Below are 56,029 nucleotides of genomic sequence, written 5' to 3' on the forward strand. Positions count from 1 at the left end.
CTCTGTCCGGCCTCTCCGCCGCCGCTCTTGCCGGTATCACCACCGACAACATCACGGCCCTGAACAGCAAGCAGATCGCCGCCCTCAGCAGCGACCAGCTCGCAGCCCTCTCGTCGGACCAGGTTGCTGCCCTCAGCACCAGCCAGATCACCGCCCTGACGGTCAAGCAGCTCTCGGGTCTCTCCACCGACGCGGTCGCCGCACTCAGCACCGACCAGGTCGCTGCCCTCACCAGCAAGCAGATCATCGCCTTCGACTCTGGACAGGTAGAGGCTCTCTCCTCCGAACAGATCGAAGCCCTGAACAGCTCGCAGATCTCAGCCCTCGGCTCGGCCGCTCTTGCCACGATCAGCTCCGACGAACTGGCAACCTTCACCACGGATGAGCTCGCCGCCATCAACGTGAAGGCCCTGTCCGGTCTCTCCTCCGCCGCTCTTGCCGGTATCACCACCGACAACATCACGGCGCTGGACAGCAAGCAGATCGCGGTTCTCTCCACCAGCCAGATCTCGGGTCTCTCCTCCGATCAGGTTGCGGCTCTGAGCACCAGCCAGATCTCGGCTCTGACGGCAAAGCAGCTCTCGGGCCTCGCTACCGACACGGTCGCCGCTCTCAGCACCGATCAGGTTGCCGTTCTGAGCAGCAAGCAGATCGTCGCCTTCTCCAGCGCCCAGGTAGAGGCTTTCTCTTCCGAACAGATCGAAGCTCTCACCAGCTCGCAGATCGCAGCGCTCGGCTCGGCAGCACTTACCACGATCAGCTCCGACGAACTGGCTACCTTCACCACGGATGAGCTGGCCGCCATCAGCGTCAAGGCGCTGACCGGTCTCTCCTCGGGTGCTCTTGCCGGCATCACCACCGACAACATCACCGCTCTGAACAGCAAGCAGATCGCCGCTCTGAGCAGCACCCAGATCTCCGGTCTCTCGACCGACCAGGTCGCAGCGCTGAGCACGAGCCAGATCAACGCCCTGACCGCAAAGCAGCTCTCCGGCCTGTCCACCGACACGGTCGCAGCGCTGAGCACCGACCAGGTCGCGGCTCTCAACAGCAAGCAGATCGTTGCCTTCACCAGCCAGCAGATCAGCGCCCTGAACAGCGAGCAGGTCGAAGCCCTGACGCCCGGCCAGATCGCAGCCCTGGGTTCCGCCGCGATCGCAGCGATGGACCCGGACGAGATCGCCACCTTCTCGACGGCCGATATCGCCGCCATCGGCGTCAAGGCTCTCTCGGGTCTGTCCACCGACGACATCGCAGGCCTCACCACCGACCAGGCCCGCGCCTTCACCAGCCAGCAGATCGGCGCCCTGAACAGCGCGCAGGTCGAAGCGGTCATCGCGGCTTACAACGCGGTCTGATCCGACTATCCTGGCCTGACACAGAGCGGCGCGGTTCACACCGCGCCGCTTTTTTTACGTCCATTTTCCGCTTGGCGGACCACCGGAAACGACCAGCCCGACGCAAGTCTGTTCCTGTAGCAAGGCGAACGAGCTCTTTTGCGAACCGTTCAACAGCCGTTGCCGCAGGATGTCCATGACCGTCAGCACCCCCATTCACGCCGATCCCAACGCGCCCCTCCTCCATCTGATGGGTCGGGCCCGCAACCAGCAGCTTTCGCTTTCGGAACTCTTCCAGAACGCGGAGAGCCTCGGCGCGGGCGGGCACAGGGCGCATGCGGTTGAGCTCTACAAGACCTGGATCGCCTTCAACGATACCAACCCGCTGCTGCATCTGGCCTATTTCAACTATGCGGTTTCCCTTTCGGGCGCGGGCGATGCCGCGGGAACCATTCACGCGCTTCGCGCCGCCATCCGCATCAACCCGCAATTCGGCCAGGCCTATATCAATCTCGGCCGGACGCTGGAGGATTGCGGGCTGGTCGGGCAGGCCGTGCAGCAATGGCGCAGCTTCGTCGACACGACGGCGGACGTGACACCGGACCGGATCAACAACCGACTGCTCAGCCTCCAGCATATCGGCCGCGTGCTCGAAGGCACCGGCCATCTGGAAGAGGCCGAGGCCGCCCTGTGGCAGGCCATGGAACTGTTGCCGACGCGCACGGAAGCCGCGCAGCACTGGATTTCGCTCAGGATGCGCCAGTGCAAGTGGCCGATCGTCTCGTCGTCGCTGCACATCACGCCGCGGCAGTTCATGGATGCCATGTCGTCCATGACGATCGCCTGCTACACGGACGATCCGCTCTTCCACATGGCGAAGGCGTATCGCTACTCCCAGACGGCCGTCGGCCGGCCCGCCGATCTCAAGACTTTCGTGCGCGAGCCGGTGCGCCAGAAATCGGGCACCGGAGAGCGTCTGCGCATCGGCTACGTCTCCTCGGATCTGCGCCAACACGCCGTCGGCTTTGCGCTCAGCGAAGTGCTCGAACTGCACGACAAGTCGTCGGTCGAGATCTTCGCCTATTATTGCGGCGACCCGGCGCCGATCGACAAGACGCAGGCGCGAATCAAGCAGGCAGTCGACCATTGGCGCGATATCAGCCCGCTCAGCGACGTGGATGCCGCACGCCTGATCGCGACCGACCAGATCGACGTGCTCGTCGACGTCAACGGCTACACCAAACATGCGCGCACGAAGATTTTCGCCTACCGGCCGGCACCCGTCATCGTCAATTTCTGCGGCTATCCGGGCACGGTAGCAAGCCCCTACCACCAGTACATGATCGCCGACGAGCACATCGTACCGCCGGAAAACGAGCTCTATTACACCGAGAAGGTTCTGCGCATCCCTTGCAACCAGCCGGTGGACCGCAAGCGCCTGGTCTCGTCGCGCCCGATGCGCTCGGCCGTCGGCCTGCCGGAAAACGCCTTCGTCTTTGCGAGCTTCAACGGCATGCAGAAGATCACCGCCCCCTGCTTCCAGCGCTGGATGAGCATCCTCACCGCCACCCCGGGCAGCGTGCTGTGGCTGCTTGCCGGTGACGACAGCGTCAACGAGCGCCTCAAGCAGCTCGCCACGCAGAGCGGCATCGCGCCGGAGCGAATCATCTTCGCCGGGAAGGCGCAGAACCCGGACCATCTGGCCCGCATCGGCCTTGCCGATCTCTTCCTCGACACCTTCCCCTACGGCGCGCATTCCACGGCCGCCGACGCCATCACCCAAGGCCTGCCGGTGCTGACCGTTTCCGGCAAGAGCTTTGCATCGCGCTTCTGCGGCAGCATCGTCACGGCGGCCGGCATTCCCGACCTGGTCTGCGCCGACCCGGACGCCTATGTGCAGAAGGCCATTGCCTTCGCCCGCAATCCGGCGAGCCTTGCGGCGGTCAAGCAGTCGCTCCAGGCCCAGCGCGAGACCTGCGCGCTGCGCGACATGGACGGCCTCGCACGCCGTCTTGAAGAACTGTACTGGCAGATGCAGGGCGACGCGGAACGCGGCGAACTGCCCGTGCCGGACCTGCGCAACCTCGACGTCTATTACGAGGTCGGGGCCGAGCTTGCGGCGGCGGGCATCGATTTCGAGACCGACGAGGCCTACCGGCAGCGCTACCGGGCCGAGCTCGCCGCGCTCAACGAGCATGCTCCCCTCTATCCGGATGCGCGCCTCTGGCAGACGGCCGGTTAACCGCCGGCCGCGAGCGCGCCGAACGTGAGAACGCAGGACGGGATGCCATGCGCGTAAAAGAAAAAATCCTCATCGTCGGCGCCGGACTGTCCGGCGCCGTCATCGGCCGTGAACTCGCCGATGCGGGCTATCGGGTCGAGATCATCGATCAGCGCGACCATATCGGCGGCAACTGCCACACGGTGCGCGACGAAGCGACCGGCGTGATGGTGCATATCTACGGGCCGCATATCTTCCACACCGACGATACCGAGGTGTGGGACTATGTGAACGGCTTCCAGACCTTCATGCCCTACAAGAACCGGGTGAAGACGACGAGCGGCGGCCAGGTCTATTCGCTGCCGATCAACCTGCACACGATCAACCAGTTCTTCGGCAAGACCTTCCGGCCCGACGAGGCGCGCGCCTTCCTGGAAGACCAGGGGGACAAGACGATCACCGATCCGCAGAGCTTCGAGGAACAGGCGCTGCGGTTCGTCGGCCGCGACCTCTACGAGGCGTTCTTCAAGGGTTATACGCAAAAGCAGTGGGGCTGTTCGCCGACCGAACTGCCGGCGTCGATCCTGAAGCGGCTGCCGGTGCGCTTCAACTACGAGGACAACTACTTCTTCCACAAATACCAGGGCATGCCGGAGACCGGCTATACCGAGATGATCGAGCGTATCCTCGACCATCCGGATATCGGGGTGACGCTGGAAACCAGCTTCCGGCGCGACCAGACGGAGGGTTTCGCCCACGTCTTCTATTCCGGCCCGCTCGACGGCTATTTCGACTACGAGCTTGGCCGGCTCGGCTACCGCACGCTGGATTTCGAGCGCTTCACCTATGACGGCGACTACCAGGGCTGCGCGGTGATGAACTACGGCGACGTGTCGGTGCCCTATACGCGCATCACCGAACACAAACATTTCTCGCCCTGGGAGGAGCATGCGGGCTCGGTCTGCTACCGCGAATTCTCGCGGGCCTGCGAGGCCGGCGACATCCCCTACTATCCCATCCGCCTCGTTGAGGAGAAGGCACAGCTCGCCGACTATGTCGCGCGTGCCGAACAGGAAGCGGGCGTCACCTTCGTCGGGCGGCTCGGCACCTACCGCTACCTCGACATGGACGTGACGATCCGCGAGGCGCTCGATACGGCCCGGCTCTATCTCGCCCGCAGGGCCGAGGAGACCGCGATGTCGAGCTTTCTGCGGTCGCCGCTTTAGGACAGAGAAAAAGAAAAGGCCCCGGGAATACCGGGGCCTTCTGATGGTCTTGAAGGATTGGCCCTCGCCTTCCGATTAACGGAAGAGCGTGAGGATGCCTTCGGCCGAAGAGTTGGCGATCGACAGCGACTGGATGGCGAGCTGCTGCTGGGTCTGCAGGGCCTTCAGGCGGGTCGATTCTTCGTTCATGTCGGCGTCGACGAGGCGGCCTACACCGCTGTCGATCGAGTCGGTCAGCTTGGAGACGAAGTCTTCCTGCAGGCCGATACGCATCGAGATCGAGCCGAGTTCGGCAGCCGCGCTGGTCATTGCCGAGAGCGACGTTTCGACGTCGGAGAGGAACTCGCCGATATCGGCCGGGGTCATCGTGTCGTCGAGTACGATGTCGATGACGGCGGTGCCGGAAACGGCGCCGGCCGTACCGAGGATACCAGCGGTGAAATCGATGTCGGTGCCGTCGTGGCCGAAGAGGACGTTGCCGTCGGCGGCGGAGTTGAAGGTGTAGGTGGTCGTCTTGACCGAAACGGTGTCGTCAGCGGCGCGGACGAAGCCCGAAACAACGGACTTTTCAGCGGCATCCTCGCCGGCAACCCAGTTTTCGCCCGAGAAGGAGGCGGATTCTGCGATGCTCTTGAGCTGGTCCTGGAGCTGGGTGAGTTCTTCCTGGATCTTCGCCTTGTCGATGCCTTCTTCCGTGGCAGCAACCAGCTTGGACTTGATTTCCTTGACGACTTCGATCGCCGAGTCCATCGCCGCATAAGCGGTGTCTACCTTGGCGGCGCCGAGGCCGAGGGCGTCCTGAACGGCGGAAAGTGCGAGGTTGTCCGAACGCATCGTGGTGGCGATCGACCAATAGGCGGCGTTGTCGGCTGCACCGGCGACGCGCAGGCCAGACGAAACGCGGGCCTGGGTTTCTTCCATGTTGCTGCCGATGGAACGCAGGGTCTGGAGTGCGGTCATTGCCGCGATGTTCGTCAGAATGCTCGTCATGTTTAAGGTGCCCCTTGAGTGGCTGAAACTGTGAAAAGGGACATTCCGGGGTCGCCGGGTAACGGTGGTCAGCCTCATGCCTGCTAACCGGTTAAGTTTCTTGGTTAACCCACCGTTTCGATGAGCACAGAAAACCGCAATAAAGTTAAGGAAGTCTTTCGCGCGAAATAAAAAGCAAAAAACCGCACCCGTTGCCGGGTGCGGTTTTTTGTAGGGATGGGGTGCGGTCAGCCTCCGCGCCTTGCCCCGATCGTCGATTAACGGAAGAGCGACAGGATGTTCTGCGATTCGCCGTTGGAGATCGAAAGCGCCTGGATGGCCAGCTGCTGCTGGGTCTGGAGCGCCTTGAGGCGGGTCGATTCTTCGTTCATGTCGGCGTCCACGAGGCGGCCGACACCCTTGTCGATCGAGTCGGAAAGCTTCGACAGGAAGTTGTCCTGAAGGTCGATGCGCATGGAGATCGAGCCGAGCGTGCCGGCGGCGTCCGTCATGGCGCTCAGGGCCGATTCGACGTCCGAGAGGGCATCGGCGAGATCAGCGGGGTCGGTCATGGCGCTGATGTCCAGCGTGTAGACCGCGTTGCCGTTGGCGCCGTCCGTGCCGAGGATACCGGCGGACGTGTCGACGTCGGTGCCGTCGTGACCGAACAGCACGTTGCCGGTTGCGCCGGTGTCGAGCGTGTAGGTCGTCGACTTGACGGAGACGCCATCGTCGGCAGCGCGGACGAAGCCGGAAACGACCGTCTTGTCGCCAGCAGCGCCGGCAATCCAGTTTTCGCCGTTGAACGAAGCCGACTCAGCGATGTTGAGCAGCTGTTCCTGAAGCTGGGTGATTTCCTTCTGGACCTTCGTCTTGTCAACGCCTTCTTCGGTGGCGGCGACGATCTTGGCCTTGATCGTCTTCACGACGTCGATGGCGGCGTTCATACCGGCATAGGCGGTATCGACCTTTGCCGCACCCATGCCGAGCGCGTCGGAGACGGCCGAAAGAGCGAGGTTGTCGGAACGCATGGTGGTCGCGATCGACCAGTAAGCAGCGTTGTCCGAAGCGCTGCCAACGCGCATGCCGGACGAAATGCGGCCCTGCGTCGTTTCCATGTCATTGCCGATGGAGCGCAGCGTCTGGAGAGCTGCCATTGCAGACGAATTGGTGAGAATGCTCGACATTCTAGTTGTCCCTTTTTTACAAAATACTGGTGGGGACATACCGGACTGAAAAACTTACCGGTTACGGCGGTTCGGCATCATGCCAACTCGGTTTCTTCAGGGATCTGAAGGGATACCAAACCCGTCGTGTGAGCTCAAACCTCGCAGCCAATCCTTGCCAACTTCTTAAATCGGGCAAGGGGGCGCAACCCACTGAGAAACAGGGTAAATGGCGCGTAAAACGATATGGTTAAGGGGGGCTAACTGAAGGAACGGACCAGGCTGCCGACAAGCAGATTCCAGCCGTCGATCAGCACGAAGAACAGGATCTTGAAGGGCAGCGAAATCGAGGTCGGCGGCAGCATCATCATGCCCATGGCCATGGTGATGGTGGCGACGATCATGTCGATGACGAGGAAGGGCAGCACGACCAGGAAGCCGATTTCGAAACCGCGGCGGATTTCCGAAATCATGAAGGCCGGGATGACGACGCGCAGGTCCGCGATGTTGTTCTGGACGACCGTCTGGCCACGCTCCTCGGCAAGCGAGATGAAGAGCTCGAGGTCCTTGTCGCGGGTATTGGCGACCATGAATTCGCGGAAGGGTTCGGCGATGCGGCGCATCGCTTCGGTCTCGTCGATCTGGTTGGCGATCATCGGCTCGACGCCGTTCTGCCAGGCACGGTCGAAGGTCGGCGCCATGACGTAGAAGGTCATGAACAGCGCAAGCGACACGAGGATCATGTTGGACGGCGTGGTGGCAAGCCCCATGCCGGAGCGCAGGATCGAAAACGCGATGACGAAGCGCGGAAAGCTCGTCACCATGATGAGAATGCCGGGGGCGACCGAAAGGACGGTCAAAAGCCCGAAGGTGCGGATGATCCAGGAGGCGACCGAGCCATCGATGGGCGCATTGAGGAGATCGCCCGGCAGCTGCAACTGCTGCTGGGCGTAGGCCGCACCGGTCATCGCCATCATGGCGACAAAGGTCAGAAGGGCTCGAATCATTCGATCACAAAACTTCGGAACATGACGTTGGTTACGCGCCCTTCGGAGCGAAGGTCAACCCGCTCCTGAAGGTCTTCCCGGAGATATTGAAAACCGCGCGGTCCCTGGACCTGCTGGAGGGAGACCGTGCGCATATAGGCCATGATATCCTGGTGGATTTCTTCGGCGAGAACCACGTCCGGAACGCCCTTGAACATCAGCGCCACTTCGAGGCGCACGCGGTTGTCGGAGGGATAGGCAAGGTTGCTGGTGATCGGGTCGAGCAGGACGACGCCGTTCGCCGGGGTGGAGATATGCGGCACGGCCTCTGCCGCGTCACCCTCCGCGCCGCCCTTGGCCTCGCCTCCCGCCTTGGCCACCTCTTCCGCCGGCTTTTCGGCGGGCGGCGGGGCCAGCATGGTACCGACGAGCCAGCCGCCGCCGAGTGCCAGTACCGTCAGCACCGCGATTGCCGCGATGGTGATGACCAGCGAGGGCTTCTTCTTCTCCTCGACGACTTCCGCTTCGTCCGCCATGCTTTTCTTTCCGGTTCTCTAGGGTCTTGCCAGCGTCAGATCGGCGAGAGCAGGTCGACGGCCTGCTGGCCCCATGGCGGCTGCTGCACTTCGGTCAGGCGGCCGCGGCCGCCATAGGAGATGCGGGCTTCGGCAATGCGCTCGTAAGCGATCTGGTTGTCGGAATCGACGTCCTGCGGGCGCACGATGCCGGCGACGTTCAGGATGCGCAGTTCGTGGTTGACGCGCACTTCCTGCGAACCGCTGATCAAGAGGTTGCCGTTCTCGATCACCCCCGTCACGACGGCGGCGACGAGCAGGTTCAGCTTTTCCGAACGCTCCGTGGTGCCGTCGCCCTTGGTGCTGGTCGACGAGCCGTAGTTCAGGTCTGCTTTCGTATCGGCCTTGAAATTGTTGCCCGAGCCGCCGAAACCGAAATTCATGCCGCTCTTGTTGGTGCGCGAGCGGTCGGTCTTGTTGTCGAAGGAGGCGCGGTCGTTGACGCGGATGTTGACGGTCAGGATGTCGCCGATCTTGAAGGCGCGCGAATCCTTGAAGAGCGCCGACTGCTGATCGCTCCAGATCGAATAACCGGACACCGCCGTGCGCGGCTGCTTCGGATACATGGCGAGCTGCGGGGTTTCCGCGTAGTTCAGCCCGCTGCCGATCGGGCTCATCGCCGGCGCCTTCCCGATCTCGTTGAGGGCCTGGCTGGAGCAGCTCGACAAAGCCAGCGCGACGGCGAGTGCTGAGGCGGTCTTCTTCATGACGGGTCCTTTGACGTGTTCGGGTCGCCCGCAATCGCGATGAGGCGGGTGAGAAGTGCTGCCTTGTCGGCCGGCATTTCGGCCAGGATGGTGCTCGACTGGCGCGGCGGCAGCTTCATGATGATCGCCGAGGCGATTTCCGGGTTGATCTCGGCGAGCTGCCCGGCAGCCGCATCCGGCTTCATCTTGCGGTAGATCTCGACAAGGCCGCCCTCGGCCATCTTGAGGAAGTCGTTGCGGCGTTTCAGCCAGTCCTCATATTCCGCCCGCCGGGCTTCCAGCGTCTTGATACGCTCGTCGACGTCCTTCTGAAGGTTTTCCAGTTCCTGCTTCTGGAGGAGGTAGCGCTGGTCGCGCGCCGCATCCGCGATGTTGGTGCAGAATTCGCGGATCTCGTCGGCGGTCGCCTTGGTCGTCATGATGACCGGGCGTTCCTCGGCAAAGGCGCCGGGAATGGCCATCAGCACGAAGCCCGCCATCGGCAGTGCCAGTTTGCGCGCCAGCGTCTTCACGGCGGTGAGGGTCGATACGGTGGTCATTGCAACACCAGTTCTGCCTGGAGGGCGCCTGCGGTCTTGATGCTCTGGAGGATCGAGATGATGCCGTCCGGCTTGACGCCGATGCTGTTCAGCCCGGAGACAAGCGAGCGCAGGCTCGAGCCGTCGAGCAGCGCGACCGTGCCGCCGTCCTGCTGGACGAGGATATCCGTGTTCGGCTCGACCGCCGTCTCGCCCCTGGAGAAGGGTTCCGGCTGCACGACCTTGGGCATCTCGTTGATCTGCACTGTCAGCGTGCCGTAGCTGACGGCAACGGGCGAGATGCGCACGTCCTGGCCGATGACGATCGTTCCCGTGCGTTCGTTGACGACGACGCGGGCCGGCGCGTCCGTCTCGACGACGAGGTTCTCGATATCGGCCATCAGGCGCGCGAGGTCGGCCATCTTCGGCTTGGCGATGTAGACCGACTGCGAATCGCGCGATTCGGCGATCGGTGCGCCATATTGCGCGGCCGCATAACGGTTGATGGCGTCAGCCATGCCGACGGCGGTGGAAAAGTCGGGGTTGCGCAATTGAAGTACGAGATCGGACGAATCCTTGAAGCGCGAGGGCAGCTCGCGTTCGATGATCGCGCCGTTCGGCACGCGGCCGGCGGTGGTGACACCCTGCTGAACGGTCGCGGCTTCGCCGCCGGCGCTGATGCCGGTAACGACGATCGAGCCTTGCGCGACTGCGTAGATCTGGCCATCAGCGCCCGAGAGCGAGGTCATGACCAGCGTGCCGCCGCGCAGCGACGAGGCATCGCCGAGCGAGCCGACGGTCACGTCGATGCGGCTGCCGGGGCTGGCGAAGGGCGGTAGCGTCGCAGTGACGAGCACGGCTGCGATGTTTTTCGCCCGCGTCTGCGTGCCGACCATCGAGATGCCGAGGTTCTGCAGCATGGCCCGCATGGACTGTTCGGTAAACGGCGACGAACGCATGCTGTCGCCGGTGCCCTGGAGACCGACGACGAGGCCGTAGCCGATAAGCTGGTTGTCGCGGCCGGCCTGGAGCGACGCGATGTCCTTGATGCGGGCCGCCGACAGCGCCGGGCCTGCCGCGAGCAGCAGGCAGGCGATCATGGCAAGGGCATGGGAGAAGAGGTTACGCATCATTTCGCCACCACATGCACGGTTCCGTCCGCCATCACCGTGCCGGAGACGGTCACGCCCGAATCCTTGTTGCGGATGCGGATCAGTTCGCCGGCAGCGCCATCCTGCAAGGGTGTGCCGGAGGCCCGGATGACCAGCGATCCGTTGTCGAAGACCATCTGCACGGTCGTGCCGCGCGACACCAGGAAGGGTTCGCGCAGCGCCGAGACGAGGATGACGCGACCCGGCAGCAACGTGCGCTTGGTCACCAGCCCACTGACCTCGTCGACATTCTGGGCAAAGCCCTTGACGATGTTCGGGTTGGTGACCTCGACCACCTCGAGCTGTCCCGCCTGGATCTCCTCGCCGGGATAGATGATGCGCTTGGGCACGACCGCGGTGCGCGTGTCGGCAAGGGCCGCGTCCGTCACGAGAAGACCGAGGAGCGCTGCGGGCGCGACGAGGGCCGCGCGCCACCGGACCGACCGGGTCTTTTCTTTCCGAAGAGCTGCTATCAGGCGAAACATCATGTTCCCCGCATGTCCGGTTGTTATCTCAGGTTCTTGCTGACCACGGCCGCCATTTCGTCCGCCGCCTGGATGATCTTGGAATTCATCTCATAGGCGCGCTGGGCGGAGATCAGGTCGGTGATTTCCTTGACCGGATCGACGTTCGAGGCTTCGAGGTAGTTCTGCTGGATATAGGCGAAGCCCGCTTCGTCCGGGGCGCCGACATTGGCCGGGCCGGAGGCGGCGGTTTCGCGGAAGAGGTTTTCGCCGAGCGGTTCGAGGCCGGCCTCGTTGACGAAATTCGCCAGCGTGATCTGGCCGAGGTCCTGCTGGTCACCCGCGACGGTCGCATAGACCTGGCCGGACTTGCTGACAGTGACTTCCGTCGCGTCCGCCGGAACGGTGATGCCCGGCACGACCGTGTAGCCGTCCAGCGTGACGAGCTGACCGTCGGCATTGGTGTTGAAGGCGCCGGCGCGGGTATAGAGCGTGGAGCCGTCCGCCGCCTCGATCTGGAACCAGCCGCGGCCGATCAGGGCAAGGTCGAAGGAGTTGCCGGTGCTGGTGAGGCCGCCCTGGAGGTGCAAGTTGCGCACAGCGGCGGTCTTGACCCCGAGGCCGATGATGGCGCCTTCCGGCACCACGGACTGGTTGGCGCGGTTCGGCACGCCGGCGGCGCGCTCCGTCTGGTAGAGAAGATCGGAGAACTCGGCGCGGGCGCGCTTGAAGCCCGTCGTGTTGATGTTCGCGATGTTGTTCGCGATGACTTCGAGATTGGTCTGCTGCGCGTTCATGCCGGTGGCGGCGATGGCAAGGGCTTTCATGTCCGGTCCTCAGATCTGCATTCTAGCGACTTCGAGATAGGCGGTGACGACCTTGTCGCGGATGGCGATGGCGGTCTGCAGCGACTGCTCGGCGTTCATGACGGCATCGACCACTTCGCGGGTCGAGGCCTTGCCCTGGATGGCTTCGAAGGACTTGGTTTCGCTGAGCTTCAGCGAGTTGGCCGCGTCGCTCGCCATGTCGCCCATCACCTGGGCGAAGCTCATTCCGGTTGCGGTTCCCTGCGCTGCGGCAGCGGAAACGGGGTTCGACGTTTCCGTCACGCCCGAAAGGGGATTGGCGGAGAAGAGCGAATTGACGCCCTTGATGCTCTCGATCATTGCGATGCCCTCAGGAGGTCGATGGTCGCGCTGATCAGGTCGCGCGATTGTTTGATGCTCTGCAGGTTGGCTTCATAGGAGCGGTTGGCTTCCCGCATGTCGGCCATTTCGACCAGCATGTTGACGTTCGGCATCTTGACGATGCCCTGTTCATTGGCCGCCGGGTTGCCGGGGTCGTATTCGGTCGAGAACTCACCTTCATCGAAGCCTAGGCGTTCGACCTCGACGAGGGCCGCGCCGGTTGCCCGGTCGAGCTCGGCCGCGAAGGTCACGGTCTTGCGGCGGAAGGGGTCGGCACCCGGGGTATCGCCCGTGGAGCGGGCGTTGGCGAGGTTTTCCGAAACGATACGAATGCGGGTGGATTGCGCCTCAAGTCCCGAGGCCGCGACTTTCAGCGAAGCTATGAGCGGATCCATTTTTTACCTTCTGACTGTCATCAGCATCATGCGATGAAAGGCCTTGACGAGGCCGGCATTCAACTCGAAATCACGCTTGACCTGGCCCTCCTTCATGAGTTCCTCGGCAAGGCCGACCGTGTTGCCGGACTCCTGCACGCCGATCTCTTCGGTGGGCTTGGTGTCGATGACGCGGCTTGCCATTTCGGTTTCGGTGAAATGGCCCGGCTGCGTTGCCGCCATGCGGATGCCCGTGGTTTCGAGCACCGACTGGAAGGGGGTCACGTCCTTCGCCTTGAAGGCGGGCGTGTTCGCGTTGGCGATGTTGCCTGCAACCACGCTCTGGCGGACAGAAAGCCATTCGGCTTGTTTCGATGCCAGTTCAAACAGTTGTATCGGTTGCATGACAAGCTCCATCCTTGTTCGAGGCGAACCTACGGAGCCAATCTTGCGTGGGACTTGCACCGGGTGAACTTCACCGCCAAGTCCCTGAATTCCTGGGAAAATAAAGTGCTCAAGCTGCTCTTGCCACAGCGAGCGGGCGGCCGGCATCCATCGACGGACGGGCCGAATCGAAGGCGGGCGAAGGCCCGCCGTCGCGTCAGTTGCGTTTGACGATGTCGCCGTTCGAGGTGACGATGACCCAGGCGCCGTCGCGCTGTTCCAGCGTCGCCAGGCGGCTGTTGTCCGGCAGGATCGAGCCGACGCGCACGATGTACATGCCGCTCGCATCCTCGATCAGCGCCCGGCCGTTCGCCACATGCATCAGCCGGAAGCCGGACGAGACCGGCAGCGGCTGGTCAAGGCCGGTTTCCACCGGCATGCCAAGTGTCGTCTTGTCCTTTTCACCGCCGCCAGCGGTGGTCGCGGTCGAGACGGGATCGAGGCTTTCCAGGTTCGGATCGTCGTCGTTATCGACCATCGCGGCAGGCGAGACACTCATCACTTCCTTGGGCTTCGTTTTTGGAAGGTCGCGGGTATTGCCTTCCCAAAGGGCGGGAACCGAAAACTGATCCGGGTTGAGGAAAACGTACCACGGAAAGAAAGCGGCCATGGCGGCCAGCAGCACGCCGGTGCCCACCAGCATCTTGTCGCCGGTGCTATAACGCCCCTTCGTCACGCGCTTGATCGGCGGCACGCTCTGGTCCGCATCGAAATCGGTCACTGTCATCCCCTTCTCGTTGCCGGCGCGCCGCCTTGTCCGGCCGCATTCTTCAGCGCGACCGCAAGGTCAGAGAACGCGTCACCGGCGGGCTTTTCGCCCGGCGTCTGTTTCAAAACCTCGTAGATGATCGGCACCTGCTTGATCGCCATGTCGAGATCCGCATCGGCACCCGGGCGATAACCGCCGATGAGGCGCAGGTCCCGCGTCTCCTCGAACCGGTGGATCAGTGCCTTCAGTCGCGACACCAGCTTCTCCTGGTCCGGCGTCCAGGCCTTGCGGGCGAGACGCGAGATGGAGGCGAGCGGGTTGATCGGCGGGTAGCGGCCCTCTTCGGCGAGGCTGCGCTCAAGCACGATATGGCCGTCGAGAATACCGCGCGTCGAGTCAGCGATCGGGTCGTTGTGATTGTCGCCGTCGACGAGGATCGAGATGATCGCGGTGATCGTGCCCGCACCCTCGGCGCCCGGCCCGGCGCGCTCCAGCAGGCGCGGCAGCTCGGTGAAGACGGAGGCAGGGTAGCCGCGGGCGATCGGCGGCTCGCCGGAGGCGGTCGCCACTTCGCGGATCGCATGCGCGAAGCGTGTGACGCTGTCGATGATCAGCAGCACGTTGTCGCCCTGGTCGCGGTAATGTTCGGCGATGGTTACGGCGGTCAGCGGCGCCATCTTGCGCAGCATCGGGCTTTCATCGCTGGTCGCGACGACCGCGACCGATTTCGCGAGATTGTCGCCAAGCGTATCTTCAATGAATTCACGCACTTCACGGCCACGTTCGCCGACCAGCGCGATGACGACCTTGTCAAAAGCGTCCGCGCGGGCGAGCATCGATAGAAGCGTCGACTTACCGACGCCGGAGCCCGCGAAGATGCCGAGGCGCTGGCCGAGGCAGAGCGGCGCGAAGATATCGATCGCGCGCACGCCGGTATGAAACCCTTTTTCGACGCGCTTGCGGGTCATCGAGGGCGGGGCGGAATTGGAGATCGAGCGGCGCACGTCGCCTTGCACCAGCGGGCCGAGCCCGTCGATCGGCTCGCCAAGCGCATTGATCGTGCGACCGCACCACGAGGAGGCCGGTGCGACGCGGAAGGCGCCCTTGCGGATGACCGTGTCGTGGATGCCGATCGGCTCGCCCGGCTCGATCGGGCAGACGACGACCGTTTCCGGCTCGACGCGCACGACTTCGCCGAGATGAATGCCGGTCGGGCTGCGATGCGCGACGAATTCTCCAAGGCGCACATGGCGCGACAGGCCGCTCACCGTATAGTTGCCGGACGCGATCGTCTGGACATGGCCGCCATGCACGACGGAAAATTCCGGCGAAGAATAGCGCCGCACCAGGCCCGCCATCGCGCTCAGCATGCGGCCGCCGTCGGGGATACGGGTGTCGCTGGTCGTCCTCTTCTCTGCCGCCATGATCGTTTACCGGTTTCCGCCGAAGGTGCGGATGGCTTCCTTCAGCGATTCCTCGCTGTCGCGCATCAGCGACGCGATGCTTTCGAAGGCGCGTGTGACCTGGATCAGCTGCGTCATCTCGCCGATGGCGTTGACGTTGGATTCCTCGACATAACCCTGCACCACGCCGGCATCCATGCGGTCGACGACCGGCTGGGGCGAAATGGTGGTGATGATGCCGCTGTTGCCGGCGCGCACGAAGCCGCCGGAGAGGTTAGCATCGAACAGGCCGAGGGCTGCGACGGGCTGGCCGTTCTGGTTGAGCTGGCCGTCGGCGCTGAGCAGGATCGGCCCGTTGGCGAGATCGAGCTGGATCGGCCCGCCGCCGGCATCGAGCACCGCGTAACCGTTGAGCGTCACCAGTTCGCCGGCATCGGTCACCGTGAAGCGGCCGTCGCGGGTGAGCGTCGGGCCGGAGGGCGTCTCGACCTGGAACCAGGCGTCGCCCTTGATGGCGAAATCGAGCGTGCCACCGGTCTCGGTCATGCCGCCGCTACGGGTGGACAGGAATTCGTTGCCCTGCGACACGAAGGCGACATCGGCGACCTTCTGGTCGCTGACGACCTGGTTGAATTTCACTTCCGTCGCGCGAAAGCCAACCGTCGTCGAATTCGCGACGTTGTCGGCCAGCGTCGTCAGGCGGCGATCAAGTGCAATCTGGGACGAAAGAGATACATAAAGTCCGCTCTGCATGATCAGCGACCTCCGAGTTTCAAATTGTTGATGGAAATGAGCAGGTCCGTCGAAATGCCGGTGAGGCTCGACGACTGGAAGACGGTCAAGGGATCGTAGCTGCCGGACGGATTTTCCAGCTCCCACATGGCGGTAAAGCGTTCGAGGAACTTGCCGACCTTGCTGGTGTCCTTGAAGTCTTCGAGGTTGAGGACGTCTTCATAGTAGGCGGCCTGCCGGTCGATATCGGTCGCGACGAATTCCGCCGGCAGCTGGAGCGCGGTGCGCACCACTTGCGCCAGCGCATCGTCGGCGATGATGGAATAGCCGGACGTGATGGAGGAGGCCATGCGTTCGAAATAGAGCGCCAGACGCACGCCCGCATTGTCCTCGCCGGCGCTGACTTCCAGCGTCTGGCGGGCATATTTGTCGACGACGCCCTTCTGGGCGCGCTCGAAGCCGGTGGCGAACTCGCCGTGTTTGGCGAAGTTCAGCGATTCGGACAGTTCCTTGTAGCGGGTGTCGCTGAGCTGGTTGGCGAAGGCGGCCTCGTCCTCGGTGCCTTCCGTCAGCACCTTGCGCATGAAGGCCTTGGCGTAGGCCATGTCCTCCAGGCCGTGGGCCTTCATCGCGTAGTTATAAAGCCTGCTGTCGGCGAAGAACTCGTCGATCGACTTTATGCTGCCGATCTTGGAGAGGTAATATTCCGTCTCGCGCTTGACGTCCGGCTGCTCCGACACGCGCGTCAGCGACGTCTGGAGGTCCGCGGTAATCAACTTGTAGCTCGTATAGGTGGTCGTCACGATTGGCCGCCGATCAAGGTGCAAGAAGGCACGATTGCCCGTTATGAGCCATGATCCTGCGGGTTTTTGCTTGCGCGAACCTGATCCGTAAACCTGCCGTTAGGTACAGCCTCACGCAAGGCTGGAACCGTATCTCCAGACGGGTCAGAATTGTGTCGGGACACCTGCGCTCATGAACATCATCATCGGTCTAATCGTTACCTTCGGCTGCGTCCTTGGCGGCTACATGGCCATGGGCGGGCACCTGGAGGTGCTCAACCAGCCCTTCGAGCTCCTGATCATCGGCGGTGCCGGGATCGGCGGCTTCATCGTCGCGAACACGATGAAGGTGATCAAGGAAACGGGTAAGGCACTCGGCGAGGCCTTCAAACACAAGGTCCCCAAGGAGCGCCACTATCTCGATACGCTCGGCGTGCTCTACAGCCTGATGCGGGACCTGCGCACGAAATCGCGCAACGAGATCGAAGCCCATATCGACAACCCGGCTGAATCGACGATCTTCCAGTCGGCGCCCACGGTTCTTGCCAACAAGGAACTGACCGCCTTCATCTGCGACTATGTGCGCCTCATCATCATCGGCAATGCCCGCTCCCACGAGATCGAAGCGCTGATGGACGAGGAGATCCAGACGATCACCCGCGACAAGATGAAGCCCTACAACGCGCTCAACACGATGGGCGACGCCTTCCCCGCCATCGGCATCGTCGCCGCCGTTCTCGGCGTCATCAAGGCCATGGGCGCCATCAACGAGAGCCCGGAAATCCTCGGCGGCAAGATCGCCGCCGCCCTCGTCGGCACGCTGCTCGGCGTGTTCCTGTCCTATTCCATCGTCACGCCCATCACCACCAACATCAAGGTCGTGCGCGAAAAGCAGAACCGCCTCTACATCATCGTGAAGCAGACGCTGCTCGCCTACATGAACGGCTCCGTGCCGCAGGTGGCGCTGGAATACGGCCGCAAGACCATCTCCTCCTACGAGCGCCCGTCGATCGACGCGGTGGAGCAGGAAATGATGAACCCCGGCGGCGGTTCGAAGGCGGCCTAAGAGATGAGAGAAGCGAGCGTGAGCGAAACCCCGACCCTAGACCCGATCGTGCTGGCCCGCCTCACCGGCCGGCTCGGCGACCAGGCAACGATCTCCAAGCTCTGCGCCAGTCTCGGCGACGTCTTCGCCGAGTTCCTGCCGGACATGCTGGAGAGCGAGCTCGGTTTCGAGGTTGCGGTCTCCTATGCGGGTTTCGAGACGGGCAGATACGGTCCGCTGGTCGAAGGCCTCGGCGGCGCCATGGCGTTCTGCGACGCGTCGCTGCGCGACTGGTGCGATCGCTTCACGCTGATCTGCGACAGCCCGATGATCATAACGCTCGTCGAGAACATGCTGGGCGCCGTCAGCGATTCGATCGAGGATCCCGAGCCGCGCCCGCTCTCCAAGATCGAGCTCGACCTAGCCGCCATGATGTTCGACCGGATCTCCGGCGTGGTGAAGACCGCCGTCAACGGCGCGAACGGCTTCGAGCCCTTTCTCGGCCCGGCGCACAATGCGGAAACCCGCAAGGCGGCCGACGACGGCTCGGACGACACGTTCGTCGCCATGGTCAACATGGCCGTCGGCATCGGGCCGGTGCTCTCGACCTTCCATATCGTCGTGCCGCAGAGCGTTTTGCTGAAATCCACCATCACCGCGCCGAAACCGGCGAATGTGGCGAAGACCCGCGTCGAATGGAGCGACCAGCTCGGCGAGCAGGTCCGCCGCTCCAAGGTGACGCTGGAGGCGCGCATCCGACTGGAAGCCCAGACGCTCGACACGATCAGCCGGTTGCAGGCGGGCGACATCATCCCGTTCAACGAGACGGGCGACGTTCGCGTCGAAGTGGCCGCCAACGGTCGCAACCTCTATGTCTGCGAGTTCGGCCGCTCCGGCGCCCGCTACACGGTTCGCGTCAAGGATACCTACGGCTCGGAGGAAGACCTTCTCCAGCACATCATCGGATAGTTTAGGCATGAAGCCTGACGAGTGGCACGCCTCAGGCAAGTTTCGAATGGAATAGTGGTCTTATGGCACCGAAGAAAACACCCATCGCTGACGACATGACGTCTTCCCTCAACGCGGGCGACCAGGAACTGGAGCAGGCGATCGACGACCTGCGCGGCGTTCTTCAGAAGGATTCGGCCGGCGCGTTCGGCGCCGACCTGCCGGCGACAATCGACAATGACCCGCTTGCCGCCTTCGGCGGCGATTTCGGCAGCTCGGACTTCGGCGGCGGCGCGGCCACGTCGGATTTCGGTGGCGGCGCCAGCTTCGGCGGCACCGATTTCGGGGGCGGCACCGATTTTGGCGCCGATCTCGGCGAAGCGGCCCGGCCGGGCAGCGCGCTCACGTCCAATATGGACCTCATCATGGACATCCCGATCGATCTTCAGATCGTTCTGGGCTCGTCGCAGATGCAGGTCTCGAGCCTCATGAACCTCTCGGAGGGCGCCACGATCGCGCTCGACCGCCGCATCGGCGAGCCCGTCGAGGTCATGGTCAACGGCCGTGTCATCGGCCGCGGCGAAATTACCGTTCTTGAAAATGACGACACCCGCTTCGGGGTCAAGCTCATCGAAGTGAAGAGTACACGCAAGGTCTGATACCGGTTCAGGTCTCAGGGGGATGATCCATGATGGATTTCGAAAATTTCGGCACCTCCACAGCGGTCGGCGCACCGCTATCGCAGGTCGAGAAGGCGGCAGCCGTGCTTCTGGCCATGGGCAAGGGTGTTGCCGGCAAGCTCTTGAAGTATTTTACCCAGAGCGAGCTCCAGGCGATCATCGCCTCCGCGCAGAACCTGCGCGCCATCCCGCCGCATGAATTGCTGGATCTCGTCAACGAGTTCGAGGACCTCTTCACCGAGGGCGCCGGCCTCATGGACAATGCCAAGATGATGGAAGGCATTCTCGAAGAAGGCCTGACGCCGGACGAAGTGGACGGACTGCTCGGCCGCCGCGCCACCTTCCAGGGCTACGAGACGACGATCTGGGACCGTCTGCAGGACGCCGATCCGGTCTTCGTCGCAAAGTTCCTGCTCAACGAGCACCCGCAGACCATCGCCTATATCCTGTCCATGATGCCGTCGGCCTTCGGCGCCAAGGTGCTGCTGGAGATCCCGGAGGATCACCGCGCCGACATCATCAACCGTACCGTCAACCTGAAGGATGCGAGCCCGAAGGCGACCGCCATCGTCGAGGCGCGCGTCATCGAGATGATCAATGCGCTCGACGCGGACCGCAACTCGGTGGGTTCGAACAAGGTCGCCGACCTCATGAACGAACTCGAAAAGTCGCAGGTCGACGAAATGCTCGCCTCGCTCGAAACGGTCTCCACCGAATCGGTCAAAAAGGTCCGCCCGAAGATCTTCCTCTTCGAAGACGTGCTCTACATGCCGCAGAGAAGCCGCGTGTCGCTGTTCAACGACGTCTCCGGCGACATCATCACGGCGGCGCTCCGCGGCTCGACGATGGAACTGCGCGAATCGATCCTCTCCTCGATCGGCGCACGCCAGCGCCGCATGATCGAATCCGATCTCGCTGCCGGCGACCAGGGCGTCAACCCGCGCGAGGTGGCGATCGCACGCCGCTCGATCACGCAGGAAGCCATCCGCCTGGCCGCTGCCGGACAAATCCAGTTGAAGGAGAAGGAACAGGCGCGCGAAGCGGCCTGATCCCGCTTGACACGGTAACGCCACAGGCGGAGCGTAACCCCGGCCCGAATCTCCTGAAATGGCGGTTCGGGCCGTTTCTTTTAGGGAGCGCGACGTGTCGGACGACGACAAAGACAGCAAAACAGAACTCCCGACCGAGAAGAAGATTCGCGATGCGATGGAGAAGGGCAACACGCCCTTCTCACGCGAAATCACCATCTTCGCCTCGACGCTCGCGATCTATCTCTTCCTCGTCTTCTTCATGCCGGGCGGCATCGCGCGGATGAACGAGACGTTGCGCGACTTCTTCGAGCAGCCGGAGGCCTGGAACCTCAAGACCGGCACCGACGTCATCGCTATCTTCCGCCATCTCGGCTGGGAGGCCGCAGCGCTGCTGACCCCCATTCTCGTCATGATGATGGTCTTCGGCATCGCCTCCTCCGTCTTGCAGAACCTGCCGAGCCCGGTGCTCGAGCGCGTGCGCCCGCAGATTTCCCGCCTCAGCCCGGTGAAAGGCCTCGGGCGCCTGTTCGGCAAGCAGGGCCTCGTCGAGTTCGCCAAGTCGCTGATCAAGATCCTGCTGGTCTCGCTCGTCGTTGCGCTTGCCATGCGCGGCAACTATTTCGCCTCGCTCGACACGATGTTCTCCGAGCCGGCGGCGCTGATCATGATGATCACCGCCGACATCAACAAGGTGCTGCTGATCATCCTCTTCGCCACCGCGCTGATCGCCGGCATCGACTTCGCCTGGACGCGCCATCACTGGTTTTCCGAACTGATGATGACGAAGCAGGAGGTGAAGGAGGAAATGAAGCAGTCGCAGGGCGACCCGATCATCAGGGCCCGCATGCGCTCGATCCAGCGCGACCGCGCCCGCCGGCGCATGATGACGGCCGTTCCGCGCGCCACGCTCGTCATCGCAAATCCGACCCACTTCGCCGTAGCCCTGCGTTACGTGCGCGAAGAAGGCGACGCGCCTGTCATCGTCGCCAAGGGCCAGGACCTCGTGGCGCTGAAGATTCGCGAGATCGCCGAGGAGAATGGAATACCGGTTTTTGAAGACCCGCCGCTCGCACGCTCAATGTTTGCGCAAGTCTCGGTGGATAGTGTCATTCCGCCGGTGTTTTACAAAGCCGTGGCAGAGCTGATTCACCGGGTTTACGCAGCTTCGCCCCAGACCAGACGGGTAAACTAGATCCGATGAGAAAATGCACCTATTCCGCAGAGCGCGAGAAGATTGTTGCTGAAGCAATCTGCCCGGTCGCCACAGAGCTCCGACTGCTCGACGCCGCCGATCTCGTCTCGTTGTTGCGTTTCGAGTGCTACGGTAACCTGGCCGATCTGGTCTCCTCGGCGGCGGAGCTGTATTTCCTGCCCGGCACGGTGAATTTCGGCGCCGGCGGCGACTACAGCCTGGATTGGGGCACCGAGCCGGAAGTGACGCTCGACATGGAGCTGCGCCCGCAGGGTGTCACGGTCTATGCGAAGCTTCTGTTGCAGAAGGACACGGCAGGCGTTGAGGTGACCCATGTCGCCTTCAACAATCCGTCCGCCGATCCGGACGACAACACGGCCTTCCTGCGCAAGAGCCTCCAGGAGGCGCGCTACGTGACATCCGGCGGCACGGCGCCACCGGCTCTGCACGCCCATTAAGGCAAAAGGCTTGTCAGGTAATGTAGCCGAGGCGGATCGCCTTGGCGATCGCCTGGATGCGGTTGACGGCGTCCAGCTTCGTCGTCGCCGTGCCGAGATAGGCGTTCACCGTGTGCACGGAAAGGCCCATCTTTTCGGCGATCGCTTCCGAGATGCAGCCGTCGCCGGCCATCTGGAGGCAGGCGATCTCGCGTTCGCTGAGCGCTTCGGAGGGCGCGAGTTTCTTTTCCTCGCAGGCCAGCATGTCGATCAGCACCTGGCAGCTCTTCATGTGCATGTCGACGATAAGGTCGCTGGACGGCGCGATGAAGGGGCCGGTGAAGACGACATAGCCATTGCCGTGCGCGCCGAGGCGAACGGGGAAGGCCATGCCCGACCAGGCGAGCAGCCGCGGCGGAAGACGCGTCGTGAAGGGTTCGGCGCCCGATTCGGCGAACTGGTTGTCGCCCACCCCTTCCCAGATCAGCGGCAGCATGGACGCTTCGAGATGGGCGAGCATGGCGGGGCCGTAGGCTTCGATCAGCGAACGGGCATTGCCATCGACATCCTGCGCCCAGTTGTGCAGCGAGAGCGTCAGCTTGCGCGCCGACGGCAGGCCGTGGCCACTGAGGCGGAGCACGGCGAAGTGCTCGGCGCCGATGATCGTCTGCATCACCTGGAGACGGGAAACGAAATCGGAGACCCGCACCGCTTTCGGCGGTCGCGCAAACCGGATTTCCGTCTCGATGGCTGCGGGGGCGGAAAGCTGGATGTCCATGATTGCCTCCTCAGACCAGGCTGTTGCGAACGGCCCAGGCAATTGCCTCGGATCGCGTCTTGGTCGCGGTCTTGCGCATCACGCTGGTGATGTAGTTGTTGATCGTGTTGCGCGAAATGCCGAGGATGACGGCGATCTCGTCGCTCGTCTTGCCTTCGGCGATCCAGTAGAGGCACTCGATTTCGCGCTCCGTCAGCTCCATTTCGCGATCCTGCCGGAGGATAGCGCCCTTGCAGCAGACGCTGGCGAAATAGCCGGTCATGACGCCGACATCGCGCAGCTTGCTCTGGGAGAGGATGAAATGCTCCGGGAAGAGCAGCAGCAGCGACATGCGGGCCCGGCCGACATGGAAGGCGATGATGCAATATTCGCGGCTGATGCCCTTCGGCACCGGCATGCCCTCGGCAAGGTGGCTGAAGCAGGGCTTCAGCAGGCCGAGGCACTTGTCGAGCTCGCTCATGCGGGACTGGCTGGCAAGCACGGCGCCGGCAATGCTGCGCACCATGTCGAACGGCCAGTCCGAAGCCACGACGGTCTCGAGCCCCGCTTCGGGCGAGACGTCGTGACGCAAGAGAAGATAGTGGGAGGCGCTGACATAATCGGTCAGGGCCTTGAGACCGGTGGACAGGCCCGCGCGGTCGGCGCAGCGTCCGAGGTGTTTAATCAGAAGCTCACGCGCACTCTTACGCTCACCTGACTCGGCAGAGAATCCATAGGATTCCCAGGCCGTAACATCCGACCGGATCGTTTCCATGATAGCCCCCTGTTCCGAATCCGCACGGTCGTTCCCGCCTCCTTCCTGCCAGAAGTTCGGAACCGTCCGAACTTCTCCCAGTCAGGCCGCATCGACGAGAATCACCAAGCGAATCAGTGACTAAAGTGTACATCGGCTATCGCTAAAAACCACCGCCATCTTCTCGGGATTTACTTTTGCCGGCTTCCGTGAGTCGATTCGAAACGGGTGATTTGCCGGCTTGCGAAGTGACTAATCTCGCCGGCACCCACAGGTAAGATATTGTTAACCATACAATATTCAGCTACCGCAACCGGAGCGCCGCCCGAAAGTGAACGCTAATTCGATTCACGATTGTGAATAAATAATACAAATCACAACCATAGAGGTCATAAACTTTTTGCGAGCATCGGCGGCGTGTGGAGTCGGTCAGCCGGGAAGTGACTCCGCCGGCGAAAAAATTGCGCGGTTCGACCAGGCGAGCGTTGCCGAAATGCGACACGAATTGGCAAATCAGCGTCGCCGTTTTGTCATCCGCAAAAGCAAGGGCGCGGTCGTTGCCGACCGCGCCCGATGTTTTTCGAGATTTTGGACCCGTCAGGCCGCCGCTTCCTTCTCGACCGCCCACTTGCGCAGGATCTTGGCAGCGCGCTCTTCGCTGATCTCGACCATGCGGCCGAGGCGGCGTTCGGGGCCTTCCTTGACGCGGCGGTTGAAGGTACCGTCGCCATCGTCGCCGGCATTGAGCAGGTCGTCCGTGCTGTCGAAGCCAAAGTCTGCGCCAAAGCCGTCCATGAGGGTGGCACCGGGGCCGCCAACGCCGGCCGCCGGCGAGAAGTCGGGCAGTTCGAGGCCGGCCGCATCGCTTTCCAGCGCGTTGGCCGTGGCACCGCCGCCGGTGACCGAGCGGACCGCCGGGCGAAGGCCGAACCACACCACCACGATGGCGACGCCGAGGAACGCGAGTGCGTTGATGATGCCGCCGAGATTGCGCGTCAGCACCTCCATGATGCCCGGACCCGCCACTGCCTGGTCGAGCAGCTGGTGGTCGAGGAACTCCATGGCGTTGATCGTCACGACATCGCCGCGGTCGGTGCTGAGGCCTGCGGCCGAAGAGACGATCTTCTGCATATCGGTTATATAAGCGTCGATTTTCGCCTGGTCCGCGGGTTCGCCAACCATTGCAGCTATGCGGGCGCGGTTGACGACGACTGCGACAGACAGTTTCTCGACCGCAAAGCCGCTGCGCACGGTGGCGACGGTCTTGCTGTTGATCTCGTAGTTGGTCTGCTCTTCCTTCTTGTCGGCTTCGTCGCTCGACTTCTGGCCGTTGGCGTCGCCTTGGGGACCGCCTTGGGGAATGTTCTGCTCGACGGTCGCGGCCTTGTTGTCGGCCTGCTGTTGCGACTTCTGCGTTTCGCGCGTCACCCGCACCGAGCGTTCGACACGCGATTCCGGATCGTAGACGGTCTCCTGAATCTGCTGAGAGTCCGTGTTGAGCGAGGCGGTGACACTTGCGCGGAAATTTTCCATGCCGAGGAAAGGTGCAAGTGCCTTTTCGATGTTGCGCTCGACTTCGCTCTGCACGGTCTGCACGGCCGTCAGCGAGCGATTGACCGCGCCGTTTTCCGCATCGTCGCCGGAGGCGAGAAGCTGGCCGGCCGAATCGAGGATGGTGACGCCGTCGACTTCGAGGCCGGGCACGGAAGCGGCAACCAGATGGCGGATCGCGCCGGCCGATTCACGGCCGACCTGGGCGCTGGCGCGGATCATCACGGAAGCGGTCGGCACCTGCTCTGCTTTACGGAAGTTGCCGCGCTCCGGCATGACGATGTGCACGCGGGCGGCGGCGATGCCGCTGATCTGCTGGATGGTGCGGGCGATTTCGCCTTCGAGGGCACGAACGCGCGTCACCTCCTGCATGAAGGAGGTGAGGCCGAGCGAGCCGACCTTGTCGAAGAGTTCGTAGCCGGAATTGGCGCTGTTGGGCAGGCCGCGTTCGGCGAGATAGAGCCGCGCCTTGCCCGTCTGGCCGACCGGCACCTCGATACTGGCGCCGTCCGTTCCGGTGTTGAAGTCGATATTGGCTTCGGCGAGCGCCAGGCTGATCTGGTTCACGTCGGTCTTTTCCAGACCGACATAGAGCGTCTCGTAGGAGGGTTTGTTCACGATGATCCCGGCGGCAAGCACAAGGCCGACCGAGACGACGGCCGCTCCCGCCAGCATCGCGAGCTTCGCCTGACCTAGCGAAGCCAGGTTCCTGTAGACTTTCGTCAACTGTTCCAACAGATTCATTCTGTTCCCGCACGGACTAGTCGCCTGGATACCGGACAACATGCCGGCGCGATCAGACGCATTTTCAATCTCGTGGGACGAAACCGGCGCATTTCCGCACGCGCCGCCTGCCCCATGGAATACCTGGATCTAACTGACCCGACATGGAGACTAGCCGGCGAAACTTGCGCGAGCATTTCGTTGCGGGGCACTGGTGAGGGCCGCACGACGCAGGACGGCGCCACAGGGGCGCCGCCAAACTCACTGATCATAATGTGGGATCGACTAGAAGGCCTCGAAGTCGCCGACTGCCTTGCCGATCGGCTGGGAATGGCCGTGGCGCATTCCGTTGCTCAGCGCCTTCTGCATGTCGGCAAGCTTCACCAGATTGAGCGCCGTCGTGACGTCGACGATCCAGTTCTCCGGAATGCTCGCGGTGATCGTGTCGATGAACTCGGCGAGGCCCCGCGTCTTCTGGACGGCAAGGTCTATGCCCTGCAGCACCATCAGGCGTTCGGCATGGTCGAGCACCGCCTCGCCGTGGACGCCGGAAAGCTGCGGCTCGATACGTTCGATCAGATAGGCGACATCGTGCAGTTCGGACACGATCCGCATCAGGACATCCGGAAGGGCTTCCTCCATGGCAGTCGCTGCACTCAGATACTCGGCTTGCATGGGTGACCCTTTTTATACCCTGTTCACTTCCTTGGAGCGCGATTGCCCGGTCAGAAGAATTCGATCGAGCTTTCGGCGGGCCTGGCGACGGGAACGGGCCGCTGCTCCAGCGCCACCGTCTTCTGCGTCTCGACGCCCGTCAGCGCATATTGCCGGGCCCGGCCGCTCGACGGCCAGTATTCCAGCTTGCGCCCATGCTCGCCGCCGGTGCTTTCGCCGACGACCTTGATGCCTTCGTCCATCAGGAACTGCCGGGCGAACAGCGCGTTCTGCTCTCCGACATTGGAGAAGCGCGCGATCGTCCTCGCGCCCCCGAAGATCTTCGCCTCCAGCCGGTCGCGCCGCGCGCCCTGCTTCAAAAGGCCGTTGATCAGGAGTTCCATCAGGTGCACGCCGTAGCGCGTGGCGTCGCCGCCCGAGGCCATGGCCTCGACCGAGCCCGGCAGCAGGAAATGATTCATGCCGCCGACGCCAATCACCGGGTCGCGCATGCAGGCGGCCACGCACGAGCCGAGAATGGTGGTGAGCACCACATTCGGATCGTTGAGGACCTTGTATTCGCCCTGAATGACATGGACGCGGCGCGTCCCGGCGTCTGTTATCATTTCAACGCCCCGAACACGGCTTCGATCGCTGCCTTCATCTTTTCGATGGTGAAGGGTTTGGCGAGAACGTTGTTGGCACCGAGTGCGGCCGCCTTCTGCACCAGGGCACGGTCGCCCTGCGCGGTCAGGATGATGAAGGCCGCCTTCTTGGTGGTGGGGTTGGACCGCACCGCCTGAAGGAACTCGATGCCGTCCATCTTCGGCATGTTGAAGTCGGAGATGACCAGGTGGTGCGGCTGCTGGGCCATGATGGCCATGCCCTGCGCACCGTCACCGGCCGCCGTGATCTGTTTGAAGCCGAGCTGTTGCAAGGCATCGCCCAGCAGCAGGCGACTGGTGACCTGATCGTCGACGATGAGGACTTTGATTTTTTCAGCGATAGACATTATTCGCTCCCTTCTCTACGGGCCGCAGTGATTTTCAAGACTTCCTCCCCGATGGAGGAGAGCGGAAACTGGTGTTCTACGGCGCCAAGCTCGAAAGCCACTCGCGGCATTCCATATACGACGCAGGTTTTTTCATTCTGACCGATGGTCCGCGCCCCTGCATGGCGCATTTTCAACAGGCCGCTTGCCCCGTCCCGGCCCATGCCGGTGAGGATGACGCCGACCGCATTGCGGCCGGCAAGTTCGGCCACCGAATCAAACAGCACATCCACCGATGGGCGATGACCGTTGACCGGATCCCGTTCCACCAGCCGGCAGCAGGGTGCATGCGGGTTGGAGACCTGGAGATGACGGTCGCCGCCGGGCGCCAGGTAGATCTTGCCGATCTCCAGGCGGGCACCGTCCGTCGCTTCCTGCACCACGGGCGCGCAGAGCCGGTGCAGCCGGTCGGCGAAGCTCTTGGTGAAGGATGGCGGCATGTGCTGGGTGATGACGGTCGGCGGGCAATTGACCGGGAACTTCTGCAAGACCGCGATCAGCGCTTCCACGCCGCCCGTCGAGGCGCCGATGGCGACGACCCGGCGGCCGGGCTTGTAGCTGACGGCCGGGTTGACGTTGGCGGCGGTCGGCGCCAGCGGCGGCACGTCCGTGCGGACCTGGCGGCGCTGCGAGCGGGCGGCGGCCTTCACCTTCTCGGCGAGGTCGCCGAAAGGGCGGGCGTCGCCCGGCTGCGGTTTTCCCACGCAGTCGAAGGCACCGATTTCGAGCGCCATCAGCGAGGCTTCCGCACCGCGATGCGTCAGCGTCGAGACCATGATGACCGGCATCGGCCGGAGCTTCATGATCTTGTCGAGGAATTCGAGCCCGTTCATGTTCGGCATCTCGATATCCAGCGTCACGACGTCCGGATTGAGCTGCTTGATCGCGTTGCGGGCTTCCATGGCGTCGCCGGCCTGGCCGACGACGTCGACGTCCGGATCGGCATTGAGCACGGCCGTGATCAGGCCGCGCATGGTCGGCGAGTCGTCGACGACGAGTACGCGCGCGGGTGCCATCATGCGCTCCTCCTGTGCTTGCCCGTGTAGCGGTAGGTTGTGATGCCGATATTGTCGAACTGGTTCTTCGCCTCGCCGGCAACACGCTCCGAGTGGCCGATATAGAGGTGGCCCGCGTCGCCCAGCATGCCGGCAAACCGCGACCAGATCTTCATCTGCGTCGGCTCGTCGAAATAGATGACGACGTTGCGGCAGAAGATCACGTCGAACGGCCCCTTGAACGGCCATTGCGCCATCAGGTTCAGTTCGTTGAAGGTGACGAGGCGCTTCACCCGGTCGTCGACCTGCCACTTCTGCCGCCCGGCGATCTCCGTCTCGCGGAAGAACTGCTTGCGCATGGCCGGGTTGACGGTCTCGAGGGCCGTCGCGTCATAGGCGCCGGCCCGGGCGATCGCCAGGATCTTCGGGTCGATATCCGTCGCCAGGATGCGGAAGTCGTAATCGGCGGCGTTCGGCATCAGCGACAGCACGGTCAGCGCGATCGAATAGGGCTCCTGCCCGTCCGAACAGGCGGCCGACCAGATGCGCACGCGGCCGCCGTTGCGGGCCCGCGCCAGGAGGTCCGGCAGCACGTCGCTCTTCAGGTGGTCGAAATGGTGGTTTTCGCGGAAGAAGCGGGTGAAGTTCGTCGTCAGGTGCGACAGCATCTCCTTGCGCGGGCCGGCACCGGCCGGCGAGGAGACGAGCGCGCAATATTCCCGGAACCCCTTGAGGCCGAGCTGGCGGATATGCTTCGACAGGCGCGAATAGACGAGCGAGGCCTTGGTCTCGTTGAGATAGATACCGGCATCCGCATAGATCATGGCCGCAATCTCGGAGAGGTCCTTGCGCGTCAGCGGGTATTCGCCGCTGGCAAGGCACTCGTCCGGAGACTGTCTCGCATCGATGGCCGGGGAATGGGTCATGCAGCTTCGCTTTCCGTATGCGGGAAGAGGGCATCGAGTTCGAGGAGGCAGATCATGCGGCCCTCGATGGCGAGGATGCCGCGGGCATAAGCCTTCGCCGCCTCACTGGCGATGTCCGGCGTCGGCTGCATGTTCTCGTCGGTCACGGTCAGGATGTCGGAGACCGCATCGACGAGCAGGCCCACCACCCTCGCCCCGACCTGGGCGACGATGATGACGTGGCGCACGGTCGGCTCCGCCGGCTTCATGCCGAGGCGCAGCGACAGGTCGACGATCGGCAGTACGGCACCGCGCAGGTTGATCACGCCCAGCACATAGGAGGGCGCGTGCGGCATCGACGTCGCCGGGGTCCATCCACGGATCTCCCGGACCGACATCACGTTCACGCAGAACTCCTGGTCGCCGATCCTGAAGGCGATCAGCTCCCGTCCGTGCGTGAGATTGTTTACCGCGTACGTCATTGTCTCTTAACCGGTTGCAGCGAGCGAGATGTCTTGTCTGAGCGACTGGCCACGCGAGGCGGCAACCACCGCATCGACGTCCAGGATGAGGGCCACGCGGCCGTCGCCGAGGATGGTCGCGGCGGCAATGCCGGGCACGTGGGTGTAGTTCGCCTCCAGGCTCTTGATGACGACCTGGCGCTGACCCTGGATGGCATCGACCATCAGGGCACGCTGGCCGCCGCCTTCCGATTCGACGAGCAGGGCGACGCCGTCCATCGGATTGGCCTGCGTGTTGCGGAAGTTGAGGATCCGGCCGACATCCACCAGCGGGCAGAAGGAGTTGCGGATCGAGATGAGGCGCTGCGAGGCGCCGAAGGAGTGGATGGCGGAAGCTTCCGGCTGGAGCGTCTCGACGATGGCCGTCAGCGGCACGACCAGCGTCTGGCCGGCGACGGTCACCACCATGCCGTCGAGGACGGCGAGCGTCAGCGGCAGGCTCATGGTGAAGACGGAGCCCTGGCCGGGCTTGGACGAGATCGAGATGCGGCCCCCGAGCGCCTGGATCGAGCGCTTGACCACGTCCATGCCGACGCCGCGGCCGGAAAGGTCCGAAACCTTGTCTGCGGTGGAGAAGCCGGCGTGGAAGATCAGGTTGTCGATTTCCTCGTCCGACAGGTTGGCATCGGCCGCGATCAGGTCGTTGTCGATCGCCTTCTGGCGCACCTTCTCGCGGTTGATGCCGGCGCCGTCGTCGGCAAGCTCGATGACGATGCGGCCGGACCGGTGTTTTGCCGTCAGGCGAACGGTGCCTTCCGGGTTCTTGCCGAGCGCTTCGCGCTTTTCCGGCATTTCCAGGCCGTGGTCGACGGCGTTGCGGATCATATGCGTCAGCGGCTCGGCGAGCTTGTCGATGACGGTCTTGTCGACTTCGGTGTTCTCGCCTTCCGTGATGAGGCGGACCGACTTGCCGGTAATGTCGGCGATTTCGCGAACGGTACGGGCCATGCGCTGGAACACCGGCTTTACCGGCTGCGCGCGGATGGCCATCACCGAATCCTGGATCTCGCGGGTGAGCTGCTGCAGCTCTTCGAGGCCCATATTGATGGAGGACGTGCCGTTGGTGTCGTTCTCGACGACGCTCTGCGAGAGCATCGCCTGGTTGATGACGAGCTCGCCGACGAGGTTGATCAGGCGGTCGACGCGGTCGAGGTCGACGCGGATCGTCTGGCCTGCGGCGGCGGCCTGGTTGGCCTGTGCGGCACTGGCGGCGGAAGCCGCGGCCTTGGCGTTTTCGGCGGCGCGGCTTGCCACCTGCGCCACCTTGCTGACGGTTTCGGCGGCGGCGACGGCGGCAGCCGCGTCGCTTTCAAGGACGGCCGGCTCGTCGTCCGCGGCGGTCGAACCGCCCTCGTCGAGGATCGACAGGTCGAAGGGTACGGGCTGCATCGGCAGCTCTTCGTCGCTCGCCGCCTCGCTGGCGATATCTTCCTCGATGGTGCGGATGTCGAGATCGCAATCCCACTCGGCGAATTCGAAGACGGAACGCACGCCGTCCTCGCCCTTGTCCGTCGTCACCGAGATCTTCCAGGAGAAATAGGCTTCCTCCGGGTTCATCTTGTCGAGCGGCGGCAGGCTGTCCATGTCGCAATAGATGCTCATCTCGCCGAGACGGGAGAGATCGCGCAGAAGCAGGGCCGCTTCGTTGCCCTTGGCGTAGAGATCCTTCTTCGGCTTGAAGAGGACCTGGCAGGTCGGCACGTAGCGATCGGCCGGTTCCTCGTCGAAATCGCCAAAGGAGAACGGGATCGGCTGGAAGCCTTCGTCGTTGACCACCGGCTTTTCGACGACCGGCGCCGGCGCGGCGGCCTTCTGAGCAGCGGCTGCGGGTTTCGGCGCGGGGGCCTCGGCAGCGGCCGGCACTTCGCCGTTCGCCAGCGCTTCCAGTTCGCGGATGAGGGTGCGGCTGCGCGCCTCGTCGACGCTTCCGCCGTCGCGCGCCGCATTGGTCAGGTCCGCCAAGACGTCGGCGGATTTCAGCATGACCTTCAGGACGTCCTGGGTCGGCTCCAGCTTGTTGGATCGAACGCAATCCAGTGTCGTCTCGAACACATGGGCGAAGGAAACGAGGTCATCGAGGCCGAATGCACCGGCACCGCCCTTGATCGAATGCACGGCGCGGAACACGGCGTTGACCGTCTCCGGGTCGCGATCCCCGTCGTTCAACTTCAAGAGACCCGATTCCAGTTCCGCGAGTTGCTCCTCGCACTCCTGGAAGAAAATCTCTTTGATTTCGTTCATATCCATCGGGAGAAATCCTGGATTAGGCGGTTACGCGCTCGATTGCGTCGATCAGCTTCGTCGGATCGAAGGGCTTTACGATCCAGCCCGTGGCGCCGGCCTGGCGTGCACGGTTCTTCTTTTCGGCGTCGCTTTCGGTCGTCAGAACGAGGATCGGGATCGCCCGGTACTTCTCGTTGCGGCGCACGCCCTCGATGAAGCCGAAGCCATCGAGACGCGGCATGTTGATGTCGGTGACGATGACATCCGGGTTCGCGTTTTCCAGAACTTCCAGACCCTCGATGCCGTCTTCGGCCTGGATGGTCTCGAAGCCCGCATTGTTGAGGGTCACGAGAAGCATGTTTCGAATTGTCCGGGAATCATCCACGGTGAGTACTTTTTTCTTCATTGCCTAGCCTCCTGTGCCAGCAAGTGATCAATATTCACGCCAATAAGTTGCATTGTCTTCATGAAAGGTTCGGATACCTTGGTGTAGGTGAAGGGTTGCTTGTCCTCCTCCCAGCTCTTGGCGCCAGCCATCAATACCTGGGCACAGAGCGCACCGACCCGCTCGACTGCCGAAGCGTCGATGACGAGCGGACCGCCCTTCAGCCCCATGAGCTGTGCATGCAGCGCCGTCGCCTCGTTGAGGTCGAGGACGGGGGCAAGGCTTAGACTTTTCTGAGCGGCTTTCTTGCTCGCCATTACCGGTTTCCTTGTCTGCGTCTGTGCAAAATCATCGTTGTCTCGTTCCGGCCGGCGGGCGGATGGCTTCCTTCGGAAAGCCGGCTGCGCGCCGTCGAGAACCAGTGTCGGGGCCGTCTCTCCGTCATCTCACCCTCCGAAACCGACGGCGCGCGCCGTGAGGACATCGAGGGGTGAAGCCTGCATGTCGTTGCGTTCGGCGGCGACACGCGTTTCCGCCGGCGCGGAACGCGGGTTGCGACGAAGGTCGCGGCCCGACGAAACGTGGAATTCCCGAATCGTGCGGCCGAGTTCGAGAATGACCCTGTGCAGGTCGCCGCCGGCCTCGCCGATGCGGCCCGCATCCGAAGCGTCGGCTTCGAGCGCACGGCCGGCCCGGCCGATATCCGTGGTGACGCCGTTCAGCCCTTCGGCATCGACGGCGCTTTCGCGCACGATGCCGGTGATGGCGGCGTTGATGTCGGCAACCTGGCGCACGATGTTGCCGATCGCGTCCTGGGTGCGGTGAACGTGCTCGACGCCGGCTTCCACCTGCGCCTTGGTGCCCGTCACCAGCTGCTTGATCTCACGGGCCGCATCCGCCGAGCGCTGGGCGAGTGCCCGCACTTCCTGCGCGACGACCGCAAAGCCGCGACCGCTGTCGCCGGCCCGCGCAGCCTCGATGCCGGCATTGAGCGCCAGCAGATTGGTCTGGAAGGCGATCTCGTCGATCACGCCGATGATCTGGCCGATCTTTTCCGCCGACGCCTCGATATCCGCCATCGCGGACATGGCTTCGCCGACGATGTTGCCGCTCTCCGTGACGGACTGCTGCGTGGCGGCGGCGGCCGACTGCGCCTTGCGGGTTTCGCCGAGCGTCTGGCGCACGCGCTCGACGATGGTGCCGAGGGCGTTGGCCGTCTCGATCAGGCTTGCCGACTGCTCGGCGGAGCGGGCCGACAGCGCACCGGCACCCGAGGCGAGCGTGCCGACGAGGCGATCGGATTCCGTCGCGCGATCGGCGGCGGTTGTGAGATGCGACTGGATTTCGTCGAGCGCGCCGTTCAGCGTCTCGGCAAGCTCGCGCCAGGCATCCGGCATTTCGCCGGAAACACGGGCGGAAAAATCGAGGGCGGAGAGGCTGCGGATCGTGTCGCCGAAGACGCGATCAAGTTCGGCGCGGTCCTCGCGGCGCTGTTCGCCAAGCGCCCGTTGATGCGCATGGCGCAATTCGTTGAAGCGCAGCGAGACGCCGATTTCCGCATCGACAAACGCCGTGCGGAGGAAGGCGGAGATGAGACCGGTCAATTCCTGGCGGCGCGCCTTGGCGCCGGAGAAGAGGGATTTCGGCCAGTATTCCTCGATCAGGCCGGTGACGACCGTTTCGACAACGACCGAATGACCGGAAATGCGCCAGCGCGGGTCGAGGCCCATCTGGCTTTCGCTGTCGGACAGGACCTTGACCCGTTCGGCATAGAGCGCATCGAACCGCGCGTCGGTCAGCACGCTCCAGTGGGAGCTCTGGAGGTCGTGCAGGCGGTCGATCTGGCGCTCGCTCTGGAAATGGCGGGCGGCATCGGGAAAGGTCTGGAAACGCTGGAAGAGATCGCGAAGTGCGATCTCGACATGCCGTTCGAGCGTCTGGCGGTGGCGGCGGAGCGTATCGCCTTGCGTGCCTTCGATGCCGGCAAAGCGCAAACGGTCGCGCAGGCTGGCTGCCTGTCCCGTTCGTGCCTGTTCTGCCGGCATTTCCTGCACCAAACTGCTCCCAAACCAACAATGCCCCGGCCACCCGCAACGGATGGACGACTGAATTCTCGCATGGAGAGATTGGCTGACCGAGCCGTGCTCACGCGGCGGCATGGAGATGCCACCCATCGATCCATGATCAAATTCGGTGAAACTCGAATACCGGTTCGGATCCGGTACGGCGGTTCGGCATCATGCCTGGGTGAGAAATGGCGAATTTCCCATTCCGACGTGTAGAGCAATGTTTATGGTTAATTCCTTGCCTGAAGGTTAATAGTTCATGGCTTGCTTCTGGCATCGCTAAAATTAACCCGAACCGCCGTAACGTCAGCCACACGCAAGCTCGCGCGCGTAGGGTCAAGGCGTAAACTGACAATGATGTCAGGAGGAACGAACAATGATTGTTCTGGGATTGGGCGCAGCGCTGATCGCTTCTGCAACGCTTGCCGCCATCTACATGCTTCTCGACATCGATGCGGGTCGCGCCCCGGCCAAGGCCCGGGTGTTCTGATATAGGCCTCAGCTCTCCGTAACGAGCGCGCGCCAGCGCGCGGCATAGTCGGCTGCGCCCCGTGGCAGGCCGTCGTCAATCGTCACCAGTGCAGGCTCCGGCGCGCTCCCCGCCGCGAGGCAGGCAGCGCCGATGCTCGTGCCTGTCGCATTGCCGCCGGCCAGCACCGCACGCCCCGTTGCCACTCTCAACATCATCAGGAACGCCCGATTGGCCGCAAACGGCCCCTCGACGATAACCGACCCCTCGGCGCCGATGAGGTCGAGGCAGGTCGCCGTCATCAAAGCGAGATGGAAGGCGATCACGGCCTGCGCCGCGTCTCCGCTGAGTTGGTCGCGCGCAACCGTCCACGTCGCCTTGCGGCCGGGAAACGGCCCGGAATCCTCCGGCAGCGACGGGAGCAGCATGGCGCCACGCGCCAGCACCTCGGCTATGGCTTCCGGCGGCAGGTCGCCGGACTTGCCGCCGAGCACCGAAAAAGCCCGCCCGCCCATGAAACGGGCGGACGGCACCGGGTCGCCGAGCGCATTGACGTTGACGAGCGTGTCGCGCGCCTCGTCCAGCGCGACCGGCCGGGCGCCGATCGCCATCACCACGACCCAGGTGCCCGTCGAGACCACCGCATAGGGCGCCTGCCGCGTCAGGACATAGGGCAGCAGCGAGGCATTGGAATCGTGAATGCCGCAATGGACCGGGATGCCCGGCCTGAGCCCCGCCGCTTGCGCGATTTCGGGCAGGATCGGCCCGAGCACATCGCCCGCCTTGCGGACGGGCGGCATGAGGCCGCGCCATCCCCGCGCTTCCACGAGGCTGGAAAAGCGCCCTTCGCGCGGCTCCCAGAGATCGGCATGGCAACCGAGCGACGTCACCTCGCTCGCCGCGATGCCCGTCAGGCGGAAGGACCAATATTGCGCGTACATCAGGATCCAGCGCACCTCGGCGAATTTTTCGGGAAAGCGTTTCGCTTGCCAGTAGATCTGCAAGCCGGCATTGAGGCCGACAGGCAGCACGGGCGTGCCGCTCTCCTCGAAACGCGGGCGGACCATCCGGTATTCTTCGCCGAACTCCTGCGGCCCCTCGTGCTCGTAGTCGAGGACGGGAAGGACAAGCATACCATCGTCGCCGACGAGGGCTGCCGTCGCACCGTGCGTGGTGACCGAGATCGCATCGATCGGATGCTCCCGGTTGAGCGCGCCAAGGCTTTCCACGATGAAAGCCCAGAGTTTTTCGGTATCGAAATGTGGATAGGGCGCGGCCTGAACCACGCCGTTCGGCATGGTGCGCGCGGCGATTTCCCGAAAGCTTTCGCCATCAACGACTACGACCTTGGCATTTGTCTTGCCGATATCGATGACGGCTATGGTTTTCGACGCATCCATCGACTCAAGCCCTACGGCTGCGGAAACGCCGGTAGAGGATCGGCAGCGCGATGACGGAGATCAAGAGCAGGCCGATGAAGATCGACATGACGATGCCCGGCACGTTGAGCAGGCCGAAGCCGAAGGTCACCATGCCCATGATCAACGCCGCCAGCACGACGCCCGGAATGGTGCCCGAGCCGCCGAGAATGCTGATACCGCCGAGCACCACCATCGTCACCACTTCCAGCTCCCAGCCGAGCGCGATGGAGGGCCGCGTCGAGCCAAGACGCGCGGTCAGGCAGATCGAGGCGATCGCCGCCATCAGGCCGGTCAGCAGGAAGAGTATGAACTTGACCCGGCCGACACGCACACCGGAGAAGAGGGCAGCCGTGGGATTGTTGCCGATCGCGTAGACGGTGCGGCCGAAGCTCGTCTTGTGCAGCACGACGCCATAGACGACCGCCAAGGCCACGAAGAGGCAGAACTCGAAGGAGAAGACCCACCAGACGTAGCCTTGGCCGAACCAGGAGAAACTCGCCGGATAGCCGGTAAACGCCTTGTCGCCGAGGATGACGAAGGAGAGGCCGCGAAACAGGCTCATCGTGCCGATGGTGACGACGATCGACGGCAGGCCGAGGCCGGTGACGAGCAGGCCGTTGAAGGCGCCGCAGAGGAGGCCGGTGGCAAGGCCGACCATGACGAGTGCCGGCGTATCGAAGCCGAGCTGCACCGCGTAGCCCATCGCCGTGGAGGTGAGCGCGATGACCGAGGCGACGGAGAGGTCGATCTCGCCGGAGATGATGACCAGCGCCATGGCAAAGGCGATCATCGCCTTTTCGGTGAAGTTGAAGGTCGCGTCCGACAGGTTCCACGGATCGAGGAAATAGGGCGAGGCCAAGGAATTGACGAGGAAGATCGCCAGCGCCACGGCGATCAGCAGCGTCTCCCAGCTTTTCACCAGTCGCGCGCCGCGGCCTTCCAGCCGGTCGGGAATGTGGCGCGCCACCATCTGGGTCTCAGCCATGGGCGGCCTCCGCTTTCCTGAGGATAACCCGACCCTTGCGCTTTTCGGCGCGCGCATTCACGGCGACGGCGATGATGATGACCATGCCGGAGATCGCCATCTGGGCGAAGGGCGAGATGTTGATGACGGGCAGCGCGTTCTTGATGACCCCAAGGAAGATCGCGCCGAGCAGCGCGCCGCCGACCGAGCCGATGCCGCCGGCAATCGAGATACCGCCGATGACGCAGGCCGCGATGATATCGAGTTCGAAGCCGGCCGCGATATCGACATAGGCAACGGCGTAGCGCGAGACCCAGAGATAGCCGGAAAGGCCGGCCAGCGTGCCCGACAGGCAATAGGCGAAGAAACGCGTGCGGCCGACATCGATGCCGGTATAGACCGCTGCATGCGGATTGCCGCCGACGGCGAAGAAGGCGCGGCCGAGCGGCGTGCGGCGCATCACCACGAACATGATGCCGATGATGACCAGCGACAGCCAGGAAAGCAGCGGGAAGCCGAGCACGGCTGCCCGTGGCAGCGCCTTGAAGGCATCGCTCATCTGGTGCGCATTGATCCAGGCGCCGCCGGACAAGAGGAAGATCAGGCCGCGATAGATGGTGAGCGTGCCGAGTGTCACGACGATCGGCGGAATGTCGAGTTTCCAGACGAGCAGGCCGTTGATCGAGCCGAGCACGGCGCCGAGCGCCATGGCGATGAGGATGACGAGCGGAATCGGCAGACCCGGCATCGCCGCGTTGATCATCGCCGCCACCATGCCGGACAGCGCGAGGTTGGCGGCCATGGAGAGATCGATGCAGCGCGTCAGGATGACGGCCATCTGGCCGAGCGCCAGGATGATGAGGATCGACGTGTCGTTATAGACATTGGCAAGATTGCCGGGCGTCACGAAGGGCGGGAAGCGGATAGCGATCAGCACCACCAGGGCGACGATCGCCACGACCAGCAGCATTTCGCGGTTTTTCAGCAAGAGTTTCATGCGGCCTCCTGAATGCCGGCGGCGGCGCGCACGAGTTTCTCGGCGGTGAGGTCGGAGCGCTCGAAGCGGCCGGCGATGCGGCCCTCGCGCATGACGATGACGCGGTCGGCCATGCCCATGATTTCCGGGATTTCGGAGGAGACCATGATGACGCTGAGGCCGGAGGCAGCGAGCTCGCTCATGAAGGCGTGCACGGCGGCCTTCGAACCGATATCGATGCCCTTGGTCGGCTCGTCGAGGATGATGACCTTCGGCCGTGTTGCCAGCCACTTGGCGATCACCACCTTCTGCTGGTTGCCGCCCGACAGCGTGCCGACATCCTGATCGAGCGAGGCGGCGCGCAGATCGAGGCGGGCGGTGTATTCCCGCGCCAGCGCAAACTCCTCCGCCATGCGCAAAAAGCCCGCACGCGAAGTGCGCGACAGCGAGGGCAGCGTGACGTTCTGGAAGATCGGCAGGCCGATGATCGCGCCCTGCCGGCCGCGCTCCTCCGGCACATAGACGATGCCGGCCTCGATGGCCTCGGCCGGCGAGCGGATGACCTTGATCTCGCCATCCAGCCGGACGGCACCGGCGGAAGGTTTGGTGATACCGATGAGCGATTGCATGAACTCCGACCGGCCGGCGCCGACGAGGCCGTAGAAACCGAGGATTTCGCCGCGGCGCAGTTCGAAATTGATGTCCTCGAATTCCGTCGGGTGGCGGTAGCCGGAGACGGTGAGCACCGGTTCGCCGATCGCAACCTCTTGCTTCGGAAACACCTGGCCGACATCGCGGCCGACCATCAGGCGCACGAGATCGTCCTGCGTCGTCTCGCCGATCAGCCCCTCGCCCACCATGCGGCCATCGCGGAAGACGGTGTAGCGGTCGGCGATACGGAATATTTCATCGAACTTGTGGCTGATGAAGAGGATCGCCTTGCCGTCCGCCTTCAGCCGGTCGACCAACTCGTAAAGCTCGTGGATTTCCTTGTGCGACAGCGCCGCCGTCGGCTCGTCCATGATGACGACGCGGGCATCGATGGAGAGCGCGCGGGCGATGGCGACGAGGTGCTTGTTGGCGATGCCGAGATCGCGCAGACGGATCGACGGGTCGAGATCGGCGCCGACGCGCGACAGCAGCGCGCGGGCATCGGCGTTCATCTTTTTCCAGTCGATCAGGCCGAGGGCGGTGCGCGGGGCGTGGCCCAAAAAAATGTTTTCGGCGACCGACAGTTCGTCGAACAGCACGGTCTCCTGATGGATGGCGGTGACGCCGGCTTTCGCCGCGGAATTGGCGGTCGGGAAGCGGGTCTCCACGCCGTCGACGTGGATCATGCCCTCGTCGGGCTGGTAGATGCCGGTGAGGATTTTCACCAGCGTCGACTTGCCGGCCCCGTTCTCGCCGACGAGTGCCGTCACCGAGCCCGGATAGAGCGCGAGCGAGACCTCTGCGAGCGCGCGCACGCCGGGAAAGGATTTCGAAATCCCTTCAAGGGCGACGGCGGGCTTCATCCGCGATGTGGTCGTGTCCTGCAGCAAGTGTTGGTCCACCGGTTGGGTTTATGCTTGATTGCGGGCAGTGCGACACCCCCCTCTGGCCTACCGGCCATCTCCCCCTCAAGGGGGGAGATCGACAAGAGGCGAGAACCCTGCTCCATCAGCAGCGTCGAAGATGGGCGAGGCGATGCCCCATCCGATCTCCCCCCTTTGAGGGGGAGATGCCCGGCAGGGCAGAGGGGGGTACCCCATCCGCTATCGCCGGATCAGAAGATCTTGGCGAACTCTTCGACGTTCTTGGCGTCGTAGATGAACGGATCGGCCATGGCGCCTTCGTTCTTGTCGTCGAGCTTGACGGTGCCCATGCGGCCCATCTTCAGTTCCGCGCCGGGCTTGGCTTCCGCGCCGCCGATCAGGTCATAGGCGATCATGGTGGCGGAGTAGCCGAGATCGATCGGGTTCCAGATCGCGAAGGATTTCGACGCGCCCGACTTCACATGGCCGGCCATTTCGGACGGCAGGCCGAGGCCGGTGACGTTGATCTGGCCGATCTTGCCGGCGTCGGTGACGGCTTGTGCTGCGGCAACGATGCCGACGGAGGTCGGCGCGATGATCGCCTTCAGGTTTGGATGCGACTGGATGAGGCCCTGCGTCTCGCGATAGGACTTGTCGGCAAGGTCGTCGCCATAAACGGTGGCGACCACGTTGATGCCCTTGTAGTTGGGCAGCACCTTGGTCATTTCCTCGATCCAGACGTTCTGGTTGGTCGAGGTGGCCGTTGCCGAGAGCACCGCGACGTCGCCGCCCTCCGGCAGGTTGTCGGCGGCGAGCTTGATGATCATGTTGCCGATCAGCGGGTTCGACGACGGGTTGAGGTGCATCGAGCGGCCTTCAGGGGCGACGCCCGAATCCCAGGAGATCACCTTGATGCCGCGGTCCATGGCCTTCTTCAAGGCCGGCACCAGGGCGTTGGTATCGTTGGCCGAAACGGCGATAGCATCGACCTTCTGGGCGATCAGCGAGTTGATCACCTCGATCTGGCCTTCCGCGGTCGTCGTCGTCGGGCCGGTATAGATGACCTCGACGTCGCCGAGTTCCTTGGCGGCTTCCTGCGCGCCTTTGTTGGCGGCCTCGAAGAAGCCGATGCCGAGCGCCTTGACGACGAGGGCGATCTTCTTGGTCTCCGCATGTGCGGTGGCCATCATCGCGACCGAGACGGCCGCGGTCACAAGCAATGTCTTCAAAATCTTCATGTCTGTCTCCTCCCAGTGAAATCAAAAACCCTCCGGCTTTATGCCGACGAGGGTGCAGTCTGCGTTCTGGCGTCGGTCTGAACGTTTGCGACGATCAGGTTGACGCCGGCCTCCTCCAGCATCGCGGCATCCCTGTCCTCGATGCCCGAATCCGTGATGACGGTTGCGATGCGCTTCAGCCCGCAGAGAATGAGGCTGGAGCGCTTCCTGAATTTTGTGGAATCGACGAGCACGACGAGTTCGTCCGCCTGGTCGATCAGCTTCTGTTCCGCCTGGATGAGCAGCGGATCGGCCTCCATCAGGCCGAGCGGGCCGAGGCCCTGCGCGCCCATGAACATGCGGCGCGCATAGAAATTGCGCGTCACGTCATTGTCGAAGGGGCTGAGCACGATGTTCTGCTCGCGATAGATCGTGCCGCCGGACAGCATGATCGTGTTCTTCGAATGCTTCAGCAGGTGTTCGGCGATATTGAACGAATTGGTGAACACCTGCATGCGGCGGTTAGTCAAAAAGTGCACCATCTGGAACGTCGTGGTGCCGCCGTTGATGATGATCGGATCGCCATCCTCGCAGAGACCGACCGCCTCCTTGGCGATCGCCTGCTTCTGGCGGGTGTTCAGCGTCTCGTTCACCGTGAAGGGCCGGCCGGCGAGGCCGACGAATTGCGGCGGATGCAGCGCCTCGGCGCCGCCGCGCACCCGGCGCAGCTTCTTCTGCACGTGAAGTGCTGCGATATCGCGCCGGATCGTCGCCTCGGAACTGTCGGTCAGGTCCACCAGTTCGGGCACGGTGACGACCGGCTTTTCCTGAACGGCGGACAGGATGATCCGATGTCTTTCCTTCTCGTGCATGGCTCCTCCAATGCTTGCAATGCTTCCATCAGGAACGCGCAATGTCAATCACAATCAATCATATTTTTTCATTGTGCAGTGCAATATGACTGTTTTTGATCGTTTATGATTGACATGAGCGAAGTTTCCGTGAGATTTGAAAGCATGCCTTCAAGCGCGGCGATAGCCTTGCGCTTCATAAATACCGGGAGGAATACCGATGCTGGAGAAGAACCAGGGCGCACGCCTTGCAACCCTGTGGGATGACGCAAAGGCGTCGACGATGAGCGAGCCCGAGCGGCTGCTCTATCGCTCCAACCTGCTCGGTTCCGACAAGCGCATCACCAATTACGGCGGCGGGAACACCTCGGCGAAGGTCATCGAGAAGGACCCGCTCGGCGCGGGCGAAGTCGAGGTTCTCTGGGTCAAGGGCTCCGGCGGTGACGTCGGCACGATCAAGATGGACGGCTTTTCGACGCTCTACATGGACAAGCTCAATGCGCTGAAAGGCCTCTATCGCGGCCTGGAGCATGAGGACGAGATGGTGGGTTACCTTCCCCACTGCACCTTCAACCTCAACCCGCGTGCCGCCTCGATCGACACGCCGTTGCATGCCTATGTGCCGAAAAAACATGTCGACCACATGCACCCCGACGCGATCATCGCGATCGCCGCTGCGCAGAACAGCCGTGAACTGACCCAGAAAATCTTCGGCGACGATATCGGCTGGCTGCCGTGGAAGCGGCCGGGTTTTGAACTGGGCCTGTGGCTCGAAAAATTCTGCCTGGAAAACCCGACGGCGCGCGGCCTGGTGCTGGAAAGCCATGGGCTCTTCACCTGGGGCGATACGGCGAAGGAATGCTACGAGACGACGATCGAGATCATCAACAAGGCGATCGGCTGGTTCGAAGAAAACAACACGGCACCGGCCTTCGGTGGCGCCGTGAAGCCGGTGCTGGCCGCCGCCGAGCGCCGGGCGGTCGCCGAAAAGCTCATGCCGGTCATTCGCGGCATGATCAGCCTTGATGAAAAGAAGGTCGGCCATTTCGACGATGGCGAGGCTGTACTGGACTTCGTGACGGCGAAGAACCTCGCGCCGCTCGCGGCGCTGGGCACGAGTTGCCCTGACCACTTTTTGCGCACGAAAATTCGCCCGCTCGTCGTGGATTTCGACCCGGCCAACCCGGATATCGACAAGACGCTCGCCGGGCTCGCCGATGCCGTTACCGCCTACCGGGCGGACTATGCGGCCTATTACGAGCGCTGCAAGCGGGACAACAGCCCGGGGATGCGCGACCCGAATGCCGTGGTCTACCTGGTGCCGGGCGTCGGCATGATCACCTTTGCCAAGGACAAGGCGACGGCGCGGATTTCCGGCGAGTTCTACGTCAACGCCATCAATGTCATGCGCGGCGCTTCGGGCGTGTCGGAGTATGTCGGCCTGCCGGAGCAGGAAGCTTTCGACATCGAATACTGGCTGCTGGAAGAAGCGAAACTCCAGCGCATGCCGAAGCCGAAGAGCCTCGCCGGCCGCATCGCGCTCGTCACCGGGGGTGCCGGCGGTATCGGCAAGGCGACGGCCAACCGGCTGATGGCGGAAGGCGCCTGCGTGGTGCTGGCGGACATCGACGAGACGGCGCTTGCTGCCGCTCAGAGCGAACTGGCGGACCGCCACGGCAAGGATTTCGTGCGCTCGGTCGCGATGAACGTGACGGACGAAGCGCTGGTGGCAAAAAGCTTTGCCGATACGCTGGTCGAATTCGGCGGCCTCGACATCCTCGTCTCCAATGCCGGTCTCGCCTCCTCGGCACCGATCGAGGAGACGACGCTGGAGCTTTGGAACAAGAATATCGGCATTCTCGCCACCGGCTACTTCCTCGTGGCACGCGAGGCGTTCCGCATCTTCCGCCGGCAGAAGGCGGGCGGCAACGTGGTCTTCGTCGCGTCCAAGAACGGACTTGCCGCCTCCCCCGGAGCTTCCGCCTATTGCACCGCAAAGGCCGCCGAAATCCACCTTGCCCGCTGCCTGGCGCTCGAAGGCGCCTCCGAGCAGATCCGCGTCAACGTGGTGAACCCGGACGCGGTCTTGCGCGGCTCGAAAATCTGGACCGGCGAGTGGAAGGAACAGCGTGCGGCGACCTACAAGACGGACGATCTGGAGGCGCATTATCGCGAGCGCTCGATGCTGAAAATGTCGGTCTATCCGGAGGATATCGCGGAAGCCATCTACTTCCTCGCGTCCGACATGTCGGCGAAATCGACCGGCAATATCGTCAATGTCGACGCGGGCAATGCCCAGTCCTTCACGCGCTGAGGAGATCAAGCGATGACGATGATTTCCAAGGACGTGGTTTCGCGCGAGAACGACAGCCGTCTTGCCGATCTCAAGAGCGACTATGAGCATCTCGGCGCGCAGCTTGCCCGCCGCGGCGTCGATATCGATGCGGTGAAGCGCAAGGTCGCGGCCTATGCGGTGGCGGTGCCCTCCTGGGGCGTCGGCACCGGCGGCACGCGGTTTGCGCGTTTTCCCGGCGAGGGCGAGCCGCGCAACATTTTTGACAAGCTGGAGGATTGCGCGGTCATCCAGGAACTGACCCGCGCGACGCCCACGGTCTCCCTGCACATTCCGTGGGACAAGGTGACGGACCTCAAGGAGTTGAAGGAACGGGGCAATGCGCTCGGCCTCGGCTTCGACGCGATGAACTCCAACACCTTTTCCGATGCGCCGCAGCAGGAGCATTCCTACAAGTTCGGCTCGCTGTCGCACGCCAATGCCGCGACGCGCCAGCAGGCCGTCGAGCACAATCTGGAATGCATCGCCATCGGCAATGTGCTGGGCTCCAAGGCGCTGACGGTGTGGATCGGCGACGGCACGAACTTTCCCGGGCAGGCCAACTTTACCAAAAGCTTCGAGCGTTATCTCGATGCGATGAAGGCCATTTACAAGGAACTGCCGGAGGACTGGCGGCTCTTCACCGAGCACAAGATGTACGAGCCAGCCTTCTATTCGACCGTCGTGCAGGACTGGGGCAGCAATTACCTGATCGCCCAGGAACTCGGCCCCAAGGCCTATTGCCTCGTCGATCTCGGCCACCATGCGCCGAACGTCAATATCGAGATGATCGTCGCGCGGCTCATCCAGTTCAAGAAACTCGGCGGCTTCCATTTCAACGATTCGAAATATGGCGACGACGATCTCGATACCGGCTCGATCGATCCCTACCGGCTCTTCCTCGTGTTCAACGAACTGGTGGATGCGGAAGTGCGAAAGGCCGAAGGCTTTGCGCCGGCGCATATGCTCGACCAGAGCCACAACGTGACCGACCCGATCGAAAGCCTGATGCGCAGCGCCATGGAGGTCTGCCGTGCCTATGCGCAGGGGCTGATCGTCGATCGAGCGGCACTTCTCGGCTACCAGGACGGCAACGACGCGCTGATGGCCTCCGAAACGCTGAAGGCCGGCTTCCGCACCGATGTCGAGCCGATCCTTGCCATGGCGCGGCTGGAATCGGGCGGCGCGATCGATCCGGTCGCGACCTATCGGACGGCGGGCTACCGGGCGAAGGTCACCGGCGAGCGGCCGGCGGTGGCGAGCGGGGGCGGCGGCATCGTCTGAGGCGTCAAAGAGAAGTTTTCGAGACCCCTTGCTTTCCGGAAAACGGCTGCCAGATTGGGCAGTGGCAGAATGATGCTGTCAAAGGGAGCACTCCATGGGCATTGAAAGCATTCTTATTTTCCTCCTCATCGGCGCCATTGCGGGCTGGCTCGCGGGCCTGATCGTCTCGGGCTTCGGCTATGGCCTCATCGGCAATATCGTCGTCGGCATCGTCGGCGCCTTCATCGCCGGTTTCCTGTTTCCAAGACTCGGCTTCTCGATCGGCGGCGGCATCCTTGCCGCAATCATTCACGCCACGATCGGTGCCGTGATCCTGCTCGTGCTCATCAAGGTCATCAAACGCGCCTGACCATGGCGCAGGAATCGAAAAGGCCGTGGCGTCCCCGCCGCGGCTTTTTTTTGCTTCAGTTGATGCTGACCGGCTTGGAGCGCATGCGCGATACCGTCTCGCGCTCGGCGCGCTTGCAGCGCATCGGCGGCAGACCGCGGTCCATCAGCGCCATATCCTCCAGCACCATGTCGCCCATCTTCTTGAAGGCACTGTCGAGCGCGCCGGCGCGGTGCGCCGAGCGCACGAAACCGGCAAGCCCGCGCACCGGATGGTCGAGCGGCAGCGGCTCCTCCGGATAGACGTCGCTTGCCGCAACGATATGGCCGGAGGCGACGGCCGCCATCAGCGCCGGGAAATCGACGACGTCGGCGCGGCTGAGCAGGATGAAGGCCGCGCCCTTGCGCATGGAAGCGAAAGCCTCGGCGCCGAGAAAGCCCTTGTTCTCGCTCGTCACCGAAGCGACGACGAAGACGAAATCGCTCATCGCCAGCACTTCGGAGAGCGATGCCGGCTCGACGCCCGCCTCGCGCAGCATGGACGGCGGCAGCCAGGGGTCGAAAACGCGGATTTTTGCGCGGAAGCCGGTGAGCAGACGGTTGAGCGCCCGGCCGAGATCGCCGAAACCGACGATGCCGATTTCAGCGCCGGAGACGAGGCGGGCGGACTGGTTGCCCTCGCCACCCCAGAGTTCCTTGCCCTCGCGGAAGGCGACGTCCGCATCGATCACACCGCGCGCGAGGTTCAAGGCCATGGCAAGGCCGAGTTCCGCGACCGGCTCGGCGAAGACCTGTCCCGTCGTCACGACGTGGATGCCGCGCGAAAACAGGATCTCGTAGGGCATGTTGTTGAGGAGATTGCTCTCGACGTTCAGAATGGCGCGCAGTTTCGGCATGCGCGCCAGCGTTTCGGCCGAAAGCGGCGGCTGGCCGAGGATGTAGCGCGCCTCGCCGAGCACATCGTCGCCGAGCCCCGCGATATTGTCCGGATCGGCCTCGACGATGCGGTAGGTCCTGCGCAGCTCGGCCTCGGCCTCCCGTGTGAAGATCAAGTCCAGCGAGCGCGGTTCGGGCGCGCTGATCACCAGCGGCAAGGGTTCGTCGGTCATGGCTCCTCCGGGAGTGGAATGGGATGATGTTACCAGTCGAGGCCGCGCAGATCGCGCTCGCGCGACAGCGGCATGCCGCTGCCCGTGCTGGTCACGCCGCTGCGCGTGCAGTCATAGACCGTGCGGCCCCAGTGCTGCTTCGTGCTGTTTTCCGGCGGTGGAATGTAGCGCGGCGTGCAATCGACCCGCTCCTCGGCTTCATGCTCCTGTGTCGTTACGACACCGGGCAGGTCATGAAAAACCTGCGCCTGGACGGCGGCCGGGGCAAACAGCAGGGTCAGGGCGGCAAGGGCCAGTCGTATCTTCATCGTCTCTTCCGGCCGGCGGCCGGTCCCTTCGCATTCCATAAAGAAGTACCGCGAGCCGGAAACATGCGCTATAGGCCTGCGGATAATCGTGCTGTCTAGATGGGGTTTTTCATGGCAAGTGCAATCCGCTATCACGAAGGTGACATTTCCGCGGCGGATGCGGCCCGCTATACCGGCGCCATCGCCATCGACACGGAGACGCTCGGCCTCGTTCCACGGCGCGACCGGCTCTGCGTGGTGCAGCTTTCCCCGGGCGACGGCACGGCTGACGTCATCCGCATCGCCGCCGGCCAGAAGCAGGCGCCGAACCTGACAGCCATGCTGGAAGACCCGGCCCGCCAGAAGATCTTTCATTACGGCCGTTTCGATATCGCCGTGCTGTTTCACACGTTCGGCGTCACCACCACGCCGGTGTTCTGCACCAAGATCGCCTCGCGCCTGACGCGCACCTATACCGACCGGCATGGCCTGAAGGACAATCTCAAGGAAATGCTCGAGGTCGACATTTCCAAACACCAGCAGTCCTCCGACTGGGCGGCCGAAACGCTGTCGCAGGCACAGCTCGACTATGCCGCTTCCGACGTGCTGCACCTGCATGCGCTGCGCGACAAGCTCAACGCCCGCCTCGTGCGCGATGGCCGGCTGGCCCATGCGGAGGCCTGTTTCACCTTCCTGCCGACCCGCGCCAAGCTCGACCTGCTCGGCTGGGACGAGACCGACATTTTCGCGCATAGCTGAGCCGCTTCGTGCAGGAGCAGCACCAGACCGGGCCGACGCTGGAGCCGCTTCGCCGGCTGATCCGCGGCAGGCTTGCGGCGCTGCCGCCAGCACTTTCCGAATTCATCCTGTTCGGGCTGAAACAGGCCTGGGCCTGCCTGTTCGGCGGGCTGATGCTCGGGCTCATCATCCTCACCAAGCTCGTCTGGCAACCGGACTGGCCGATCCATCGTTATGACGCATTGTTCGTGATGGCGCTCGCTATCCAGGTCACCTTCCTGAAGCTGAAGATGGAGAGCGTCGAGGAAGCGAAGGTCATCCTGATCTATCACCTCGTCGGCACGGCCATGGAGATCTTCAAGGTTCATATGGGCTCGTGGATCTATCCGGAGGAGGCGCTGATCCGCATCGGCGGCGTGCCGCTGTTTTCCGGCTTCATGTATGCCTCGGTCGGCAGCTACATGGCGCGCGCCATCCGCATCTTCGACATGCGCTTCACCCACTATCCGCCCTTCTGGGCAACGGCGTTGCTGGCGATCGCCATCTACGTCAATTTCTACATGCACCATTTTTTCATCGATATCCGGCTGGTGCTCTTCGCGGCGACGGTACTGCTGTTCCGGCGGGTGCGCATCTACTACACGGTGGAGGAAAAGCCGCGCTGGATGCCGCTCGTGCTCGCGGCTTTCTTCACCAGCATTTTTCTCTGGATCGCCGAAAACATCGGTACCGCCACGGGCGTCTGGCTCTATCCGGGCCAGAAGACTTGGCACATGGTGCCCTTCACCAAGCTCGGCTCCTGGTATCTTCTGCTCTATGTCAGCTTCGTTCTGGTGACGGTCGTCTGCCGGCCGCTGCCGCCGGATACAACCGGAATCCGACGGGCGCAGGCTTAACGTTCGGTTAATCGCCTCCGGACTATCCTCCGGCAAGACCGGAGGTTGCCATGTTGACACCCCTGCAAAGCGCGCAGTCTACCGCCGCCGTCTCGGCGATGCAGTCGATCGTCGAGACGATCGAGGACCGGCGCCGCGAGGAAGCGGAAAAGACCAGCGGGCGCAAGACCGACGACGTCTTGCAGCCGGCGGCTTTGCGTTCGGACGATGCCACGCGCCAGGCCAATACCCGCATCAACGAACATTTCTTCGGCAGCAACGGCCGCGGCGAGGATACGCTCGCCAAGCTGATCTCCCGCTTCAGCGATGCGCTCGGCGTGACGCAGCAGGAGGACGAATCGGCCCGCGCCTTCGCGCAGCGCCTCGCCGACATGCTGGCGCTGGTCGACGGCATTTCGCTGCCGGCCAAGGGCAGCACGCTCGGCGGGCTCGGCACGACGCTGACCGCCGTCAAGCAGGCGATGGCCGGCCCCTCGGACGACCAGACTGCCAACCTCGTCGCCCGCCTCGCCTTCACCTCCGGCGTGACGCAGGGCGAGGAGGAAGCCGACGCCGATTTCGAAAAACGCCTTTCCAACATGCTGACGCGCCTGCGCGGCGAATTGCCGAGCGACGTGGCGACGCTGGAAAACAAATCCGGCCTTTCCGACCTCGGCCTCAAGGCGACGGATCTCATCGCGGCGATCCGCAGCCCCTATGGCGCGGAAGCGGAGCGCGTGAAGGAAGCACTTGCCGAGAAGGCGCGCGACGAAAAGGCGCTGACGCCCGAAATGCGCAAGGTGCTCGCCCGTCTGGAAGACGCGGCCGACCCGAAGACGATCGAGGAACTCAAGCTCGATCGCACGAAGCGCGACCCGACCCGCGTCGAGGATGCCGAGACCCGCGCCGAGCGCGAGGAAACCATCCGCTCGCTGGAAGCCGGCGAGAAGCTCGAAGACGTGCAGAAGCTGCAGGACGCCGTCGGCCGCGCCCATGAGGATGCGACGAAGGGCAAGACGGACGGCAAGGCACCGGACGACCCGGCCAAGACCGCTGTCGACACGATCCAGCTGCTCGCTGCAGGTGCTGCGGCGACGGCACTTGCCGAGAAGACGCCGACGAAATCCGACAAGGCCGCGAACGACGCCAAGGACATCACGGCGGAAACCGTTCGTGATCTCGATGCGGCCAGCGTTCGCGAGCAGGAGGAACGGGAAGAGGCCAAGAAGGAAATCTTCACGCTGCGCGTCGACGACAACGGCATCTACGACCTCATCACCCGCCAGCTCGTCGCTTGACGGCTAGGACCAATCGACATTCAGCTCAGGCCGTGGCGAAAATGGTGGTTTTGCGTGACCCGGAGCGCAGCGTACTCAATGTACGTGAGCACCGGAAGCACGCAAAAGCGCCATTTGCAGACCGGCATGGGCTGAATGTCGATCGGTCCTACGGCTTGCGCCGCACGATGCCGAGCCGGGCGATGACTTCCGGCGGAATGGCGTAGCGGCGGATTGCGTCCTTCTGGCTGCGCAGGCCGCACATTTCCCGCTGGATGAAGAAGGCCCAGACCTTGTCGGCGGCGTCGTTCAGCAGTTCTTCGCGTTCCAGTTCGGTGCAGCCGGCGGCGAGGCGCTCGGCGAGCAGCGCCAGCGCCTTCTCGACCTTCAGCCCATGCCGGCCGAGCGCATCCGCCCGTTCCGACATCAGTTCGTATTCAAGGATATTCAGCCCCGTGTCCTTGGTGAAGGAGGGGGCGAGCGCCTGCGGCGGGCGTACCGTCATCTCTCGTCTCCGGTCATCGAAGCCAAGATGGAGCGGCCGACGCCCGTCTGCAAGGGGCTCAGGCGGCGCGGGCGCGCACCTCGTCGAAGGTCCAGTCGCGCAAAAGCTTGCCATCGCGCCAGACCGGTTGCAGCAGGTTTTCACGGCCGACCAGCTGATCGGCACGGGCGGCTTCCAGCCCGCCGACGCCCGCGACCACCGCCTGCCGGCCGGCCTTCGAGGCTTTCAGGTTCATCGTCGCCGGGCGCTTGTAGACATCGTGCCAGGCGCCGCCCGTGTCCTGCCGGGCATTGGCCTTCATGGCGAAGGAATAGGTGTCGCGGTTGACCTTCTGCAACAGCCCCGCGCCCATGCCGAAGGCGATGTTTTCCGCGGAAAAGCCGAAGGCCTCCAGGCGCCCGAGGATGAGGCCGATATCGGCGGGCGAAATGCCATCGCCCTGGATGACGCGCACGCTGTCGTCGAGCACCTTGTAGCCCTTGGAATTCAGGTGCGTGCCGAAGGCATAGGCGAGCTGGCGCACGACCTGCACCGGCGTCTCCACCGGATCGCCGCTATCGGGGCGCACGACCAGCGTGCCGCCGGCGGCCTGCACCCGCGCCTTCAGCTGCTTGCCCCAGATTTCCGAGACGGCATTGTTGATGTCGTAGCTGTCGGAGACGACGGCATAGAGGCCCTTCGCCCCGAACTTGTCGATCATGTTGCCATAGGCTTCCGCCTCATGTTCCTGGCCCCAGGAGGTCATGGTCGAGTGTTCCGAGGCCGGGATCGAGAAGCCGGCCATGTCGGCGCCGTAGTAGCGGCGGGCGAAGAGCACCGCGCTCACCGTGTCCGTGCCCATGAAGTTGACGAGATGAGCCGCGCCGCCGATGCCCGCCTGCTCGAAGCTCGTCGTGCCGCGCGCGCCAAAATCGTGCAGGCGGAAGGGGAGGACGGCGGCGGGGTCGTCGCAGGTCTTTTCGAGCAGGGGCTGAATAATCTGCTTCACCTTGCGCGAATTGGAGGCGACCGTGCTCGGATACCAGATGGCGCGCAGAAGCGAGGTCTCGATATAGGAGGTCAGCCAGTAGCAGGCCGGATCGGTGTTCACCACCTGCACGACCGGCACGCCGCGGCGCACCATGGTTCCTTCCGGCAGCGCCTCGATCAGGAGCGGCAGGAAGCCGCCGTGCTTGTTGACGATATGCGCCCAGCCCTCGCGGTTGAACGGCAGGCCGTGCGCCGTCACGATGCCTTCGGCCTCCTCGATATCCTGACGCGTGACCGGCTTCGACAGATAGTCCTTGAGGAACATCTGGAGGCCGAAGAACAGCACTTCCGGCTGCTCGGAATGGCCGCGCGCCTCGACATAGGAGGAAATCGCGCGCGTTTCCGGCGGATATTGCAGGTAGTGGCTGAACTTGTAGCTGTCGGTGTTGAGGATGGGGTTGGTGAGGTTCATCGTGGGGGTCTCCGCCGCACCCGCGGCCCGCAAGACACCGGCGGCCAACAGTGCCGGGAAGATTTACGCGAGGCGAGCATAAGGGGCAAGGCCCGTTTCGCGAGACAATTTTGGGCGATCGATGCTGCATGTGCGAAGCGTTTCGGCATGCGTTAGCAATTCGTTAACCATAAAATGTCAATTGTAATCGATAGGAAGTTGTTCGGAGTATCGGGCTCGCCCGTCCGGCACAGTTGCAGCGGTTCAGTGCTTCGCCGGGTTACCCGCCGCCACCGCAGGAATGCCCGGTTCGTCCGGGCCGAAGATCATCACCTCGCAGCGTCGCGCATGATGCGCCATCCGACGAACGATGGAACATTGGCAGGCTTTGCGATGCGGATGGCATCGGCCGAGAGAACAGGAGGCGGGCATGCTGCCACGAGTGGCACCGACGACCGGGGCACTACAGCCCTCCCTCGCCCTTCAGGCCGGCACGCCAATCGAGGCCGCCGTCAAGCCGCAGCTTTCCGCCGCCACCCTCGCCAATCTCAGGGCCGAGGTGCTGCTGCGCCTCATCGAGACCATGCTCAAGCACCTGCCGCGCACAAGCGAGCCGAGCCCGAGCCGCGACCTGCTCGAGACGCTGCTTGCCGCGCTGAAGACCTTGCCCGGCCGCGAGGGCGAAGGCGGGCGCAAACTTGCCGACCTCCTCGCAAAGCTGCCGCCGGAACTTCGCCCCAGTGTGGAAAAGCTGATCGTCACCGTGCTCTCCGCCATGCCGACGCGCAGCCTCGTCGAGGTGGTGCGCAACCCGAACGGGCCGGAAGCGCAAAAGCTCGCCATCCTGCTGACGGCAAGCCTCGATGCCGGCGATCTTCCCACCGCCGGCGCGGAACGCCAGCAGAAGCCGCTCGGCCTCACTGCCCAGCAGCTCGCCGCCGTCGGCCGCCATGGCCCGCAGCAGACCGCCCAGGCGACGCAGATCGCCGGCGATGCCCGCGTGCTCCAGGCTGTGCTGAAGCGCATCTTCGATCTCGACAGCGGCAGCAAGCCGCGGACCGCGACCACGACGCGTGCAGTGGAGACGGCGTTGGCACGCCCCGCCGCCTTCGCCGGCACGAACCGCCTGCCGGTCCAGGCGAACACGACGGCGCGGACGGAGCTGCCTGTGTCCGCCCCCATCGCCAGGGTCGTCGACCGGCCGCCGGTGGACGCAACCGAGGCGGTTGCCCGCGACAACGCAGACGTGGAAGAAACACAAAAAGCGGCACCGGCCGTGAAGCGGGAAGAGCCGCCCGCCAAGGCGCAGACCGCCAATGCCGCGGGCCAGGCGCTCGCCCGCAGCGTGCTGCAAGCCGTAGCGCGCGACCTGCCGCCGGCACTCGTGATGCAGGCCGTCGCCCATCTCGTCGAAAACCTGTCGCCGGAAGAGGCGAAGTTCCTGCAAGCGCTGCTGGAACGGCCAATCGATCCGCCGGCGGAGCAGAAGCTGACCCCCATCACCACCGAACGTCCTGAACAGGGCGCAGAACAGGCGGTCGAGACCGAAACCCTTGCCGAAGGCGGCAAGGTGCGCGCCGAGACCACACAATCGACCCCGGCGCTGCCGCGCCAGACGGCCGAGCTGGACGACGCCCTGCCGCTGCCGCAGGCGCGGGAAACCGTCCGGACCGCCGTCGCCGCCGATACGACGTCCGAGAGGCTGCTTGCAGCAACGGCCCTGTCGCGCGAGGGCGTGCCGCTCGCCTTCGTGCCCTATCTGCCGGCGGAAGAGGACCTTGAATGGTTCGAAACCCGGGATACGGAGCAGGACGAGGATCAGGCGGAGGGTGAAGGCGAAGGGGACGGCGAGGATGCGGATTCCGATGCCTCGGGTGGCGAACCGGAAGAAACCGACCCGGAAGCCGCCGACATGGTGCGCCGGCGCGAGAAGACAGCGGAGATGGTCGGCGTCATCGAGCCGGGCCTGGTCTTCTACCAGAAGCTCGGCGACTACTGGACCTGAACGAAAAAGCCCGCGGAGATCGCTCTCCGCGGGCTTCAGATTTCGAGCTAAGCGAAAGCTTACTCGGCGTTGTTGCGGTTCTTCAGAGCCGCGCCGAGGATGTCGCCGAGCGAAGCGCCGGAGTCCGACGAACCGAACTGTGCGACGGCTTCCTTCTCTTCGGCGATTTCGAGCGCCTTGATCGAAAGCTGGATCTTGCGATCCTTCTTCGAGAAGTTCAGCACGCGGGCGTCGACGGTCTGGCCGACCGAGAAACGCTCCGGACGCTGTTCGTCACGGTCACGCGACAGGTCGTTGCGACGGATGAACGAGGTGAGGTCTTCGTGGTTGACGAGACGCACTTCGATGCCGCCATCGTTGATCGCGATGACTTCAGCCGAAACGACGGCGTTCTTGCGCAGGTCGCCGGATGCTGCGGCGTCGCCGACAGCGTCCTTGCCGAGCTGCTTGATGCCGAGCGAGATGCGCTCCTTGTCGACGTCCACATCCAGAACGACAGCCTTGACGACGTCACCCTTGTTGAACTCCTCGATGACCTGCTCGCCCGGACGGTTCCAGTCGAGGTCGGAGAGGTGCACCATACCGTCCACGTCGCCGTCGAGGCCGATGAACAGGCCGAATTCGGTCTTGTTCTTGACTTCGCCTTCGACTTCCGTGCCAGCCGGGTGGCTGTGCGCGAAGGCCTGCCACGGGTTCTCGAGGGTCTGCTTGAGACCGAGCGAGATGCGGCGCTTCGTCGGGTCGACTTCGAGAACGACCACGTCGACTTCCTGGCTCGTGGACAGGATCTTGCCGGGGTGAACGTTCTTCTTCGTCCAGGACATTTCGGAGATGTGGATCAGGCCTTCGATGCCCGGCTCCAGCTCGACGAACGCACCGTAGTCGGTGATGTTCGTGACCGTACCGGAGATCTTCTTGCCGGTCGGGTACTTGGTGCCGATGCCATCCCACGGATCCGACTCGAGCTGCTTCATGCCGAGCGAGATGCGGTGGGTTTCCTGGTTGATGCGGATGATCTGAACCTTGACCTGCTGGCCGATGGACAGGATTTCCGACGGATGGTTGACGCGGCGCCAGGCCATGTCGGTGACGTGCAGCAGGCCGTCGATGCCGCCGAGGTCAACGAACGCACCGTAATCGGTGATGTTCTTGACGACGCCGTCGACAACCTGGCCTTCTTCGAGGTTCTGAACGATTTCAGAACGCTGCTCGGCGCGGCTCTCTTCGAGGACCGTACGGCGCGAAACGACGATGTTGCCGCGACGCTTGTCCATCTTGAGGATTTCGAAGGGCTGCGGGTTGTGCATGAGCGGCGTGACGTCGCGGATCGGACGGATGTCGACCTGCGAACGCGGCAGGAAGGCAACGGCGCCGTCGAGATCGACGGTGAAGCCACCCTTGACCTGGTTGAAGATGACGCCTTCGACGCGCTCGCCGGCTTCGAACTTGACTTCGAGCTTGGCCCAGCTCTCTTCGCGGCGAGCCTTTTCGCGCGACAGAACAGCTTCGCCCAGCGCGTTCTCGATGCGCTCGACATAGACTTCGACTTCGTCGCCGACCTTCAGGGAGCCGTCCTTGGACTTGGCACC

Annotated in this window: 56 protein-coding genes (2 of these 56 cut by a window edge); 16 read left to right on the top strand and 40 right to left on the bottom strand. The window is 63.6% G+C overall.

From position 1 onward, the window contains the following. The 3 genes from VGN93_RS03485 to glf all read left to right on the top strand — a co-directional run. On the top strand, positions 1-1,358 hold the final stretch of the coding sequence (locus VGN93_RS03485; RefSeq protein ID WP_327506353.1) for an ice nucleation-like protein. It extends 1,666 nt beyond the left edge of the window; 1,358 of the gene's 3,024 nt are visible here — the last part of the coding sequence; its start codon lies beyond the left edge, outside the window; it ends in the stop codon at positions 1,356-1,358. Between the two features lie 175 nt (positions 1,359-1,533). Further along, positions 1,534-3,579, top strand: coding sequence for a glycosyl transferase (locus VGN93_RS03490; protein WP_327506354.1), 2,046 nt, complete (start codon positions 1,534-1,536; stop codon positions 3,577-3,579). 47 nt (positions 3,580-3,626) lie between these two features. Further along, entirely contained in the window at positions 3,627-4,784 is a 1,158-nt protein-coding gene (glf, locus tag VGN93_RS03495; RefSeq protein WP_327506355.1) for a UDP-galactopyranose mutase, read from the top strand. A gap of 75 nt (positions 4,785-4,859) precedes the next feature. Here glf and VGN93_RS03500 read toward each other — a convergent pair whose 3' ends face one another. From VGN93_RS03500 to VGN93_RS03575, 16 genes are all read right to left on the bottom strand, one after another. Then, the gene (locus tag VGN93_RS03500; RefSeq protein WP_327506356.1) at positions 4,860-5,774 is read right to left on the bottom strand and encodes a flagellin; all 915 of its coding nucleotides are present in this window, start codon (positions 5,772-5,774) and stop codon (positions 4,860-4,862) included. Between the two features lie 257 nt (positions 5,775-6,031). Continuing rightward, on the bottom strand, positions 6,032-6,940 hold the full coding sequence (locus tag VGN93_RS03505) for a flagellin (protein WP_327506357.1): 909 nt from the start codon (positions 6,938-6,940) through the stop codon (positions 6,032-6,034). 239 nt (positions 6,941-7,179) lie between these two features. Further along, positions 7,180-7,926: a flagellar type III secretion system pore protein FliP gene (gene fliP / locus VGN93_RS03510; protein ID WP_256120736.1), complete on the bottom strand. Its 747-nt coding sequence runs from the start codon at positions 7,924-7,926 to the stop codon at positions 7,180-7,182. Beyond that, positions 7,923-8,441: a flagellar basal body-associated FliL family protein gene (locus VGN93_RS03515; protein ID WP_327506358.1), complete on the bottom strand. Its 519-nt coding sequence runs from the start codon at positions 8,439-8,441 to the stop codon at positions 7,923-7,925. The genes fliP and VGN93_RS03515 overlap by 4 nt, the downstream gene beginning before the upstream one ends. 35 nt (positions 8,442-8,476) lie before the next feature. Then, a complete protein-coding gene (gene flgH, locus VGN93_RS03520; RefSeq protein ID WP_319318401.1) occupies positions 8,477-9,187 on the bottom strand; it encodes a flagellar basal body L-ring protein FlgH in 711 nt (236 codons plus the stop codon). After that, the gene (locus VGN93_RS03525) at positions 9,184-9,726 is read right to left on the bottom strand and encodes a MotE family protein (protein WP_319318398.1); all 543 of its coding nucleotides are present in this window, start codon (positions 9,724-9,726) and stop codon (positions 9,184-9,186) included. The genes flgH and VGN93_RS03525 overlap by 4 nt, the downstream gene beginning before the upstream one ends. Continuing rightward, on the bottom strand, positions 9,723-10,805 hold the full coding sequence (locus tag VGN93_RS03530) for a flagellar basal body P-ring protein FlgI (protein WP_327506831.1): 1,083 nt from the start codon (positions 10,803-10,805) through the stop codon (positions 9,723-9,725). The genes VGN93_RS03525 and VGN93_RS03530 overlap by 4 nt, the downstream gene beginning before the upstream one ends. Before the next feature lie 29 nt (positions 10,806-10,834). Beyond that, on the bottom strand, positions 10,835-11,344 hold the full coding sequence (flgA, locus tag VGN93_RS03535) for a flagellar basal body P-ring formation chaperone FlgA (RefSeq protein ID WP_319318395.1): 510 nt from the start codon (positions 11,342-11,344) through the stop codon (positions 10,835-10,837). 20 nt (positions 11,345-11,364) lie between these two features. Then, entirely contained in the window at positions 11,365-12,147 is a 783-nt protein-coding gene (flgG, locus tag VGN93_RS03540) for a flagellar basal-body rod protein FlgG (RefSeq protein ID WP_319318392.1), read from the bottom strand. A gap of 9 nt (positions 12,148-12,156) precedes the next feature. Then, complete coding sequence (locus VGN93_RS03545; protein ID WP_319318389.1) at positions 12,157-12,486, bottom strand: flagellar hook-basal body complex protein FliE; 330 nt, start codon at positions 12,484-12,486, stop codon at positions 12,157-12,159. Continuing rightward, complete coding sequence (gene flgC, locus VGN93_RS03550; RefSeq protein ID WP_319318386.1) at positions 12,483-12,902, bottom strand: flagellar basal body rod protein FlgC; 420 nt, start codon at positions 12,900-12,902, stop codon at positions 12,483-12,485. The genes VGN93_RS03545 and flgC overlap by 4 nt, the downstream gene beginning before the upstream one ends. A gap of 3 nt (positions 12,903-12,905) precedes the next feature. After that, positions 12,906-13,286: a flagellar basal body rod protein FlgB gene (flgB, locus tag VGN93_RS03555; protein ID WP_256120744.1), complete on the bottom strand. Its 381-nt coding sequence runs from the start codon at positions 13,284-13,286 to the stop codon at positions 12,906-12,908. Between the two features lie 196 nt (positions 13,287-13,482). Next, complete coding sequence (locus VGN93_RS03560; RefSeq protein ID WP_327506359.1) at positions 13,483-14,052, bottom strand: flagellar protein; 570 nt, start codon at positions 14,050-14,052, stop codon at positions 13,483-13,485. Beyond that, positions 14,049-15,458, bottom strand: a complete 1,410-nt coding sequence (gene fliI / locus VGN93_RS03565) for a flagellar protein export ATPase FliI (protein ID WP_327506360.1) — start codon at positions 15,456-15,458, stop codon at positions 14,049-14,051. Before fliI ends, VGN93_RS03560 begins: the two co-directional genes overlap by 4 nt. Positions 15,459-15,464: 6 nt before the next feature. Continuing rightward, positions 15,465-16,190 (bottom strand): flagellar basal-body rod protein FlgF, encoded by a 726-nt coding sequence (gene flgF, locus VGN93_RS03570; RefSeq protein ID WP_327506361.1) that lies wholly within the window; start codon positions 16,188-16,190, stop codon positions 15,465-15,467. 2 nt (positions 16,191-16,192) lie between these two features. After that, complete coding sequence (locus VGN93_RS03575) at positions 16,193-16,972, bottom strand: DUF1217 domain-containing protein (protein WP_327506362.1); 780 nt, start codon at positions 16,970-16,972, stop codon at positions 16,193-16,195. Between the two features lie 172 nt (positions 16,973-17,144). Here VGN93_RS03575 and motA point away from each other — a divergent pair, with 172 nt between their 5' ends. The 6 genes from motA (at position 17,145) to VGN93_RS03605 (ending at position 22,305) form a co-directional block, all read left to right on the top strand. Next, on the top strand, positions 17,145-18,017 hold the full coding sequence (motA, locus tag VGN93_RS03580; protein ID WP_319318373.1) for a flagellar motor stator protein MotA: 873 nt from the start codon (positions 17,145-17,147) through the stop codon (positions 18,015-18,017). 3 nt (positions 18,018-18,020) lie between these two features. Then, positions 18,021-18,965 (top strand): FliM/FliN family flagellar motor switch protein, encoded by a 945-nt coding sequence (locus VGN93_RS03585; RefSeq protein WP_414714002.1) that lies wholly within the window; start codon positions 18,021-18,023, stop codon positions 18,963-18,965. Between the two features lie 62 nt (positions 18,966-19,027). Further along, positions 19,028-19,603 (top strand): flagellar motor switch protein FliN, encoded by a 576-nt coding sequence (gene fliN / locus VGN93_RS03590; RefSeq protein WP_327506364.1) that lies wholly within the window; start codon positions 19,028-19,030, stop codon positions 19,601-19,603. A 29-nt stretch (positions 19,604-19,632) separates the two neighbouring features. After that, the gene (gene fliG / locus VGN93_RS03595; protein ID WP_319318366.1) at positions 19,633-20,673 is read left to right on the top strand and encodes a flagellar motor switch protein FliG; all 1,041 of its coding nucleotides are present in this window, start codon (positions 19,633-19,635) and stop codon (positions 20,671-20,673) included. 58 nt (positions 20,674-20,731) lie between these two features. Further along, on the top strand, positions 20,732-21,847 hold the full coding sequence (gene flhB, locus VGN93_RS03600) for a flagellar biosynthesis protein FlhB (protein WP_319318365.1): 1,116 nt from the start codon (positions 20,732-20,734) through the stop codon (positions 21,845-21,847). 5 nt (positions 21,848-21,852) lie between these two features. After that, on the top strand, positions 21,853-22,305 hold the full coding sequence (locus VGN93_RS03605) for a hypothetical protein (protein WP_319318363.1): 453 nt from the start codon (positions 21,853-21,855) through the stop codon (positions 22,303-22,305). A 13-nt stretch (positions 22,306-22,318) separates the two neighbouring features. Here the strand turns inward: VGN93_RS03605 and visR are convergent, their stop codons facing one another. The 19 genes from visR to VGN93_RS03700 form a co-directional block, all read right to left on the bottom strand. Continuing rightward, positions 22,319-23,062 carry a transcriptional regulator VisR gene (gene visR / locus VGN93_RS03610; protein ID WP_319318361.1) on the bottom strand — a complete coding sequence of 248 codons (744 nt, stop codon included), beginning with the start codon at positions 23,060-23,062 and terminating at the stop codon, positions 22,319-22,321. A gap of 10 nt (positions 23,063-23,072) precedes the next feature. Further along, the gene (gene visN / locus VGN93_RS03615; RefSeq protein ID WP_327506366.1) at positions 23,073-23,816 is read right to left on the bottom strand and encodes a transcriptional regulator VisN; all 744 of its coding nucleotides are present in this window, start codon (positions 23,814-23,816) and stop codon (positions 23,073-23,075) included. 576 nt (positions 23,817-24,392) lie between these two features. After that, the gene (gene fliF / locus VGN93_RS03620; RefSeq protein ID WP_327506367.1) at positions 24,393-26,090 is read right to left on the bottom strand and encodes a flagellar basal-body MS-ring/collar protein FliF; all 1,698 of its coding nucleotides are present in this window, start codon (positions 26,088-26,090) and stop codon (positions 24,393-24,395) included. 264 nt (positions 26,091-26,354) lie between these two features. Then, positions 26,355-26,744, bottom strand: a complete 390-nt coding sequence (gene cheT / locus VGN93_RS03625; protein WP_319318354.1) for a chemotaxis protein CheT — start codon at positions 26,742-26,744, stop codon at positions 26,355-26,357. Between the two features lie 50 nt (positions 26,745-26,794). Next, positions 26,795-27,349, bottom strand: coding sequence for a chemoreceptor glutamine deamidase CheD (gene cheD / locus VGN93_RS03630; protein ID WP_319318353.1), 555 nt, complete (start codon positions 27,347-27,349; stop codon positions 26,795-26,797). Then, positions 27,346-27,735: a response regulator gene (locus VGN93_RS03635; RefSeq protein WP_069059978.1), complete on the bottom strand. Its 390-nt coding sequence runs from the start codon at positions 27,733-27,735 to the stop codon at positions 27,346-27,348. Before VGN93_RS03635 ends, cheD begins: the two co-directional genes overlap by 4 nt. Further along, a complete protein-coding gene (gene cheB, locus VGN93_RS03640) occupies positions 27,735-28,793 on the bottom strand; it encodes a protein-glutamate O-methylesterase CheB (RefSeq protein WP_327506368.1) in 1,059 nt (352 codons plus the stop codon). Before cheB ends, VGN93_RS03635 begins: the two co-directional genes overlap by 1 nt. Continuing rightward, entirely contained in the window at positions 28,790-29,695 is a 906-nt protein-coding gene (gene cheR, locus VGN93_RS03645; protein ID WP_319318345.1) for a protein-glutamate O-methyltransferase CheR, read from the bottom strand. The genes cheB and cheR overlap by 4 nt, the downstream gene beginning before the upstream one ends. Further along, a complete protein-coding gene (locus VGN93_RS03650; protein ID WP_327506369.1) occupies positions 29,692-30,156 on the bottom strand; it encodes a chemotaxis protein CheW in 465 nt (154 codons plus the stop codon). Before VGN93_RS03650 ends, cheR begins: the two co-directional genes overlap by 4 nt. 6 nt (positions 30,157-30,162) lie before the next feature. Continuing rightward, positions 30,163-32,442, bottom strand: coding sequence for a chemotaxis protein CheA (locus VGN93_RS03655; protein WP_327506370.1), 2,280 nt, complete (start codon positions 32,440-32,442; stop codon positions 30,163-30,165). Positions 32,443-32,458: 16 nt separating this feature from the next. Beyond that, on the bottom strand, positions 32,459-32,824 hold the full coding sequence (gene cheY1, locus VGN93_RS03660; protein ID WP_069059983.1) for a chemotaxis response regulator CheY1: 366 nt from the start codon (positions 32,822-32,824) through the stop codon (positions 32,459-32,461). Beyond that, positions 32,821-33,120: an STAS domain-containing protein gene (locus tag VGN93_RS03665; protein ID WP_327506372.1), complete on the bottom strand. Its 300-nt coding sequence runs from the start codon at positions 33,118-33,120 to the stop codon at positions 32,821-32,823. The genes cheY1 and VGN93_RS03665 overlap by 4 nt, the downstream gene beginning before the upstream one ends. A gap of 129 nt (positions 33,121-33,249) precedes the next feature. After that, entirely contained in the window at positions 33,250-34,848 is a 1,599-nt protein-coding gene (locus VGN93_RS03670) for a globin-coupled sensor protein (protein ID WP_327506832.1), read from the bottom strand. 519 nt (positions 34,849-35,367) lie between these two features. Beyond that, positions 35,368-36,738 (bottom strand): FGGY-family carbohydrate kinase, encoded by a 1,371-nt coding sequence (locus tag VGN93_RS03675; RefSeq protein WP_327506373.1) that lies wholly within the window; start codon positions 36,736-36,738, stop codon positions 35,368-35,370. Between the two features lie 4 nt (positions 36,739-36,742). Beyond that, positions 36,743-37,744 (bottom strand): ABC transporter permease, encoded by a 1,002-nt coding sequence (locus VGN93_RS03680; protein WP_327506374.1) that lies wholly within the window; start codon positions 37,742-37,744, stop codon positions 36,743-36,745. Next, positions 37,737-38,720: an ABC transporter permease gene (locus tag VGN93_RS03685; protein ID WP_327506375.1), complete on the bottom strand. Its 984-nt coding sequence runs from the start codon at positions 38,718-38,720 to the stop codon at positions 37,737-37,739. The genes VGN93_RS03680 and VGN93_RS03685 overlap by 8 nt, the downstream gene beginning before the upstream one ends. After that, on the bottom strand, positions 38,717-40,213 hold the full coding sequence (locus VGN93_RS03690; RefSeq protein ID WP_327506833.1) for a sugar ABC transporter ATP-binding protein: 1,497 nt from the start codon (positions 40,211-40,213) through the stop codon (positions 38,717-38,719). Before VGN93_RS03690 ends, VGN93_RS03685 begins: the two co-directional genes overlap by 4 nt. Before the next feature lie 251 nt (positions 40,214-40,464). Next, positions 40,465-41,451, bottom strand: coding sequence for a rhamnose ABC transporter substrate-binding protein (rhaS, locus tag VGN93_RS03695; protein WP_319318322.1), 987 nt, complete (start codon positions 41,449-41,451; stop codon positions 40,465-40,467). Positions 41,452-41,489: 38 nt separating this feature from the next. Further along, the gene (locus VGN93_RS03700; RefSeq protein ID WP_319318321.1) at positions 41,490-42,302 is read right to left on the bottom strand and encodes a DeoR/GlpR family DNA-binding transcription regulator; all 813 of its coding nucleotides are present in this window, start codon (positions 42,300-42,302) and stop codon (positions 41,490-41,492) included. A gap of 199 nt (positions 42,303-42,501) precedes the next feature. On the opposite strand from VGN93_RS03700, the gene VGN93_RS03705 reads away from it, so the two are divergent. The 3 genes from VGN93_RS03705 (at position 42,502) to VGN93_RS03715 (ending at position 46,246) form a co-directional block, all read left to right on the top strand. Further along, entirely contained in the window at positions 42,502-44,595 is a 2,094-nt protein-coding gene (locus VGN93_RS03705; RefSeq protein ID WP_327506376.1) for a bifunctional rhamnulose-1-phosphate aldolase/short-chain dehydrogenase, read from the top strand. Between the two features lie 12 nt (positions 44,596-44,607). Further along, on the top strand, positions 44,608-45,897 hold the full coding sequence (gene rhaI / locus VGN93_RS03710; protein ID WP_327506377.1) for an L-rhamnose catabolism isomerase: 1,290 nt from the start codon (positions 44,608-44,610) through the stop codon (positions 45,895-45,897). A 94-nt stretch (positions 45,898-45,991) separates the two neighbouring features. After that, positions 45,992-46,246, top strand: coding sequence for a GlsB/YeaQ/YmgE family stress response membrane protein (locus VGN93_RS03715; RefSeq protein WP_319318310.1), 255 nt, complete (start codon positions 45,992-45,994; stop codon positions 46,244-46,246). 55 nt (positions 46,247-46,301) lie between these two features. Here VGN93_RS03715 and VGN93_RS03720 read toward each other — a convergent pair whose 3' ends face one another. Beyond that, positions 46,302-47,333, bottom strand: coding sequence for a hydroxyacid dehydrogenase (locus VGN93_RS03720; protein WP_327506378.1), 1,032 nt, complete (start codon positions 47,331-47,333; stop codon positions 46,302-46,304). A gap of 29 nt (positions 47,334-47,362) precedes the next feature. Beyond that, positions 47,363-47,641, bottom strand: coding sequence for a hypothetical protein (locus VGN93_RS03725; protein WP_327506379.1), 279 nt, complete (start codon positions 47,639-47,641; stop codon positions 47,363-47,365). A gap of 111 nt (positions 47,642-47,752) precedes the next feature. Between VGN93_RS03725 and VGN93_RS03730 the strand changes: the two genes are divergently transcribed. The 3 genes from VGN93_RS03730 to VGN93_RS03740 are packed head-to-tail and all read left to right on the top strand — an operon-like array spanning position 47,753 to position 50,531. Next, complete coding sequence (locus VGN93_RS03730) at positions 47,753-48,379, top strand: ribonuclease D (RefSeq protein ID WP_319318301.1); 627 nt, start codon at positions 47,753-47,755, stop codon at positions 48,377-48,379. 8 nt (positions 48,380-48,387) lie between these two features. Further along, positions 48,388-49,254 carry a DUF817 domain-containing protein gene (locus tag VGN93_RS03735; protein WP_414714003.1) on the top strand — a complete coding sequence of 289 codons (867 nt, stop codon included), beginning with the start codon at positions 48,388-48,390 and terminating at the stop codon, positions 49,252-49,254. Positions 49,255-49,304: 50 nt separating this feature from the next. Continuing rightward, the gene (locus VGN93_RS03740; protein ID WP_327506380.1) at positions 49,305-50,531 is read left to right on the top strand and encodes a hypothetical protein; all 1,227 of its coding nucleotides are present in this window, start codon (positions 49,305-49,307) and stop codon (positions 50,529-50,531) included. A gap of 148 nt (positions 50,532-50,679) precedes the next feature. Here the strand turns inward: VGN93_RS03740 and VGN93_RS03745 are convergent, their stop codons facing one another. Together VGN93_RS03745 and VGN93_RS03750 are read right to left on the bottom strand one after the other, a co-directional pair. Further along, positions 50,680-51,015: a DUF6665 family protein gene (locus tag VGN93_RS03745; RefSeq protein ID WP_327506381.1), complete on the bottom strand. Its 336-nt coding sequence runs from the start codon at positions 51,013-51,015 to the stop codon at positions 50,680-50,682. Between the two features lie 58 nt (positions 51,016-51,073). Beyond that, entirely contained in the window at positions 51,074-52,456 is a 1,383-nt protein-coding gene (locus VGN93_RS03750) for a nicotinate phosphoribosyltransferase (RefSeq protein ID WP_319318292.1), read from the bottom strand. A gap of 409 nt (positions 52,457-52,865) precedes the next feature. Here VGN93_RS03750 and VGN93_RS03755 point away from each other — a divergent pair, with 409 nt between their 5' ends. Beyond that, positions 52,866-54,440 carry a hypothetical protein gene (locus VGN93_RS03755; RefSeq protein WP_327506382.1) on the top strand — a complete coding sequence of 525 codons (1,575 nt, stop codon included), beginning with the start codon at positions 52,866-52,868 and terminating at the stop codon, positions 54,438-54,440. A gap of 59 nt (positions 54,441-54,499) precedes the next feature. Here VGN93_RS03755 and rpsA read toward each other — a convergent pair whose 3' ends face one another. After that, a protein-coding gene (gene rpsA / locus VGN93_RS03760) for a 30S ribosomal protein S1 (protein ID WP_327506383.1) crosses the window boundary here: on the bottom strand, positions 54,500-56,029 show its 3' portion. It continues 177 nt past the right edge of the window; 1,530 of the gene's 1,707 nt are visible here — the last part of the coding sequence; its start codon lies off the right edge, out of view; the stop codon is at positions 54,500-54,502.

Origin of the sequence: Shinella sp., from assembly GCF_035998705.1 — a bacterium.
Classification (GTDB): Bacteria; Pseudomonadota; Alphaproteobacteria; order Rhizobiales; family Rhizobiaceae; genus Shinella.

Coding starts and splice junctions, on each gene's coding strand:
- VGN93_RS03745 (WP_327506381.1), bottom strand. CDS start 51,015: ATGACGGTACGCCCGCCGCAGGCGCTCGCCCCCTCCTTCACCAAGGAC.
- VGN93_RS03530 (WP_327506831.1), bottom strand. CDS start 10,805: ATGATCGCCTGCCTGCTGCTCGCGGCAGGCCCGGCGCTGTCGGCGGCC.
- cheY1 (WP_069059983.1), bottom strand. CDS start 32,824: ATGAAGAAAAAAGTACTCACCGTGGATGATTCCCGGACAATTCGAAAC.
- VGN93_RS03655 (WP_327506370.1), bottom strand. CDS start 32,442: ATGGATATGAACGAAATCAAAGAGATTTTCTTCCAGGAGTGCGAGGAG.
- fliG (WP_319318366.1), top strand. CDS start 19,633: ATGATGGATTTCGAAAATTTCGGCACCTCCACAGCGGTCGGCGCACCG.
- fliI (WP_327506360.1), bottom strand. CDS start 15,458: ATGGCGGCAGAGAAGAGGACGACCAGCGACACCCGTATCCCCGACGGC.
- VGN93_RS03700 (WP_319318321.1), bottom strand. CDS start 42,302: ATGCACGAGAAGGAAAGACATCGGATCATCCTGTCCGCCGTTCAGGAA.
- VGN93_RS03585 (WP_414714002.1), top strand. CDS start 18,021: ATGAGAGAAGCGAGCGTGAGCGAAACCCCGACCCTAGACCCGATCGTG.
- VGN93_RS03505 (WP_327506357.1), bottom strand. CDS start 6,940: ATGTCGAGCATTCTCACCAATTCGTCTGCAATGGCAGCTCTCCAGACG.
- fliN (WP_327506364.1), top strand. CDS start 19,028: ATGGCACCGAAGAAAACACCCATCGCTGACGACATGACGTCTTCCCTC.
- VGN93_RS03685 (WP_327506375.1), bottom strand. CDS start 38,720: ATGAAACTCTTGCTGAAAAACCGCGAAATGCTGCTGGTCGTGGCGATC.
- VGN93_RS03690 (WP_327506833.1), bottom strand. CDS start 40,213: ATGAAGCCCGCCGTCGCCCTTGAAGGGATTTCGAAATCCTTTCCCGGC.
- cheT (WP_319318354.1), bottom strand. CDS start 26,744: ATGCAAGCCGAGTATCTGAGTGCAGCGACTGCCATGGAGGAAGCCCTT.
- VGN93_RS03750 (WP_319318292.1), bottom strand. CDS start 52,456: ATGAACCTCACCAACCCCATCCTCAACACCGACAGCTACAAGTTCAGC.
- VGN93_RS03525 (WP_319318398.1), bottom strand. CDS start 9,726: ATGACCACCGTATCGACCCTCACCGCCGTGAAGACGCTGGCGCGCAAA.
- rhaS (WP_319318322.1), bottom strand. CDS start 41,451: ATGAAGATTTTGAAGACATTGCTTGTGACCGCGGCCGTCTCGGTCGCG.
- cheR (WP_319318345.1), bottom strand. CDS start 29,695: ATGACCCATTCCCCGGCCATCGATGCGAGACAGTCTCCGGACGAGTGC.
- VGN93_RS03715 (WP_319318310.1), top strand. CDS start 45,992: ATGGGCATTGAAAGCATTCTTATTTTCCTCCTCATCGGCGCCATTGCG.
- motA (WP_319318373.1), top strand. CDS start 17,145: ATGAACATCATCATCGGTCTAATCGTTACCTTCGGCTGCGTCCTTGGC.
- flgG (WP_319318392.1), bottom strand. CDS start 12,147: ATGAAAGCCCTTGCCATCGCCGCCACCGGCATGAACGCGCAGCAGACC.
- VGN93_RS03725 (WP_327506379.1), bottom strand. CDS start 47,641: ATGAAGATACGACTGGCCCTTGCCGCCCTGACCCTGCTGTTTGCCCCG.
- flhB (WP_319318365.1), top strand. CDS start 20,732: ATGGCGGTTCGGGCCGTTTCTTTTAGGGAGCGCGACGTGTCGGACGAC.
- flgF (WP_327506361.1), bottom strand. CDS start 16,190: ATGCAGAGCGGACTTTATGTATCTCTTTCGTCCCAGATTGCACTTGAT.
- VGN93_RS03680 (WP_327506374.1), bottom strand. CDS start 37,744: ATGGCTGAGACCCAGATGGTGGCGCGCCACATTCCCGACCGGCTGGAA.
- VGN93_RS03740 (WP_327506380.1), top strand. CDS start 49,305: ATGTTGACACCCCTGCAAAGCGCGCAGTCTACCGCCGCCGTCTCGGCG.
- VGN93_RS03515 (WP_327506358.1), bottom strand. CDS start 8,441: ATGGCGGACGAAGCGGAAGTCGTCGAGGAGAAGAAGAAGCCCTCGCTG.
- VGN93_RS03500 (WP_327506356.1), bottom strand. CDS start 5,774: ATGACGAGCATTCTGACGAACATCGCGGCAATGACCGCACTCCAGACC.
- cheB (WP_327506368.1), bottom strand. CDS start 28,793: ATGATGGCACCCGCGCGCGTACTCGTCGTCGACGACTCGCCGACCATG.
- visR (WP_319318361.1), bottom strand. CDS start 23,062: ATGGACATCCAGCTTTCCGCCCCCGCAGCCATCGAGACGGAAATCCGG.
- VGN93_RS03605 (WP_319318363.1), top strand. CDS start 21,853: ATGAGAAAATGCACCTATTCCGCAGAGCGCGAGAAGATTGTTGCTGAA.
- VGN93_RS03705 (WP_327506376.1), top strand. CDS start 42,502: ATGCTGGAGAAGAACCAGGGCGCACGCCTTGCAACCCTGTGGGATGAC.
- VGN93_RS03675 (WP_327506373.1), bottom strand. CDS start 36,738: ATGGATGCGTCGAAAACCATAGCCGTCATCGATATCGGCAAGACAAAT.
- VGN93_RS03670 (WP_327506832.1), bottom strand. CDS start 34,848: ATGCCGGCAGAACAGGCACGAACGGGACAGGCAGCCAGCCTGCGCGAC.
- VGN93_RS03665 (WP_327506372.1), bottom strand. CDS start 33,120: ATGGCGAGCAAGAAAGCCGCTCAGAAAAGTCTAAGCCTTGCCCCCGTC.
- visN (WP_327506366.1), bottom strand. CDS start 23,816: ATGGAAACGATCCGGTCGGATGTTACGGCCTGGGAATCCTATGGATTC.
- rhaI (WP_327506377.1), top strand. CDS start 44,608: ATGACGATGATTTCCAAGGACGTGGTTTCGCGCGAGAACGACAGCCGT.
- VGN93_RS03545 (WP_319318389.1), bottom strand. CDS start 12,486: ATGATCGAGAGCATCAAGGGCGTCAATTCGCTCTTCTCCGCCAATCCC.
- VGN93_RS03720 (WP_327506378.1), bottom strand. CDS start 47,333: ATGACCGACGAACCCTTGCCGCTGGTGATCAGCGCGCCCGAACCGCGC.
- VGN93_RS03755 (WP_327506382.1), top strand. CDS start 52,866: ATGCTGCCACGAGTGGCACCGACGACCGGGGCACTACAGCCCTCCCTC.
- flgA (WP_319318395.1), bottom strand. CDS start 11,344: ATGATGTTTCGCCTGATAGCAGCTCTTCGGAAAGAAAAGACCCGGTCG.
- VGN93_RS03560 (WP_327506359.1), bottom strand. CDS start 14,052: ATGACAGTGACCGATTTCGATGCGGACCAGAGCGTGCCGCCGATCAAG.
- VGN93_RS03635 (WP_069059978.1), bottom strand. CDS start 27,735: ATGTCTATCGCTGAAAAAATCAAAGTCCTCATCGTCGACGATCAGGTC.
- flgB (WP_256120744.1), bottom strand. CDS start 13,286: ATGCAACCGATACAACTGTTTGAACTGGCATCGAAACAAGCCGAATGG.
- flgH (WP_319318401.1), bottom strand. CDS start 9,187: ATGAAGAAGACCGCCTCAGCACTCGCCGTCGCGCTGGCTTTGTCGAGC.
- VGN93_RS03730 (WP_319318301.1), top strand. CDS start 47,753: ATGGCAAGTGCAATCCGCTATCACGAAGGTGACATTTCCGCGGCGGAT.
- cheD (WP_319318353.1), bottom strand. CDS start 27,349: ATGATAACAGACGCCGGGACGCGCCGCGTCCATGTCATTCAGGGCGAA.
- fliF (WP_327506367.1), bottom strand. CDS start 26,090: ATGAATCTGTTGGAACAGTTGACGAAAGTCTACAGGAACCTGGCTTCG.
- flgC (WP_319318386.1), bottom strand. CDS start 12,902: ATGGATCCGCTCATAGCTTCGCTGAAAGTCGCGGCCTCGGGACTTGAG.
- glf (WP_327506355.1), top strand. CDS start 3,627: ATGCGCGTAAAAGAAAAAATCCTCATCGTCGGCGCCGGACTGTCCGGC.
- VGN93_RS03650 (WP_327506369.1), bottom strand. CDS start 30,156: ATGACGTACGCGGTAAACAATCTCACGCACGGACGGGAGCTGATCGCC.
- fliP (WP_256120736.1), bottom strand. CDS start 7,926: ATGATTCGAGCCCTTCTGACCTTTGTCGCCATGATGGCGATGACCGGT.
- VGN93_RS03490 (WP_327506354.1), top strand. CDS start 1,534: ATGACCGTCAGCACCCCCATTCACGCCGATCCCAACGCGCCCCTCCTC.